This window comes from Symploca atlantica LB2515 (assembly GCF_052546295.1).
Genome location: NZ_JBQWMT010000001.1, coordinates 3,837,817 through 3,895,067, shown reverse-complemented (window position 1 = coordinate 3,895,067; position 57,251 = coordinate 3,837,817). Strand labels below are relative to the sequence as shown.

Genomic DNA, 57,251 nt, shown 5'->3' with positions numbered 1-57,251 from the left:
CTGAAGCCTGGGGTGGGTTGGATTGGACAAACCCACCGTAAAGTTCATCAATCCCGGCATTCTCTTGGTTGGCTCTTTCTAAAAAGTCTTTAACTAGCTTAACAATGTGCGATCGCAGCTTAATATTTTTTTCAGCTTTGTCGATGTAACCATTTACTTTATCATCTGCTGAGCCAAAAGGGGTTTGTTGCAAACATTGCTTGAGTTCCAGTAAGTCTACAGAGCCTTGATACTCTGCATGTAGTTCCACCAGTCTTTGTAGCGTTTCTGGGCGAATGACATTCATTTGATTTTCTGTAGCTGTTCTCAGGGCGTGTTTATTTAACTCTCCCGCCGCTACGATTAATTTAATGGAGCGTTCATACTGAGCTTTACCCAGATGATTCATACCAATTTTGAGTAGTTGCGCAGGTGCACCATCGGTGACTTTCTCGGTTTTGGTTGCTTTGCATTCACCTACTATTGGGTAAGGAGCTTCACAGTAGAAATCCATACCACCAGCACCACCTGTTGAGTCTGGAGCCAAACTAGAACCTGTAAAGCCTAATTTTAATAAACTCCTGCGCACTAGTTTTTCAAAGGTTTGGCCGTCGCTAGAGTTTCCGACATTGGCAATTGTCTGAATCCAAGCTAAATCTGAGTCAATTTGTTTTGTTATTTTAGTACTGTCCCAGCCTAAAAATGTTTTAATATTTTGGTCTAGTGCTGCTGCTGCTGGCTTATTGATTGAGAGTTTCGCGATCGCACTTTGTAATTCTTCTAATTCTGGATATTGCGGCGGTTCTAGTTTTTCCAGTTGGCGACGACGTTGGGAGAAAATGCGATCGTTTAGTACTGGCATTGCCTCGGAAACACTCAGCGATCGCGGCAAAGGTACAAAATGACGTTCTTGGTTATATACTGGCAATTCTATGGGCTGAGGTAGCAAATAAACGCGCAGGTGAACTAGAAAAATATGAGGTCGTTGTAGAAGGATTTGCTGCAATGCTTCTGTTGTCCAAACTGTTAAGTGGGACAAAGATTCTAGCTTTGCTGGATTATTGAGCATCTGGCATAATTCACACCTCGCCCAAGCTTTAATCAAAACTGTGTCAGAAGACAGTTTGGCTAAAGTTCTTTGGGCAATGGGCAAAAAACTTGAGCGATAGTATTGCTCAGGTGGCAGAGAGTCACTCAAAGTATCGCAGGGATAAAGAGCAAATTGCCGTCCTGGGTTGACAAATATCCGAGGCATTGCAGCAATCATTCGCCCTTGAATTAAGGCTTCAACGTCTGGTGAGGTTAGGCTTAAGGCGGTTGGGAGCGAAACTTGCTGACTCATTATGTATCGCCTTATACGTTTAATTCAATGCCATCAGCTACATCAGAGACATTCTGAGGAACTCTCATCGGCAAATCTTCATCTGTTAGATTATCTGGTTCCTGACCTGACGGATCGCTTAAAATTTCTCGAATAAGGGGATTATTGATAGCTAATTTCTTTTGCTCGATGAAGTCGAAAATTTGCTCCTCGCTCAGTTCATAACTTTCTCGATTTTGATAGACAGACAAGATGGCTAGAAGAGGTTTAATGTCTTGCTCTTGTAGTAGAACCCATTCTCCACCTTTTTCAGTCAAAAGTATTCCGACACATTGTTGAGCAACTCTGGCACCAGGATTGATTGTTTTAGAACGAACTAGGCAACCACGAGTTAGATCAAATCTTTCATAATCAATTAGCCGCTTTAAGGCTGCCCCCTGATATCTTCCTCCAGATTGCTCAAGAACAGCTACTCCAATTTTAACTGCTTGTTTATTTTCTGTACCGACTATTTTGAAGTGAATGTATCCTTGGCTATTACCTTGTATTTCTTTGACTTCATCAATGGTTACTCCCTCTATTGTTTGCTGACGAAGAGTTGAGAAAGCTAATTTTAAAGCCTCAGCAATTTCATTATTGTTCTCTTCTGATAAAACATCTATATTTCTTTTGATGCCATCTAATTCCGTTTCAAAACAAAGTTCAACAATGTTTTTTTGAGGTTTTCTATTATCTGCAAGTTTAAAGTTTTCCGCACACCATCTTATAACCGATCTTAACGTAGGCTTTTGCTTACCCATATCCCTAAGTTTACTTTCGTCAAATGGATAGAGAGGATAAGGTGGCTTTTGTTGATTTTCACCATAAAACTCTTTGAGCCAATGAGATACAAGATCAATAACATTATCTGAGTTTAAATATCCGAGTTTTAGTGGTTGCATGTCTGTACGTTCGCTAACTAAACGAGCCATGGCCGCCTCAGCATTGGGTAAAACTCTAACTTGGTAAGTCCAAGTTTCAGCATACATAGCTAGTAAGAAAACACCACGTTTAAGGGTGTTGTATAAATCTTTGGTTAAACTAGCAATAAGCTGTGCTAGAGTAAAACCATTTTCATCAATATCCAAAGAATCGAGTTCATCAAAGCAAATGATCGGCACTCGATAATCACTTATGATATCAAGAATTTGACGTGCTTTATTGAAGGCTTCTACTTCTCTATCTTCTCGTTTAGGATTGGGTAGCCCCATCGTTTCTGCTTGGGTCTGACTTAACTCCAAACCCGATAACCAGTGGGTTGCATATGGAGCATGAGAAGGGGAAAGTGTCCACAAAATTGCCGTAACGATATAAGGATCGTCTATATCAGGTTTAACCTGAAGAACAAGATTGGTGAGCCTATCAACTAGCTTATTTGAATATTTTCTCAACCAATTAGGGAAACTAGCAATATATTGCTTAGGAGTGTAATTCCAATTTTTGGCTTCATTAATCAAAGCAGCAGCAATTTCCTGCCATTGCATTACCCCTTGGCTACCAAAGGCTCTTAGGCTAGTAGTTACATTGTTAATAAATTTAGCCTTGATTTGGTTTAAGTTGTCATATTTACTCATGTATACAAACAAAGCATCACTATTAGCTTGGTAGTGATGACGAATCCGACTGATAATATGGCTTTTGCCTAGTCCTTTTTCGGCCGTGATAGTAATTCCTACGGTTTGACGTTCCCCGCGACGCACTTTAGCAACTGCATCAAACACAGCATCAGACGCATGAGCATTAATTGAAGGAACATCAGGAAAACCTTTTCCCCAAATTTGTAATGGTCTGACAACACTATGTCCAGCAAAGGGATTTTTACTTTTGATTAATTCTTCAATGGAAGACATAAATCTAGTACTTGTGGTGTGATGTGAACAACGAGAAAATTCAAGACGACAAGAAAGGCAAAACAAAATGATTTAGGCTATTAAACGTCTGGCATAACAGCGCAATCCATCAAGTTCTGTTGTAATAGAATCCTCAATTTTGTCCGGCGCACTATCTTCTACGCTTCCACCCTGAAGTTGCAAAATATCGTTAGCTTGCATTTCTAGCAGCCACTCATTAAATTGAGAACGACTAACCCGATCACCTATTACCCGTCTCATCCGATAAATTGGTACTAGATCATCCAAGTTGTAGTCCCGATTCAGCTTGTCATAAACATCCAACGCAACTTCCTTAAACTCGTCATAAGATGCGATCGCCGCTTGCGGCGCTACACTCTGCGTAATCGCCTTTTCTTCAGCTTTTGCTAGCTGAGTAGGAACGCTAACAGCACCATTTGTCTGTGCAACCCACTTGGCTAAAGCATTAGCAACCCAAGTTCCAATAATCGTCCCCCCAAACTTTACCTCACCACTTTTGAGCATCTCTCCTAACATCTCCACGCCTTTAGGAGATAAAGAAAACTTGTTTTTGGTCGTCTTGAGTGCTCCCGCCTCTTCCAATTCATCAAAGAGTCCTTGATAAGCTGATACTTTCTGACTCTTACGTACAACTCGTTTTGTCAGCTTACCTTTGGCTACTTCTGTCTTCGTTCCATCCAGATCCCACAAGGCGAGAAGTAGGCGAATTTTGGCTTGGGGGTCATTAACTGCTTTTGTTGTCATTTCAATCCTTCCAGGTAGTAGCAGATAAAATTATCACTCTTCATGCGTCTACCTACTGATAGCTTAACCATCCCTCTCAGGCAAATCACTAGTCGAGCATTTCCTAATAATCACTGCTGGTGGCACATACGCACTATACATAGATTACCCACTTCGACCCGGATAGTAACGAAGAACACCAAATTTTTTGACGTGGCTGATCACGAGTACGAAAAAACAATCAAGATACCCGACTTCTTGATCGAAACCCTGATTGCTACGAATAAATTTGATTGAGAAGTCGGGGATCTGCCGGAAACTTTGGTATTTAGCTAAAGTAAATTTACTTGATATAAACCAAAACTTTAGCCTTTAGGTGAACTGATAATTGCCTGTAATCCCTTCACCAATCTCTCAATCCCCTCCGCCGCTGTTTCTTGCTGCAACGCACCATAAGCAACCCGCAAATAACACCCATCATCCATACCAAAAGTAGTACCAGGAATAACCGCTACTCGATACTCCCGAATCAATCTTTCTACTAACTCAAAAGCATTCAGCTTAGTATGAACCTTTAGGAAAAAATAAAACGCCCCATCAGCAGGCGCAACTGTACATAAATCTTCTATCTCTTGAAGTGAATTAAGCATTAACTCTCGCACAACTGCGATCGCTTTTGTATAACCACGGCAATAACTTGCTCCCACCTGCAAAGCCCCTAATGCCGCATACTGAGAAATTACCGGAGGGCAAATCAAAATTGTATCCTGGATTTTTTTAACCGAAGCCAGCAAATGTTGTGGAATTACCATATAACCAATACGCCAGGAAGCAAAACCATAGGCTTTAGATAGACTGAAAAGAGAAATTGTGTGTTCGCTACTCTCAGTAAATGACCCTGGAGAACAGTGCTTTACTCCGTTGTAAGTAAAATATTCATAGGCTTCATCACTAATATGATAAATTCCGCGATCGCGACAAATTTGATTAACTCTACGTAGCGCCTCCTCTGCATAAACTACCCCAGTAGGATTATTCGGTGAAATTGTCACTACCGCCCGTGTTTTTTTTGTAATTGCCTGACTAATTGCTTCGGGAATTAGCTGATAATTTTCATCTGTTGCCACTAGCACTGGACGACAACTAGCCATAGCGATCGCCATTTCGTGATTGAAATAATAAGGCGTTTGCAGGATAATTTCATCGCCCGGATTAGTAATTGCAAGAATCGCATTGATAAATGCCATATTGCTACCGGCTGTAACAACAATACAGTTTTTATTATTGACTTTTATGTCATTTTCTGATGTTAACTTTGTCTCAATTACTTCTAATAAAGGTGCAATACCCTGGACTGATTTGTACTGATGATTCTCAGTCACAGCCAGAAACTGAGAAATTTGTGCGATCGCTTCCTGTGGTGGTGCATAATAGACAACACCTTGCCCTAAAGAAATCGTTCCAGGACAGTTGCGTATCAGTTCACCAACGACAGGAATAATCGGCGACTGCACTGCTTGCATGCGAGAGGTTAAAATGTCCATGCGCTTGACTTGAAAAGAAAGAAACAAAACCTACACGAGTGCTGGCAGGTAATAACTTCTAACAATAAGCTGTCGTGCATTTAAATTACCTATTTTCTGTTTCTTGTTCAGGAGTTCCTTTTTACCAATTATCAAATATTCATACCCTATTTAAATGCAGCAGCAGTTTATGGGCATCAACTCCCTTCTCAAACCTTTCCAGCGCTTTGGTGTTCATCTCGGTTTAGAACGCATTCAAAGACTCTTAGCGGACTTAGGCAACCCCCACCACTCAATCCCAATAATCCACGTCGCAGGGACAAATGGCAAAGGTTCCGTATGCGCCTACCTTTCCTCGATACTTACCGCAGCAGGTTACCGAGTGGGACGCTACACTTCCCCTCATTTAGTTAATTGGACAGAGCGTATCTGCCTTAATGAACAGCCAATTCCAACTGAGTTACTCGAAAAAGTACTGTTGCAAGTGAAGTTAGCAATTCCAGAAAATTGTGAAGATTCGCCTACTCAATTTGAAGTGATTACCGCCGCTGCTTGGTTGTATTTTGCCCAACAACAGGTAGATATTGCTGTAATAGAAGTGGGATTGGGGGGAAGACTCGATGCAACTAATGTATGTGAGCAACCCTTAGTAAGTATCATTACTTCCCTAAGTCGGGAACATTGGCAAGTGCTGGGCCCCACCTTAGCAGATATTGCCACAGAAAAAGCTGGTGTCCTCAAGGCGGGTTGTCCTGCTATTATTGGTTCTCTACCGCCGGAGGCTAAACAAGTGATTGCCTCGCGGATTGAACAGTTAAGTTGTCCAACAGTATGGGTGGAACCAGCAACAGAGTTACCAACTAGAGAATTACACCAGGAAAGATGGGTAAAATATCAGGGAATTGAGTATCCCTTGCCGCTATTGGGAGAAGTGCAACTGACCAATTCTGCAATAGCGATCGCTACATTGCAAGTTCTCCGTTCCCAGGGTTGGCAGATTTCCGAGACAGCAATAATTTCCGGCATGGCAAACACTTGCTGGCTGGGGCGTCTACAATGGACTAGTTGGCACAATCACCCCATACTAATTGATGGTGCCCACAATCGCGCCGCCGCCCAAGCCCTTCGTCAGTATGTCGATACTCTCAACACCTCAGTAAGCTGGGTAATGGGTATGCTCTCAACGAAAGACCATACTGAGGTCTTCAAAGCGTTGCTGCGACCTCAAGACCGATTGTATCTCGTGCCAGTATCTGACCACAGCTCTGCTGAACCAGAAGCCTTAGCGACTCTTGCTCAAAGTATTTGTCCGGAGTTAAATAATTGCCACACTCATTCTAATTTAAACGCAGGACTAGAGGCAGCAACTTCTCAAGACGCCACAACTCCCAAAAATGTGATTGTTTTGTCTGGCTCACTATATCTAGTGGGACAATTTTTGCGGGAAGCTGAACCCAACCCTAAGTAAACCCTCTGGTTCCCCATTCGTCCCCTAACAGTGCAACGCCATCACTGATGCTAACGTTAGGTTGCAAATTCAGTAATCAAATACCACACAATAAGCTAGATTGGTTACCATGCATCTTGATAGGTATTGTTAAATATTAAGTTTTTCATAACTTAGCGCCACTCTAATCTTAATCTTTGCTCCCGCCAAACCAGGATATGTTTAACCGTTTTCGAGATCTGTTTTCCCAGGGCAAGAAAGGCATCGGTATAGAACTGGCTCCGGAGCGAATTAATATCGCTCAACTGCGTAAGCAGGGCCAGGGCTTCAAAGTCACCGCGCTCTACTCCCATGATGTACCAGAAGGTATCTTTGACGGAGGGCAAATTACTGACTCCGTAGCTTTAGCTGAACTGATTGAGGCAGCCTTAGCCCAGAGTAAAATCAAGGCTGAGCATGTTGCTACTGCCGTACCGATGCGGGAAGCGATTATCCGCATTATTCCCATTCCCGCCGAGCTAGATGATAATGAGCTACGAGATATGGTGCTCAATCATGAGGCTGGTTTGTATCTACCCTATCCCCGTGAAGAAGTAGATTTAGATTATCAAAAACTGGGCTTCTTCGTTGATGAAGATGGTATCGAAAAAGTGCAAGTACTGCTGGTGGCTACCCGCAGGGAAGTGACAGACATGTATATCGATACATTTAAGTTAGCTGGGTTAAAGTTGGATGTTCTGGAAATTAATAGCTTTGCTCTAATTCGCACCATCAAAGAACAACTGCGGCAATTTACACCGCAAGAAGCCGCTGTATTAGTAGATATTGAATTTGACAGCACCGAGATAGCAATTATCGTCGAGGGAGTGCCTCAATTCTCCCGTACAGTTCCCATCGGTACTTTCCAACTACAGAGTGCCCTTTCGCGAGCGATGAATCTACCTCCTTCCAGAAATACAGAATTGCTACAAGGCATGACTATTCCTAGTACTCAACCAGATGGTGACCACACGGGAGCTACGGGCATTAATCCCGGTATGGCAGCACTGCTAAGAGTCTTGGGAGAACTGGCTGATGAACTGCGCCGCTCCATCGATTTTTACCTGAATCAGAGCGACAATCTAGAAGTGGCACAGCTACTTCTAGCAGGCCCAGGAGGTGGCATTGGGCAACTAGATGAGTTTTTCACACAACGCTTAAGTTTACCAACTACTCAGGTAGATCCGGTTACGGCTCTTTCTTTAGAGGTGGATGAAGAAATTCCGTCGGTGCGACGACCGGGGTTAGGAACTGTACTGGGATTAGGATTGCGGGAGGTTTAAAATCATGTATAGCTTAGATGTCAATTTCTTAGTTGACCGACCTGAATATAGCTCTGGTGAGCAGGGAACCGAGGTACCCAAAAAAGCTAGGCAGCAAGCAGAAATGAGGCCGCTAATTTTGGGTATGGTGGCGGGTATCCTACCACTGGCATTAGTCGGTGGCTTGTTACTTTTCCTACAGCAGCAAACAGGTCAGTTAGAGGAAGAACAAGCTAGAGTCACTCAAGAACTAGAACGCTCAAATGCACAGAGAGCACAAGTTGACCAACTAACCAAACAAATTAACGCAACTAACGAAGAAACCCAGGCGCTGGCAACCGTTTTTAATCAAATTAAGCCGTGGTCAGCCATGTTGCAAGACATTCGTGAGCGCGTTCCCCCTGGAGTGCAAATCCAAACCATCGAGCAAACTGAAGCGGCTGCTAATAAAGCGTCATCTAATGCTGCTAATGCCCAGGCTGCCAACAGCGATACACGACAACCAGTTAAGCTGGAAATTACCGGAACAGCCAGGTCTTTTGACGACGTAAATTACTTTCTACTAACATTACAGCGGTCTTCATTTTTTAAGGGTGATCAAACACAATTAGTCAGTGCTGATTTAGTCAATAATCCTACCAAATTGGAAGTTCCTAAAACCCAGAATCAGTCAGGAACTCAAGTCAAGTACGAACTACCGAAGGTGGTAGAATACAAAATTCAAACGAACCTAAGTAATGTGCCAGCTTCTGAGTTACTCCGAGAGTTGGATAGTAAGGGTGCAGTGGGATTAGTAACTCGGATTAAAACCCTTCAGCAGAAAGGAGTGATTCAACAATGACATACATCGATGCCGATAAAGAGTTTGTCCTGGCTGAGGGGCCAGAAACAACTCCTGAATATCCCACAGCCTTTGGAGTTACTATCACTCCCAAAGTTGGAGGTATATTTATTGCACTTTTAGGTCTTGCGGGGGCTTTCTATCTACTGCTTAATGTAGTACAGCCTTCTTGGGAAAGATATCGAAGCTTGCAAGCAGATATTGCCGACAAAAAAAGTCAAATTCAATCAAAGGAAGAAATCCAGAAACAGATTCAGCAGAAAAAAGAAGAACTAGCGCAAGCAAAGCAGCAAAACCGACAGGTCCTGAGTCTATTTGCTAATGAAAAAACCTTAGATACTTTGCTCTTAGACCTCAATACCTTCGTTAAAGACAGAAATGGTACATTAGTAACTTTTCAACCAGACCCAGAGGGACAAGTTATCGTCAATGATGGCTCTTTAGGCCCATTGGTCAACGGGAAACTAAAACGCCAAACCATCGATATCGAGATGGAAGGTAGATTTGAACAAGTCCAATCAATCATGCGTAGTTTCGAGCGCTTGCAATCCCTCTTGCTGGTTAAAGACTTTCAAGCCGAAGTGAGTACGCCTCAGCCACTGGTAATTAACCAGGGCAAAGTGATACCAGGCGCTCAACCAACTATTAAAACCAACTTTAAACTAGAGGCACTGCTACCTTTGACCGACCAGGAAGAAGCAGCAGCAACAGCAGCTCAGTCAACTCAACAAACAAAGTAAAAAGCACTGCGTTTTGTTCATAGCTGCTAGCTTCCAGCATTTTAGCAATGCTTGATCTCCTGAACTTATCAAACATAGTCGCTAGCAGCTAATCTAATGATTGCTATTGTAGGTGAGGAGTGCACGGTGAGACAGGCTCAAAATTTAAGTGGAATTGTCATGGGAGGGGCGGTGGCGCTACTAGCGGTACAGCCTGTCTGGGCTGCAACGACCCAAGTAACGGCAGTACGGCTCAACCCCAAAGGCAATGGACTGGAACTCATTCTAGAGACTCAAGCGGGTGGTGATCGTCCGCAGATTTTTGCTGTGAGTCGTGGAAATGAATGGGTAGCGGATATTGTCGGTACTAGTCTGAATTTAAGAGAGGGTGAGAGTTTCCGCCAGGACAACCCAATACCAGGTGTTACCTCTGTGGTAGTTAGCCCACTGGATACCAACAGCATCCGGGTAGTAGTTAGTGGAGACGGCAAACCCCCTTCCGGTCGGATTATCCAGGGAGAGGGCAACTTCATTGCCTTAGGCATTAGTACAACAGCCAATAATCGGACAGCAGCTAACATCCCTGCCCCTAGACCGTCAGCTCCTACGCGGGAGTCGAGGCGAAATTCACCAGAACCCCTCGCTCAGACGCCACCTGCTGAAACGGCACAGCCAGAAGTTGAACCAGAGGTGATACCTGAGCCGCCAGCTCCGACACCAGAGGTACTTTTCCCCGACCCAGAAATCACGATTGATGGTCAGCCAGCAAACTCCGCAGGACCGGCGCGACCAGTGGCACCAGCGCCACCTTTCTTACCAAGAGCCGTTGCACCGCCAGTTGGCGACATTGCCATCTCTAGCATCAATGCTGCCGCTACCACTATCGACTTGGGGACAGCCGCCCGCGTACCACGCCTAGTTTTGCGAGAAGCTCCCGTTAGAGAAGTATTAGCCTTACTTGCCCGCTCAGCGGGTCTGAACCTCGCCTTTGCTGGCGATGGACCACCGACTCAGGGTCAAGGAGCGGCTCGTGGGGCAGCTCAGGGAGCCCCTCAAGATAGCGCACTACAGAGAATTTCCCTAGACCTTGAAGACGAACCAGTTCAAGATGTATTTAACTACGTCCTCCAGCTCTCCGGTCTCCAGGCTAATCGAGTGGGAAGGACAATATTTGTCGGAGCTAAACTCCCCGACGGCGCTCGTAACATTATTAGTCGCACTCTTCGTCTCAATCAAGTTAGTGCAGTAGCAGCTGCCAGTTTTTTAAGTGCTCAAGGTGCGGAGACACAACGACCAGTAACGACGGAACAGGTGACCATTGTCGGCGAGGGAGCGGCGCAAAGAACCGTCATTAATGAGACGACTAATATTGAACCCTTAGTTGCTCAGCAAACCGAGAGTGGTGCTCCTCTACTCCTCAGAGGGTTATCAGTAGTACCCGATGATCGACTTAATGCTATCTCGATGATTGGTACGCCACGCCAAGTAGAAATTGCTACCTCTTTATTGACACAGCTAGATGCTCGTCGCCGTCAGGTGGCAGTGAATGTCAAAGTCGTGGATGTTGATCTAGGAGCAACTGACCAATTCAATACGAGTTTCTCCTTTGGGATCGGTGATTTTGCTGTTAATAGTAACCCTGCCACAGATCTTAATTTTCCTGCAGCGCTAGGAAACTCTGGTTCTATAGACATTAACCAAAATAATGATGATCAGGATTTTGCTGCTACGGTAAATGCTCGAATCGTAAATGGTAATGGGAAGATCCTGACTGACCCAACCCTCCTAGTAGGAGAAGGACAGACTGCTCAAATCAACTTAACTCAAGAGGTAATTGGTAACGTAGAAAGAACCAGAGAGGGAACTGGTGAGAACGTTACAACGACAGTAACAGCAGAAAAAGTTGAGGTAGGTTTAATCCTCAACATACAAGTCGATAGAATCGATGACAATGGCTTTATTACTTTAGCTGTTAATCCTGAAGTAAGTTCTATTAGGGAGGACGCGGCTTTAAGTACTGGAGGGGGTGATACTAATCAGATTAGCTTACGGAACATTCGCCGCTTGACAACGGGGCAAGTTCGCTTGCGCGATAGCCAGACGCTGATTTTAGCAGGTATCATTCAGGACGAAGACCGGGCAAGCGTATCCAAGGTGCCGATTTTGGGTGACTTGCCAATAATTGGCGCTTTATTTAGAAATACCACTCGGACAAAAGCCCGTAGGGAAGTAATCGTCTTGGTGACGCCTCAGATTCTCGATGACTCAGTGGAGTCCGCTTTTGGCTATAACTACGCGCCGAGTCCGGAGGCACGTCAAACCTTACGACGCCAAAATTCCCCTTTTCTAGAAGGAAACTAGCAGGAGTTAAATACTACTCCTGGTAATGATGGCGAAACATTGAAGGGTCAGGTGTCTGATTTGAAGTAGCACAATGAGCAGGGGGGCAAAAATTGGCTCCTCTCTTCAGCCTATTTGAACCCTGGTATTGCTTATTACAGATCACTGGAGATCAACTAAGTTGGTCTCGTTTCCTGTTATCTTCCACCAACTCGGTCTCTAAAACTCTCAAGCAAATTTAACTAATCAACCAGCTCATTTTAGTGTTAAAAAAATTAATTTCTCATTTTTGAAAAAAAAGATACATAATTACAAATTTCAGAAATTTGTTGGTATTGGCGAATAAATGACCAACAATGAGTAAGTTTTTTTAGCAAATTAGCTATTGACAAAGAGGGTGTTTCAGTAGCAACATGCCACAAAGCTACTGAAATCTAAATAAATTAAAGCTTTCAGGGATCCAGATCCGGCAAGCAGAGCTTAGAATATTGCAGTGAAACTTCGAGCCTGCGGGTTTTGCAGCGATTTGAAGTTGAAAGTTCCCGCTCTTAGGGTGAAAATCTGGATCTCGACGGCGAGATTTTAGATTCGTATTTGACATGTCATACCAACAAAAAGGAGATATTCAATGAATAAGGGCGAATTAGTTGATAAGGTGGCAGAAAAAGCTACAGTGACCAAAAAGCAGGCAGATGCAGTTTTATCTGCTGCTCTAGAGGCGATTATGGAAGCAGTTTCTGATGGTGATAAAGTCACCTTAGTGGGCTTCGGTTCTTTTGAATCACGGGAGCGCAAAGCCCGCGAAGGACGCAATCCCAAAACCGGGGATAAAATGGAAATTCCGGCAACGAAAGTTCCGGCCTTTTCTGCCGGTAAGCTGTTTAAAGAAAAAGTCGCGCCAGACAAAGACGGCTAAACGAGAAAGGAACTTATCCTTGAGACGACCAAATCATGGAGGAAACTTAGCTTGGGCAGCAGCAGTAGCAGGCTGCCCTCCTTCCCTGATTTGGGATTTTTCCGCTAGTATCAACCCACTGGGGCCTCCAAAAAGTGCGATCGCTGCTATTGAGTCTCAACTCAATAACCTGATTGCCTATCCTGACCCCGACTATCGCCAGCTACGGGTGTCACTGAGTCAGCTGCACCCGACTCTGACACCTGACTGGATTTTGCCCGGTAATGGCAGTGCAGAGCTATTAACTTGGGCTTGTCGGGAACTCTCAGAATTGGAGGAAACTTATCTAGTTACCCCAGCCTTTAGCGACTACCAGCGGGCACTCAAGGCATTTAAGGCTAAGGTTAGGGAGTACTCCCTTCTTGATCACAAAAGAGGGGAACCAGCAACTCTTAAAAGAGAGTTTCACTCCCTACTTTCTAATCTCCACTCTTCAGATAGCGGTCTATTACTCAATAGCCCCCATAATCCGACAGGCCAGTTGTTGAACCGGGAGGCAATCTTGCCCTTGTTGGAGCAATTTGCTCTGGTTGTGGTAGATGAAGCTTTTATGGATTTTCTACCTCCTGACCAGCAGCAAAGCCTCATCCCAGTAGTGCAAGATTATCCCAACTTAGTGATTTTGCGATCGCTAACTAAGTTTTATAGCCTCCCCGGTTTGCGACTGGGTTATTGTGTAGCCCACCCTGACCGAACTCGGCGTTGGCAGGAGTGGCGGGATCCTTGGCCGGTGAACTGTCTGGCGGTTGCCGCTGCCACTGCGGTAGTATTAGATACCAAATTTCAACAACAAACCTGGGATTGGCTGCCAGGGGCGAAATGGCAGCTATCTCATGGTTTGGCGCGGCTACCAGGCTTGCAACCTTATCCAAGTGCCGCCAACTTTTTACTGGTGCACTCCGAACAACCAAGTTCACAACTTCAGAAAAAACTGCTCAAGCACAGCCAATGCCTAATCCGCGACTGTTTAAGCTTTCCGGAATTAGGCGATCGCTATTTTCGGGTTGCTGTTCGCACAACAGCGGAGAACCAACGCCTCTTAGAGAGTCTGGACGCCATTTTGTAAATGTTATTTGCTGCTCAGCATGGTTTGCACCGTTGGTGTACCTCAGACACAAAGCTTGTCGGTGACAGATTTCTAGCACAGCCTTTCCGGGAAGCGTAGGTTTGAAGATTACAGGTCATTGCTCTCTTACTGCCAAAAATGCCCAATCGAGTCTACCAAATGGACAATAGAAAAGGGAAAACAGAGTTGGGATAGTAGAGGCAATGACCGTTGAATACGACCTGATTGTTATTGGCGGCAGTAGTGCCGCTACTTACGCCGCCGTTACTGCTGCCCAGATGAATGCTCGTGTTGCCCTGGTAGAACCCCAGTGCGCCCAGACGAACTGCTGGGGTGACAATACAATCTACACCCAGGCGTTGACCCAGGTTGTGGGTTTTGCCCGACAACGGCTTGAATTATCCCCATTAGGCATTGATTCTCAAACAACTGAGTCAACACAACCAGTTCCGACAGAATTTCCCTGGCAAATTCCTACATCTTGGCAATTGACCGAGGCAATGCAGTGGGCTAAGGCCCTCGTCTCGACTAAAAAAGAGCTTAATGACAGCGCAGTTTTAGCTTCTTTGGGCATTGATGTGATTAGCGGTATTGGTGAATTTTGCCGACGCCCTCACCTAGGCTTTGTGGTTAACAACCGACGTTTGACGGCACGATTCTATTTGATTGCTACTGGATCTCGTCCTAATATTCCCGATATTGAAGGCTTACAACAAGTTGGCTATCTCACACCACAGGATATCTGGGTTAGGAGCTTGAAAGCAGACGATGCCAACTTTCAAGCTTCTAAACTGGAACCTGTAACTCCTCAGTTTCTAGGTAACTGGGTGGTCATTGGTGGTGATCTCATGGGCATTCAACTAGCTCAGACTTTAGTGAGACTTCAGTGTGATGTCACTCTAGTTATGGAAGCCTCTAACATTCTTCCGGCAGAAGATCTAGAAGCCTCTCACCTGGTACAAGCACAGTTGGAGGCTGAAGGCGTTCGTGTGTTAACCAACAGTCCGGTTACTCAGGTAAGGTGGCTTGAAGATAAAAAGTGGGTTCAAGCTGGAGATAATGCTCTTGAAGCCGATGAAATTGTCATCGCTAATGGTCAGCAGGCAAACTTAGAATCCTTAAATCTTGAAGGTGTTGGGGTTAAGTTTAACCAACGAGGTCTTAAACTCAACGCAAAACTGCAAACTACTAATCCCTGTATTTATGCTTGTGGAAATGTTGCCGGTGGTTATCAGTTTGCCCATATAGCTGAGTATGAAGCTGGTATTGCTCTAAAAAATGCCTTGTTTATACCGATTTTTAAGGTTGATTATCGCGGGATTCCTTGGGCAATTTTCTGTGACCCCCAATTAGCAAGGGTAGGCTTAACAGAAGCACAAGCGAGACGCCGCTATGGCAAAGACGTCTTTGTAGTACGGCAATATTTCAAAACCTTAGACAAAGCTCAACTGCTGGGGGAAACTACCGGGTTTTGTAAACTGGCGGTTCGCCGCAATGGGGAAATTTTAGGAGCCTCGATAGTCGGGCCAGAGGCTAGCGAATTGATTGGGGCGATCGCTTTGGCGATGCGACAGAATATTAGGGTGGGCGCTTTGGCAGAGTTACCCCAAGTCTCCTTAACGTTGTCAGAGATTATCAACAAAACTGCTGGGGAATGGCGATGGCAACGTTTCGGCGATAACCATACTTTACAAAACTTTCTGGAAGGCTTCTTTAAGTTACGCCGTCACTGGTCTTGATGAAATTCTGGTAGGTTAAGCTGATGTGCGTTTAACGAGGGTCTGATGCAAGCATCTCTGGTTGTTAAGGATTCGAGAGGTAGTCTAATACCCAGAATAGCGACTGGGCTTGGTCTTGCAAGTTTTAGGGGTTGTGCGCGATGCTTGCAAATTGTCAAAACCAAAATAGGGCAAGGTTTCCAGAGCTTATCTAACTTCAAGAAAAGTGGAGATTTGAGGAATTTTGGTGTCTTATTGATTTATCAGCCTGAGATACTTGCAAAATGTTCTAATATAAGTTTCGTCTCTAAACTTTTAGACTTTCAAACCGTAATTTCCCCTAGAGCTTAAAGTTAGAGAGATACTTTTTCAGTAAATGTCTCATTTGCCGCAAAATTCCTAGAGCCTAAGGTGTAGATGTCAGCTTTCTAGTGCTACACCACAGAGAAATAATTTTTGATGAAACTGAATAAAAGACTGACCAATCTGGCTCTGATTGGCTTTACTTCGATCTCTGTATCGATTCAAATGGCAATACTAATGCCAAGTGCGATCGCTCAATCTCAAGAACCCGTCGCTCCTCTTGTGCAAGAGGTTTTGCCTCAGCTACGCCAGGTAAGTACTTAATACTATCAAGTGGCTCAGGGACGGCAATAATCCTTGGGTTTACGTGCGTGTTGTAAGTGGCCCGAACAATGCCGTTAATAGTCTGGAAGGTTGGGTGAACTCAGATTATTTAGCCTGTTATGACGATGCTTAACCCTCTTTTGTCACTCTCGTCAGAGTAAAAGCTGAAACCCTTAGCAAAACCCAAACAGCTATATTTGCTCCAAGTGCTTTTTTCGTAAATCTCCCTGAATCTGCTTAGGTAAACCGCCGCAGGACATCAAACTAGGTTTGAGAATTCTCTCAAAATATCCCCATGCTAAAGTCAAAAACTAACTTAGCCTTTGACGACTCTGCTTAGCCTAAAACCTACATATTTCCCTTTTTTGGGAGATATTTCCTCTTTTTACCGAGTTTTTTACTTTTTAGATTTAATCTTTGAAATAAGAGTTTAAAACACGAAACTCTCTGAGGGTGTGACGGTAACTAACTCACGTCAGGAAAGTGGGAAAAACCTTGTAATCCACAAACGAGGCAAATGCTCAACTTTCCTTGCAGGAGACCTTAAAATTTTTAGGAGATTTTATAGTGAAACGGAAGCTTATAGTTTTATCCCTATTTCTCGGACTAGTATCAATGTTGGGAGCTTGCAGTTCTCCAGAAACCCCAACTGATGGGGCTGGTACAGGTACAACTGGTAACATCGAAAATCCTGAGGGAACCCAGGAAGCTGGCACCACAACTACGCCCGATACATCCTATAACGAGCAACCATCTGGCGTCTCGGATCCAACATCGGCAATTGACTCTGAAAAGACCGAACCATCTGCTGAAGCTGAATCTAGCACCACTCTGCCTGGCGAAAGCGAAGCCGCTGAAACAGAATCACCCAGTTCTGAAACAGAAGCAGCTCCAAGTAACTAACAGTCTTGCTATAAAGTAGGATTGTTCCATCTAGCAGCAGGTGTAGAGCATGAGAATTCTACTCGTCGAGGATGATGAGCGCATTACTGATGCTCTTGCCGAAGACCTCTCAGACCAGCATTACGCCATCGATGTTGCTTACGATGGAGATGCTGGTTGGGAACTGGCGAGTGTATTCACCTATGACTTGATCTTGCTGGACGTTATGTTACCTCAGATGGATGGGATAACACTATGTCGGCAACTACGAGCCAAAGGCTGTAGTACTCCTGTAATGATGCTCACTGCCCGAGACACCATTAGCGATAAAGTCTTGGGACTCGATGCGGGTGCAGATGATTATCTAGTCAAACCCTTCGATTTGCAGGAATTATCTGCTCGCATTCGGGCTTTGCTCCGTCGAGGCAATTCTACCTTACCCCCTGTGCTGGAGTGGGGCAAACTACGGCTTGATCCTAGTACTTGTGAGGTTTTTTACGAAGAGCGTCTTTTGGCGCTCTCTCCTAAAGAGTATTCTCTGTTAGAGTTTTTTTTACGCAGTGGTCGCCGCGTATTTAGCCGCGCTCAAATTCTGGAACACCTCTGGCCATTTGAGCGGCTACCGGAAGAAGCTACAGTCAAAGCTCATATGCGGGGTTTGCGACAGAAGCTCGAATCAGCTGGGGCACCTAGCGATTTAATTGAGACAGTCTATGGTCTGGGGTATCGTCTGAAAGAGAACCCCTAATACCATTTCCCTCAAAGGGAACGAGATAAACCATGTTTCAAGGTCTGCGCTGGCGTCTTCTGTGGTCTCAGCTCATGGTAACGGTCGCAATTTTAAGCGTTTTCGGTGCCGGAGTATATGTTTTCTTTAGCCGCAGTCTTTATAGCCAACTAGACAAGAAATTACTAACTTTAGCTCAATCTGCTGCTCCCTCTCTTGCAGAAGTAAAGGTAAGGGGAAGTGAATATATTGAGCGGGTTGATGAAGTGCCCTGGCGCGATATCTTTAATCGAGACCAGCAAAGTTTAGAATGGTTCGACGCTGATGGTCAACTCTTAGCAAGTCGAGGTAGGCTTGAGTTGGCGTTTGGACCAAAAACAGGTTCCCAGACTCTCAAAAGAAAGCAAAAGCCTGGTCACGTACGAACCTACACCATTTCTATTTTTAAAGATAGTCCCAATGACAATCAGCCAATCCTAGGAGGCTACATTCGTGCTAGTCAATCCACTGAGGATGTAGAAGTAGTCCAAAGACAACTGCTATGGGGATTAGGGATGGGAGGAATGATGACTCTCGGACTGGCTAGTCTTGGTGGAGTCTGGCTTACCCACAAAGCTGTTGAGCCAGTTGAGCAAAGTTTTCAGCAGCTTAAACAATTCACTGCTGACGCCTCTCACGAACTGCGGGGCCCATTGACTGCTATTAGAGCATCTGTCGATGTCATGCGTAATCATCCTGAGCGAGTTCATCCTAAAGATGCAAAGAAGTTAGCGGCCATTGCTAGCGCCACGATTCAAATGAGTCAGCTAACCCAAGACTTACTATTTTTAGCTCGTACAGATACAGCTAGTGTTATACCTCCTCCGACCCGTGAATGGTTAACAATTTCCCTGAATAAAGTCCTGCAAGATTTAATGGAATTGTTAGAGCCATTTGCTCAAGACAAGAAAATTGCCTTAAAAGCTGAGTGGCTGGCTATGGCAGCGATAGTTGGGGATGAATCTCAACTGACTCGTCTGTTTTCTAACCTGCTAGAGAACGCCATTCAATATACACCCGCCGGAGGCAGAGTAGATCTGAGCCTAACTAAGTATAATCGCTTGGCAATTGTCAGCATTAAAGACACAGGCATCGGTATTGAACAAGAAAGTTTGCCTTTTGTTTTTGACCGTTTCTGGCGTGCTGACAAAGCTAGATCTCGGCGAGAAGGAGGCACCGGTTTGGGATTGGCGATCGCTCAAGCGATCGCTCAACGGCACGGGGGAAAAATTACCGTTACCAGCCAAACTGGATGTGGCACCTGCTTTAAAGTGCGTCTCCCTCTGAGTTCATAGTCTGAAGTGCAATTTTCACTATTGGCTAGAGTCAAGTATCGGGGACGGGAAGAGAAAGTCACCTGTAGGAATAGAACTCGGCATAGCAATTTTCTTAGGTATTTGTTTTCGGGAATTCCTGAAAATTACCAACTTTTTTACTTTTAGGAACTACTCTCAATATTGGATCTCAAAAGTTATCAGAAGTTTCTCTTAAATTGGTTGCGATGCCTTGACCATAAGTAGCATTCAGGAGATATTACTCAAATGAAAAATCGCTCTAAGTTGTTTATAGTTATACTGGGATTAAGTGCTCTTGTGAGTTTCCCAGTAGCCGCACAAAACAACCAAGTCGAAGACTCGCTCTCAGACACGCCGTCATCTGCACAAGAAAGTATTCCTGAATCTCTCGATCCAGTAATGGAAGAGGGAACAATGCCGGATACTGCTGTTGAAGCAATGCCAGCAAGCGGTAACTTGGTAGAACAAGCCGCTGGCAGTGAGCAATTTAATACTTTAGTCCAAGCCATTCAGGCAGCAGGTTTAGAGGAAGTATTATCAGCAGAAGGTCCTTTCACAGTTTTTGCTCCTACTGATGAAGCTTTCGCCGCACTACCAGAAGGAACATTGGAACAGCTACTACAGCCGGAGAATAGAGAAGCCTTAGTGCAACTACTGAGCTACCATGTAGTCCCAGGTGCGATCACTAGCTCTCAGATAGAGTCTGGAGATGTTGAAACTTTGGCTGGAAAATCATTGGCAGTAAAACGCGATGAAAATGGTGTGGTTACCGTCAATGATGCAACAGTAACTCAAGCAGATATTCAGGCTAGCAATGGTGTAATTCATGGAATTGACAAGGTAATTCTGCCACCAACTCAGGCTCAATCGGAAGCCGCACCAAAACCAATCGGTCATGAATAAGTAGAGATTTACAAGGTTATTCGATAAAAATTGACTGAACTACACTAACAAACCCCGTTTTTTTTCGAGACGGGGTAGTAGTTTAGGGGGATAATTTTGCTTTTTTAGCACGGTTTTCGTGATACCACTGAGCTACAGCAGGAGTCCATTGCTCAAAATGAATATAGAGAAGTTCACAGAACTTTTGTGCTTCTAGCTGTGCATCTTTTTTCCATCTTAGGTCTAGTAAATGGAGCAGCGATCGCAGATTGCAACTGAGCACAAAATGTTGTCTAGCATCGAAAGGAATCAACCCTCTAGCGTGTTCTTCTGATAAACCCTCCTCAATGCGTTTTTGATAGTGTTTACATGCCTCTAAACACCACTGCAAATCTGAGGCACGTTGTTCTTCTGAATAGAAGTAACGTTTACCCTGGCGGTTAGTATATTTGCCCACAGGACGGAGGTAGAAAACCTCCTCTACATCTTGCTTCCCTTCTGCCACGTTAATGATTCTTTGCCCCGTATAACGGAAGGAATTGTGAACTACCATTCCATTAGCCACAAAATTATGCCACTGACCTTCTACCTCTAGGTCATATGTCATTTGTTCGCCAAGGTACTCAACACTAACAACCTTTACCGGATGCGCCCGAAGTTTATTGCCAATAGGTTTTGGCTTTGATTGCCAATTTTGAAGTTGTTGTATTGGTTTGTAAGTGTGAGCGAATTCAATCTCTTTCACACCATTGCACATCACGAAGCAAGGCTTTGTCATGTTGACGACACTGCCGTCGGCAGACGTTACCAAACCAACTGCATCGCCCATTGTCTGCCAACCTTTTGAGGTAAATAGGCGGTGATTTACAGTGCAATCTAGAGTTTTACCATCTTCTAACTTTACTCGGTAAGCAGGCTGAATACCACTACTGATCACATCCTTAATATGACCATTCTCAAATAACCCAGTTTCCTCATTAAGTACCCGTAAACGCATTCTTCTAATACGTTTCTTACAGTCACAATGGTAACTCCCAGGAAGTTCGCCATTTCTACCGTGACTAGATCTCTGAAGAACGACTTTCTCTCCGTTAGTCCAGAGTTCATATAGCTCTCCAATAGTTTTATTTAGTTTTTCACTTGTTTCGCCATTACAGTTCACAAAAGTAACCTCAGCACTTCCGGTAAGACATTGAACATCGAAACTCACCCCGACGCGATGTGTACGAACTTGCTGCATCATCGAGTGAGGAAAATAGCCCACATTAAAAGTAATTTGGGGGTGTTCTGTTGGCCCGTAGTGCCCCCTATCTCCAGCTAGTAGATGCTTAACAATTAATTCACCACAACGCTGTTCATTGGGCCAATTTTCTCGGCTATTCCAGACTAAATTTTCTGAATAATCTTGATGCATTGCTGCCCAAACAACTTGTTGAGGATTGGCTGTGGCAGCAATTACTTCTATACAAAATTTGTCCATTTTATTGCTAATACAACAAGTGATAATTAGAATCAGCAATCGGTTGCCAATTAATATAAATCTGTCTCAAGATTAAATGCGAGCAATAGTTACAGCATTCTGCTGATCTTGATACTTGCCTCGCCGATTTTCATAGCTAACAGAACAAGCTTCTCCTTCCAGAAACATCAACTGCACTATCCCTTCATTGGCATAAATCCGACAATCGGCACTGGAAGAGTTAGAGAATTCTAAGGTTAAGTAACCTCGCCATGCTGCCTCTGCGGGAGTTATATTGGCGATGATTCCACATCTTGCGTAAGTACTTTTACCTATGCAAATTACTGTAACATTGTCTGGTATTTCTAGCCTTTCCAGTGCGACTCCTAAACCATAGGAGTGGGCAGGTAGGATAAAGTAACTACCACTAGCATCTGTGTAGAGTTTCGTCTGCTCCAGATTTTCGGGATTGAAGTTCTTGGGATCAACTACAGTGCCTGGAATATGCCTAAAAATGCGGAATTCCACTGGTGAGAGTCTGATATCGTACCCAAAGCTACTCAAACCAAAGGAGATAACAGGCACGTCTTCTACTCGACGAATCTGTTGAGGCTCAAAAGGGGAAATCATACCCTTGGCGGCTAGACTAGCAATCCAGGTATCGTTCTTAATCACAATTGCACACTTATCCAAACTGGAATACTAGGATAGCGTGGATGGGATGCAATATTTAGTGCATATCTTGAACAGCTAGCCAGAGTTACTGTTAGACTGCTGCTGTTGCAACTTTACTCTAACATTAGAGTCAGTTAGCAAAAGCTTGTATGTGTCTTAAAAGGCGATCGCGCTTGTGGCTGTGGGGAATGCGATCTGCGCTTTGCTGCTCCGCACCATGCTTACGCAAACGCAGCAGCGCTTCGCTATCGCGTTTCTAAATAGCAAATAGTTAACCTGCTGATTGCAGTAAGCGAATAAACCCTTCTTGTTCAAAGTGCCGATCAGTCGATAGGGCTTCAGTAATCCCACGCTGGCGCATCAATACAAAGCTAACAGCATCCCATAGAGAATAGGTTTTGTCTTGCCGTTCCATTAGTAACTCAACTGCTTCTCTGTGCAATGGCTCATCAACCCAAACTGTCTCTATATCAGGGTTATCCAGCAAATCAACGACAAAAGCAAGGGCAGATGAACGCGGAAAACGTCTTGCAGTGGCTAAGGCGACGTATTCAGCAATGATATAGCTATGAGTTAATCGAATTGTTGCTTTCTTATATGCAGTACAGGCTTGAGTATGCAAAGGCTCAGTTTGATAGTGCAGACAAAGCAAACCAGAGGTATCGAGGAGCATTAGCCTTCTTCATGGGTACTGGCATACTCTCTCAGCAAATCTGCATCAATGTTCTCATTGTCCAGATCGGTGGGATGTTCGAGATTAAGTGTCCCAAAATGGCGTTCAAACCCAACTCGTGCTGTCTCTTTTTCTGCTTCAGGTAGCAACAATTTTAAATCTTGCCCAAACCGATGCTCTAGCAACGTTGCAGCTAGCTGTTCAGGAGGAATGCCAATTGCCTCAGCCTGTTGCTGAATTGCAGTGAAAATTTGATCGCTCAGTTCCAGTGTCAGAATGTGAGTCATGGGAGTATGCAACGTGGCAAGAGGCTACGGTAATTATAAAAGCTGGGTCTTCGGTGCAGGGTGACGAAAAGCAGATTAGACAGTCGCATCGTATGTTCCCTTTCTCTTACTGGATTCTTGCTTTCCCAGTCTAGAACATTGGTTGCAACGGTTATGCAGGGAAGTTGGGAGGGGATGTGATCGTGTCTCCAACCAGGTTTATTATCAGCTACATTTACGGCTAGTAAGAGTGACTCTATATGGATGTTAGATTGCTGACGACCTTGGAGTACTTATTAACCTACTCTGGCAAGCTGCCTGTTAAGTAAGCAACAAGCTCTTCTGAGATAACAAAACGAGGAGTATTGTTGTAAGTGATTTCATAGATCAGAGCATGATTTTCTAAAATTCGCAATTTGTTTCTTAAATGGGGATGATCTTCAAAATAGTATTCAAAGACCATATTATTAGAATCGCCATTGTAGACCCAGTTTTTGCCGATAATGATAAACTCACGAACAAATGGATACTCACCCAAATCATTTTTCATGTCTGCCAGAAGTTCTGGAATTAGATTTTCGATGGATGAGAACATACTCTCTGACTGTTTAGGCAACAGAATGCTGGGCTTAAGGACTCTCTCTCGTGAGATTATCAACCTTGAGAGCGTCTTCTCAATAGATTCAATTGCCCGTACCATTTTTGCGGGATTATCGTTTCCGATAGAAATCGGCGGAAGTGAACCACCAACTTCAATTGGTGTTTCATAGGTATAATGATTCGACGCAAGATCGTAATACTCTACTTCAAGATAAACATTGTTGCCGAATAGGTCTTTTGCATGAAAATAAGTTGTTACATCAAAAAAAAATGGGTTGTTTCGATCAATGACAGATATGTTAAGAGGAAAGGCTTCTTCACAACCCTGCATCGGTTTAGGTAAGGGCGAAAGTGTAATCTTGATATCTACTGCTGGTGCATCTGTAAGTGCCAGAACTCCAAGCTGTACAGCTTGCTCTTTTTCTGGTTTTAGTCTAAACAAATGTGTCAATCGTGGTTTTGAAAAGTGCCGCTTAGCCCAGATAGCATCGACAATAAAGTGTGGAGCCTTCTCTGTGTGAGCACCAGCCCGGATGTAGTAATGACGATCCTGAGCCATGTGCGGTCCAATGTAACTCTCATGAATGCCAACTAGCACAACTGCTGAATCTGGCTTAATAGTACCTCGCCCCATTGAATCTTGTATCAGCTTAATCTCATATCTAGGAGCTGGTTCTACGTCATTAATAATTTGATCGATCCAGTCGCGTAAATCCTGATTTGTAATTTTCAGAGGAATGCCGCCATCTGCACTTCCGTTACCATCAACACCAGCAACGAAGTACCCACCACCGGAATTTGCAAAGCCTGATACTGCACAACTTAGTTTCTTCTTGAGTTCCTTGAGTTGAGTACGACTTGATTTGAATTCAAAATTTTCATCTTCTGCGGTTGGAAGCTGTGTTAAATCGAAAGTTTCGAGGTTAATTTTGGGCATGGATTTTTTCCTTGAAGGTTTGATTTAGCTGAGATAGAACTTTCAATTGCGATGCCAGAATTACAAGATGAGTGGAACTAATTTAGTACATAAGTTCTATTCAATCGAGTACTAGTACAGATTTCGGGGAGAAAATACCGCAGCCTAACGCACCCACTGCGTTGCACCAAGGCTGCTTCGATCTTGACTAAGGGTAATCGCACACAAAGCCTAGCTCACCCTTTTAAGTGTGTCGTGTAAGTTTGGATGAGATGAACAGCAGGTGCGATCGCGCTTGTTGATGCTTTATGTGAGATCGCTCACCAAACTGTCCTCACTTTTAGAGGCTGCATTGCTAACTTCGATGCTCCGCTAGTTGCTGACGGATTGCTGTTTGAATCTTGTTATCGAAGTCTGGGTCATCAATTCTGGTAATGACTGGGCGCGCTCGCTCTCGACGCCTTGCTAGATAAGCCTGAAAAGCAGCTTGATCTTCTCGATGCTTGAGAAAGTACCGCCTTAACTCTTTGTAAGACATAGCCTTGTAGTCCACTTGACTCATTACAGCACCTCCCCAGTTGGAGTAATTTCAAACTCGATTTCCTCGTTCTGCCCTGCCAAAATATATAAATTCTGAGTTCGACCGTCGATGCAAATAAGGTGGATGGGCTGAAACAGTATATATGTCAACTGGTAGCCAATTCGATACAAACACCTCAGTTGCGCGTCGGTAGGCATCAAACTCCCTGTTACGTGAAGAATGTTTCTTCAGTATAACTTTATGGGTGATCGCACCTTATCCGTAGCGCAGTAATTCAAAATGCGATCGCGCTTTTTGGTGAGTAGAGTGCGATTTTCTAACTCTCAAGAACTAGCTACGGAGCTATTCTCTCAAGTAATTGCCAAAAAATGCCAACGTGCGCTCCCAAGCTAGCTTGGCCGCCTCTGCGTCATAGCGCGCTTCATTGGTATCATTATGGAAGGCGTGGTTAACGTCACTGTACATACAGATTACATAGTCTTTGCCTGCTGCTCTTAGGGCTGTCTCATACTCAGGAATCCCTTGGTTAATCCGCTCATCAAGACCTGCATAGTGCAGCAATAGCGGTGCCTGGATATTCGGCACTGCCTCCATCGCTGGCACTCGACCATAGAATGCTACCGCAGCATTCAAGTCGGGAGAGCTAACAGCAAGCTGGTTAGTCATACCACCACCCCAACAAAAGCCTACACAACCGACTTTGCCTGTAGTATCAGGATGGTCTTGTAAAAACGCCAAAGTTGCTTGCAAGTTATCTAGAGTTTGCTGGCTATCAAGGGCATTGATCATCTCACGTGCTTGATCTTCGTCCTCCGGTGTACCGCCAACTGGAGACAGGAAATCTGGGCCGAGTGCTACGTAGCCTGCTAGCGCCGCCCGACGCACCACATCTTGAATATAGGGATTTAAGCCACGGTTCTCGTGGATAACGATAATCGCGGGAAGTTCGCCTGAAGCCTCCTGGGGTTTGGCTAGATAAGCACTCATTTCGCCACTTGCACCGGGATAAGTAATGAATTCGGCACTAAGGCGAGGGTCATTCTCATCTACTATGGTTGCTTTGGCATAATTATTCTCCAGTAGTGGCAGTAATGCCGTAGCTGCCGCTGTGCCACCTGCTAAGGCAATCAGCCTTTTAAAAAATGCCCGCCGAGGGAGAGATGTGTGGGTATATTCGTCAAACAGGTCGATGATTTCTTGCTTCATGGCAATTAGTTTCTCAGTATGGCTTGGTGACTATTGAGGCTTTTCGACCGTTACTATAACCCGTCTTTATTTTTGCAGTAACTGGTAGCGATTATTTATTCTGGGTTGCGCCACACGTTTTTAGTTTAACAAGAGGCGATCGCTCTGGTCATCGCCAGGCTGAACACCAATAGAGCAATTTTCATCTCATACAAAAAACAGACGTTAGACAAACGCGATCGCATACATTTAACAGTCATATTAAAGATGATGCTGACTTCTCTACGATTGGCGAGGCAGTCTTAGCTCAATTTTAACTTTTTGCCAAGGTGATAGTCCCGTCGCGAAGTGCCTTTAGGTACTGTGGAGCAGGCGGTGCATTATTAATGAAGTTTTTCTCCTATTTGATTCATAAAGCTTTCATTAATACATGTCTAAGTAAAAAGCAGTGTTCACTTTCATAAATGATTTTGTTTTGCCTTAAAATATTGTTCATCTTTATCTTCAAAGGTTTTTCTGTGTTGAATTTTACTAATATATTCCTAAGCTTAAATTACTTTTAAATCTATTGCCTAAGCAAAAAAATACTGAGATAAATAGCTGAAAAATAAGGAAATACTCTGATGGCAAACTTTTCCTCAAATAAAGATAATTTCGTGAACAACTTGATCAGTCGTACTTCTCCAGAGGTAGCTGCCACTTTCACAGAAGAACAACTGAATGCGATTAAAAAAGAATTAGATTCTAGTATGGGTTGGTCTGAGTCTTTCAATCATAAGCTTTCTCGTCCCCTGGTCAAGCGACATGCTTTGTCTATTCCCTTAGTAGCTCACCAACGGTCTCTTGATTATCACCTGCCTACTAAGCAAAGCAAACCCCTTTTTTGGAAAATTGCTAACACGTTAGTGATTTCAACCTTTGTTTTCTTATTTATTACCTCCGCTTTCGGCACACTTGTTTTAGTTAAAAGAAAAATGAAGATTAACCTGTTTCCCAATATAGATTTCCCCGATGAGGCTGTCGAAGATTTCCTTTGTCCTGCTCCGAGACGCTAATCGCTTTAAGTTTAATAAACAGTAGCTGCTCTAGGTTAAGCAGTGTCTCTTAACGGATTGTCAAAAAGCTATTCAGTTGAGATAGCCAACCTATTGTGGAACAATTTTAAATAATTCGTTGACTAGGTCATTAGATAAATTATTTTCTCTTGTCTCTCTACCCTAATCTCACACCTCAAGCAAAACCTGTATCTCAAAGGTGTTTAAATAGCCGTAACCATAATCAAAGGGGAGAAGAGAGAAAGCTCAATAAATGTGAAGTTTTGTTATAGCTAATGCTCTAGGCAGGGTGCTAAACTTTAGTGACTTAAGTCACGTAAACTTAGCCCTCTACGTCACTAAAAATTTACTGGTAAGCTCACTGGATTTCAACTTAAAAATCACACTTTTTTTAGTTGATTAACCACATAATAGCTATAGATTACAGGGAACAGAGCAATGTCAATAATAAGTGAAATTGTCTATCAAGTTATTCAATCTGGATACCTAACAGTAGAAGCCGAAGAAAAAATGCGGCGGCTGTTTGCTACTGGTTACAACCTAGAAGATATCGAAGCTTTGACTTTGTTGCAACAAGCTACCCGAGCAGGTCGAGTGAAGCAACAGTCACGAGAGTTTGTCAATAGTTAATTTGCTCTGGAACTCTTCAATCTGTGAAGCCGGATCGGCTCTTTTTAAATAAGAGAGAAGTTTTGATATCGTCGTAAAAAATGCTTAGTAAAAGTTGCTGGCAGGCAACACAGCACCGATACCAGCTTTAACTTAGTGACATCCTCCCGTGGCTAAGTTAAAGCATATAGCGCGGGCGCCCTCCAATCACTTGGCAGATTTCCTGGTTAGTCCCTTACCGGGATTTTGACACTTGCCTAGGCTGAAATCTACTCGTTTCAGCCCCCGGTAGACCGTCTGCACAGGCAGTTTCCCTTCCCCCTAGCCCAGGGGTACTAGTTGAGTTTTGATTTCGTTTTTTTCGCTACTCAACTCACAGTGCAACAATTCCAGCTAGCGGAAGTGAGTCTATGTATCTATCCTGTTTAGTTTATCACTTAGGTGTTGGGGGAGTCCATGTTGTTACTGAGCTTGTCGAAGTATCCCAGCGCTAGTTCTACGAATATAACGTGGGTTCCTTCACTTCGTTCAAGGACATGCTTATCGCTCCCCCAAACCCCCTCAAATAGATAAAAAAAGAGTATCTCCATCTAAAAGCTATAGCGCTCTTCCGCCCAGGGTTCTCCTCGACGATGGTAGCCGTTACGCTCCCAGAAACCCGACTCTTCGTGGTCGAGAAACTCCAAGCCGCTGATCCATTTAGCGCTTTTCCAGGCGTAAAGATGGGGAATGACTAGTCGCATTGGTCCCCCATGTTCGGCGGGGAGTGGTTCTCCGAACAAGCTATGAGCAAAAAAGTTTTCTTCCCGAACAAAGTCTTCCAGAGGTAGATTGGTAGTATAGCCACCGTAGCAGTGTTCTAGGAGGTGAGTTGCTTTCGGATCAACTTCCAGCTTGCTCATGAGGTCAGTGACCTTGACGCCAGTCCACTTGACATCAAGTTTCGACCAACGGGTCACGCAATGAAAATCAGCAGTGAAATCCTGTTGGGGCATTGCCACGAAATCTGACCACTTAAAGATTATTTCCTTGGCTAAACCCCAAACGCGAAATTCCCAATCTTCAGTGCTGATTTGAGGAGTCTGACCATAAGTGAGCACTGGGAAGCCTTTAGCCAGATACTGACCGGGAGGAACGCGATCGCTCTCCTCTGATGCTGGTTTATGAAAAAATTTCCCGATCATGATTCGAGTAGAATATAAAGTGTATCAGGTATCGATTAAACCTTGGCGTCAGATCTTACTATCAGGCTATCAGGGTCTATTTTTTCCGCTTTCAGGTCAACGCTATACAGATCAGACCTGAAAGAAAGCGAAACAAGACCCTAATTTTACCGTCAGCTTTCCTCTTCTTCTTCCTCTTCTGCTGTGGGATAAACAAAGGTTGAACGTCCGCTCAATACTGATTTGCCAAGAGATAGAGCTTTTTGAGCCTCTATTGCGGCTTTGTGTCTCCAAGTGGCCCGACGTTTGTCTCGCTTTGATTTCGATGTTTTCTTCTTAGGAACAGCCATGCTTCTTAGTTCTTAATTGTTCGACAGCTTTTTTATTTTATGCCATTGACTGGCGTAGTTTCCGAACACTCTTGAAAGGATGTCCGTAAACATTGCTAGCGTAGCCGATTAGTTAGGGGGCTGAGTCGTCGGTGCCTTCGGCGCAGGAAGGTCAGAAGGAGAACTATTAGAAGAGGGAGTGGTTTCTGGCATTGCTGGCTGGGATTGAGTCGGAGTGGTTTCTGGCGTTGTTGGCTGGGGTTGAGTCGGGGTTGTTTCTGGCGTTGTTGGCTGGGATTGAGTTGGAGTTGTCCCTGGAGTAGAAGTACCCGAAGTATCAGGAATAGGAGATTGAGGCCCTGTTCTCTGATCAGAGGGCATGGGTCGAATTTGGCTAGGAGTGCCTCCCGGAATTTCTATGATTGTGGGAGCAGGGGTTGCTGGGATGGGTTCTGGTGCTGGTGGTCGAGTTCCAGGTGGTATCTGAGGTTCTTCAAATCTTAGCAGTGCTTTTGTTGTGGGGAAGTAAGTTGACCAAAGCTGAGGATCGGGGCGATTTCTCCAGGCTGGGCGACTTACTTCCAATAATAAAATTGGGACGATCGTACCTTGGTTTTGCCCAAGCACAGTAACCTCCACTTCTGTTACCAGAATGTTACTGTCAAAGCTGCGCTGGGCGGCAGCCCTCGCAACAGCTTCAGCACGACGCAGTAAGCTATCGTAACCTTCATCAGTCTGACGATTTAGAGAAACTTCGACACGTGCTGTGCTGGCTTGAACACTCTGTATAGTTATCGAAGTTATAGTGAGCCAACTGACACTTGTAAAACCTAAAACTGCCCATAAACTTACAGGGAGAATTTGTTTGTCCAAGGTAGGCTTGAGGCACTGGAAATAGTTCTTCAGTTGAACTGAAGCTATTAGACTTTTTACAAAAGTAGGAATTACCCTCTTTAATCCCTGTTTACTAAGGGGGGAGTTGGGCAAGGGTTCTTGCTGTTTGTACAAGAGGTCTATTGAAAGAGGGCTGAAATTATCGGCACCAGACTCTAACATAAACTTAATGCTCGCTTCTTGATTATCGTTAAAGTTAAAGTTTTTGACTGACTAATTATCAAGGTCAATACTAAAGTTAAATTAATTACTACACTTAGATAGCTAATTACATTAATAGTTTTGGCATTCTCGGTTCTACTGCAACAGCGAACACCCTGAGCAAGGGTTAAGAAACTAATTGGCAACTTTTATCTAGCAATCCGAGTGCTCCTCCTGGACATGCTAGAGTCACTGTATTGTTTTTACTCCACAGAATCCCTGATAATCCCTGGGTTTTGATAAACTATAAACTGAATTTTGTCTTTGAAGTTGGCATCCACAAATGCCTAAGATATCTGAAATTTCCAGACAATTTATCAACTGACGACTAATACTATAAGACAACTGGGATATACGGAGCACATGGTAAACCACGCGTGCATTGCAATTGGCATAAGCGGCTATCAGTTCTTACAACCTCTAAAGTACGGGCAAGCGGATGCACAAGCGCTGCGGCGGTTCTTGGTTGAACAGGCTTCACTAACGTCTAACCAGTGTCTTTTGTTAACTGATACCTCTGCCCCGGTGGGCGAGAGTCCCACTTATCCCACTAAAGAAAATTTGTTGAGTTGGCTGGAGAATGTTCGCCAAGATTCCCATCATAAGGGAAGCAAAAGTCTTTCTGGGGATTGGTGTTGGTGTTTTTTTAGTGGTCATGGCATCAGTTGGGAAAAAGTTGACTATCTCATGCCCATAGATGGCAATCCAAACGATATTCCTGGGACAGGAATACCAATGCGATCGCTATTTGAATCCCTCCAGGCTCAGGGCAGTAAAAACATTCTGGTACTCTTAGATATCAACCGCTCACCTGGGCATCGAGCCGGAACACCTGTAGGAGCCGAAACCGTCGAGTTAGCCCGCCAGATGGGAATTACTCTATTGCTATCTACTCAGCTAGAGCAATTTTCCCACGAAGCTGCTGCTTTGGGCAAAGGCTTATTCACGGCAGTGCTTCTAGAAGCCTTACACTGCTATGGCAAAGACATAACTTTAGAGAATCTCTATCAGTACTTGAGAATTCATTTGCCAGAGTTGAGCAGGCACCACTGGCGACCTGTTCAGACTCCTTTGCTAGTGATGTCTACCGAGGCTGTTAGTAAACAACGGATTTTGCCTTCCGTAGTTAACTTGTCAGCGAATGGAAAGACTACAGTTGGTACTCCTGTCGGTCTAATTTCCCTGGCCGAATCAGGCAACACAAACGGCTATCAACGGCAGGGGAGTAATAGTGCGCAGACAAACTCTCAAAACCCTAATTTGTCTGTCTCGTATCGGGAACCAATTAGGTCTTTAATTCCAAGCAAGTCGGGTCGTTTACCTCAGATAGTTTCTCGACCAGGTGCTATCCCCACAGATCAAGATAGAGAATGGCAATCAGATAAAAAAGATACGCCTTGGTGGCAGCAATTGCTTCTTTGGGGGAGTGCCGCCGCCGTAATTTTGGTGCTGATGATTGCAGGTGTGGTATTTCGCAATCGAGAAGCTTTTACCAACCAAAATTCCTTGGGGACAACCTCAGCAACCCCATCACCGACCAAGAAAATTACTGATGCAGCTTCATCCAATTTGCTGATTACCAAGAGTCCTGCGCCTTCCCCTGCACAAAATCTTAACAACGAACAACCAGTAAGCACCCCTTCTCCTGCGAGTCGCCCGCAAAACAGTAAAGTTACCTTGGATCAGGCAAAGCGCTTGCTCAAGCCCAATCAGGCATATCCTTTTCATGATGCGATCGCAGTTGCCCGTCAAGTTCCCGCCAGTGACCCTCTTTATGAAGAGGCGCAGCAATACATAACTAACTGGAGTGAGATAATTCTAGATATAGCCCAAGAAAGAGCTCAGCGGGGAAATTTTTCAGGAGCGATCGCTGCCGCACGGCTTGTACCTCCAGATGATCCTTCTATTCATGGAAAAGCCGAGCAAGCTATTGAGCAGTGGCAGATTCTTTACACACAACAGCAGCAAAACCAAGGCATCATCCAAGTAGCGAAAAAACAACTTCAACCCAATCAAGCCTGGTCTTATCAAAAGGGTATCCTGACTCTTCGTCAAGTACCGTCTGGTCAACCGGGCTATGCCGAAGCGCAAAAGTTAATTGCTCAATGGAGTGAAGATATTTATCTGTTTGCTCATTCGCGGGCGTCGCGGGGTAACTTAGGACTTGCAGTTGAGACAGCTCGTTTAGTCCCAAAAGGCACGCCAGCGTATAATAAAGCGCAGCAGGTGATTGCTAGGTGGCAGAAGTAGGGAGACTAGGGGGAAAGGAATAGCCGAAAATCACAGATAATTCCACAAAGATACAAAGTCTAAGTCTCGACTACACCAAAGCATCGCTTTCTTGCTCTGGTGTACTGTTGATTATTCGGTTAGAGTTCTAGTTCCTTGGGATTCAAGAGCAAGTGGTCGCACCTTAGCAACAATTCCTGCTTCCTGCCAACTGGCTGCCATTGCCTTTGCCACCGCTGCGGCTTGGGATTCTGCCGCCATTGCCAAAAGTGTTGGCCCAGCACCACTAATTACCAAGCCGTAAGCACCAGCATCTAAGGCGGCAGAGAAAACGGCATCATAACCGGGAATTAATGCCTTGCGGTAGGGTTGATGTATCCGGTCTTGTAAAGCAGTCCGCAGCCAATCACCGCGACCCGTTGCCAACCCCCGCAACAGTAAGCCGAAATGGGCAATATTAAAGACTACATCGTCACGGCCATAACTAGCTGGTAGAACACCCCGCGCTTCCTTGGTGGAAAGCTCAAAATTAGGAACCCCTACTACTGGGACTATCTGAGAATTCCAAGGAACATCACAGATTACCCAACTTTCCGGTTTTTTTTCGTCTGCCTGTGGTTGATTAACAGAACTCCTAGCAGCTAGCCAGCAGCCTCCTAAAAGTGCTGGAACTACATTATCAGGATGACCCTCCAAAGCGATCGCTAATTTCATCACTTCTGTCTTACCTAGAGGTTCCCCCGCTAGCTGGTTTGCACCAACCAACCCCCCGATAATCGCAGTTGCTGAACTACCTAGTCCCCTGGCCAAAGGCACACCCAAGCCAATCTCTATCTGCACTGGTGGTGGTGTTTGACCTAAATGCTCATATAACTTGACAAATGCTTGATAGAGCAGATTATCAGCACCTGTATCCACGAGTTGAGCCTCAGCACCTGTGACGGTAATCTTGACAGCTTCTGGTTTCGTCTCAGTTGTCTTGAGAAGAGTAAATTTGAATTGGTTATGTAGCGCTAAAGCTGCCCCAATGCAATCAAATCCAGACCCCAAGTTAGCAGTTGTGGCAGGAACAGTAACAGTGACGGTAGACACAACAGACATCTGCAATACCTAAAATTAACAATTTTCCCCGGTCTTATCTTCTTCTATTGACTCTTCCCTTAGAGGAGGGTGTTTACTCTCAAGAGTGAGAGACATGAGGCACAAAGAAACAATGAAGTTAGGAGCTATCAATCATATAGCCTTGAGTGTATCTGAGCTAAACCGTTCTGAGGCTTTTTACCTTCGCTAGAATCTTTGATTTAGCGGGGGAGTATGTCAATTCAAGCAGCACTATTTTTAACGCTCTTTTGGGAAATTGGTATTATGCCTCACCAATTGGGCCGCCAACTCAATCGCCGCTTGCATACTCGTAGCATTAGCAACACCCTTCCCTGCAATATCAAACGCTGTGCCATGGTCAGGAGAAGTGCGCACAAAAGGTAAACCAATAGTAGTATTAATCGCTCGGTCAAAAGCCATCAGTTTTACGGGGATTAAGCCTTGGTCATGGTACAGTGCCAGGTAAGCGTCATGAGCACCAGTCTGGTTAGGGTTATACCAAGCTTGACCCGGCTTAACCCAAAGGGTATCTGGTGGTACAGGGCCATCTAACTGCACGTTAGGATATTTGCGGCGTTCTTGTTGTAGCCAGGGAATTAACCAATCTTGTTCCTCACCACCTAATTGACCCTGTTCTCCACTGTGAGGGTTTAACCCAGAAATGGCAATCCGAGGGGTTTCTAAGCCAAAATCATCCCGCAAACACTCGATGAGTAAGTCGAGTTTTCTTGTCATCAACTCCGGTGTTAGAGTGTCTGCTACTTGACGCAAGGGAATGTGTGTCGTTGCCAGCAGTGTCCGCAGTAAGTAACCGCTGAAAGGGGATCGCGCTACGAAGAGCATACCAAATTTCTTGATACCAGAATACTGAGCTAGCACTTCTGTTTGACCAGGATACTCATGTCCAGCAGCCTTCCATAAAGACTTAGCAATTGGCCCGGTGACAATACCGTCAAATTCACCTGCTAAAGTGCCAGTAATTGCCCTTGCCAAATAGGCAAAACTTGAGGCACCACTGGCGGCATTACCATTACCGATAGTAATTTCACTGCTCAGTGATGAATCTAACTCAATATCCAGGATTGATAAGAGATTGGGATCTACTAGAGTCTCGCCTGCTTTTGATTGTTGCTGTAGCTGAGTGTAGGTAGTTTGTAGTAGAAATTTGTGACCAATAACTGTGATTTTACAACTATTAGTAAGTTGTGGATCCGCCAATGCTTTGAGAACCACCTCCGGGCCAATTCCTGCTGGATCTCCCAAGGTTATAGCTAAGTGGGGAAGTCTGGGCGTAGAATTCTGGTTTTTTGTAAAGAAAGTTTTCTCTGTCTTCATTTTTTAATTGCCCTGCAACCATGTGCCACTACAAACATAAGTAAACATAAGTAATGGCTGCTAGGAGGAGATGAGATTTCTAACAAAAATCCTCAGCAAGAAGAGGAAACCACAGAGGCACAAAGATAAAATCGAGTTTGTCTTTGGGTTTCGATGGACTTTTGCCAGAGGTCTAGTGAATCTTAAGTGTTCTAAAATGTACCCTATAACTCTGGATACCCCTGAGGTCATTTGTCGTAATACCGATACTTTTAAGTCATGATTAGCTAGGCTTGAGGTAGCGATAGGGACTCCAGTGTCAGGGTTAGCCACACTTTTGAGAATCACTCTAGGAGATTAGAAACAATGAATCCAGAAATGTTTAATGCAGCGGTGTTGTCCTTTACCCTGATTCTGGTGGGTTTGGGCTTGGGCTTTTTGTTACTCAAAATCCAGGGTGGTGAAGAAGAGGCGTAAAAACTCTCTGTATGAAGGTTTGAGCAATCTTCGGTAAAGCTGTTGTGGCAGATTCAGAACAACTCTTTTCAAAGTCAACTGATTTTTCTGTCCACAGCAGTTAATTAAATCCTTGCAGTGTCTTTTCATGGTTAACTAGCCTGGAAGCATTGCTGAAGATGAACTACAAGCTTACCGAGTTATGAAATTAGCTCGCCTTTGGGCAACTCCCTGATTTTCGATTTGGGATAAGTGAAAGATTTCTGATAGAATCTTGTAGAAAGTTTAAGATTCCTTACTAAAATTTTTTAATGAACTTGTTGGTGGTCGGTGCGACTGGCACTTTAGGAAGACAGGTGGTTCGTCGCGCACTGGATGAAGGTCATCAGGTGCGCTGTTTGGTACGCAGCCCTCGCAAGGCAGCCTTTTTAAAAGAATGGGGTGCCGAAATTGTGCAAGGTGATCTCACCGCCCCCGACACTCTGCCTAAGGCTTTTGAAGACATAAGCGCTGTTATTGATGCGGCGACATCACGGCCGACAGACTCTCTGCAGATTAAACAGGTAGACTGGGAGGGCAAAGTCGCCTTAATTCAAGCCGCTGCTGCTGCTGGGGTAGAAAGGTTTGTTTTCTTCTCAATTCTCAATGCAGAGAGCTTTCCTAATGTCCCGCTAATGGAAATAAAGCGGTGTACAGAGGTTTTTCTGGCAGAATCGGGCTTGAAGTATACGATTTTGCGCCCCTGTGGATTTATGCAAGGGTTAATTGGGCAGTACGCGATTCCGATTTTGGATAATCAGGCAGTTTGGGTTACAGGGAAAACTTCTCCCATTGCCTACATGGATACTATCGATATTGCCAAATTCGCCGTTCGTGCCCTTGAGGTTCCAGAAGCAGAAAACAAAAGCTTCCCTGTCGTAGGTACTCGTGCTTGGGGTGCCTACGAAATCATCAATTTGTGTGAGCGTTTATCTGGCAAAGATGCGAAAATTGCTCGGTTACCGCTTGGCTTGCTGCAAACGATGCGCCGGATCGTGCGCTTCTTTCAGTGGGGCTGGAATGTTGCTGATCGACTGGCATTTGCTGAGGTATTAGCAGGGGGTAAGCCCTTAGATTCCTCAATGGAGGAAGTATACCAAGTCTTTGGTTTAGATCCGAAGGAGACCACCACCTTAGAAGCATATATGCAAGAATACTTTAGCCGGATTATGAAGAAGCTAAAGGAAATCGATTACGAAAAAAGCAAAGCCAAAAAGAAGAAGAAGACTCCCTTTAAATCTAAATCCTAGAATCTAGCCAACCTCAAGGAAATTTTGGGGCTGGCTGGGAGGATTTGAGATATGTCACCAAAAAATCGCAGCAAAACTACCGAGAAACCCGATCCCTAAAAGGATTGGGATACTTCGGTTAAAGGAAGTTACCGCGAGCAACCGTAAAGCTAGTTAACTACTATTGCTGCCTACACCTTAGACTATTCAAAAGTAGCTTTAGTCATGGACATTTGTTGAGTATGGTGAGGGAAAACCCCTATCTAAAACTAGGATCACTCTAAAATTTTCCCAGATTGTTAAACCACAACCCGGACTGGTAAGCGTGCGTAAAGTAGGGATTATCTACAACGACATCAAACCTGTGGCTCGTCGCATTGCCATGGAGTTGCAAGAGACACTGAGTGCCTCTGGTTGGGATGTCCGTGTCGCTACTGGCGTTGGAGGGATTCTGGGCTACTCACGTCCCGACTCTCCAGTTTGTCACACACCAATCGACAAGCTAGCACCTGATGGTTTTGATCAGCACATGGCTTTGGCAATTGTTTTGGGGGGAGATGGTACAGTATTGGCAGCTTTTCGCCAGGTAGCTCCCTATGGCATTCCTTTACTGACAGTAAATACAGGTCACATGGGTTTTCTGACAGAGACTTATGTTAACCAATTACCTGCTGCTATAGAGCAAGCCTTGGCAGGAGAATGCAAAATTGAAGAGCGGGCAATGCTCTTAGTCAAGGTGTTGCGGAATGAGCACATTTGGTGGGAAGCACTGTGCTTGAATGAAATGGTGCTGCACCGAGAGCCACTCACCTGCATGTGCCATTTTGAGGTGACTATTGGGCGTCATTCACCGGTGGATATTGCCGCTGATGGTGTAATTATTGCCACGCCGACTGGCTCGACAGCTTACTGTATGAGTGCCGGAGGAGCAGTGATCACGCCCGAAGTTCCGGTACTGCAATTGATGCCTATTTGCCCTCATTCCCTGGCATCTCGCGCCTTGGTATTTGCAGAGACTGAGACAGTAAATATTTTTCCTGCAACTCCCAATCAACTGGTTATGGTAGTCGATGGCAATGCTGGTTGTTATGTATTGCCAGAGGATCAGGTGCGGGTTGAGCGATCGCCCTATTCGGCTCGATTTATCCGTTTGCAACCACCGGAGTTTTTCCGCATTTTACGAGAAAAGTTGGGTTGGGGTTTGCCCCACATTGCTAAGCCGACTTCTGTGGAATTACCTTAGTTTGCAATTTCTTCAGGGATTTTCGATCTTATTGCTCAAAAACTACAGATAAGCCGCCACCTCTGCTTTTAGTAAATAAAATCAATTGTGTCTAAGGGACGTTGTTAGTGACGTGACTGTGTGTAACAATTTCCGGGTTGCACAAGGCAAAATTCATGGAGCAAATTCTGGAATGGATTACAAGCACCGTCAATTCTTTAGGCTATTTGGGAATCATGCTGCTGATGTTTTTAGAGAACATTTTTCCCCCGCTTCCCTCAGAGATCGTGATGCCCCTTGCTGGATTCACAGCAACCCAAGGTTCACTGAAGATTTATTGGGTAATTCTAACAGGAACAGTAGGAACAGTACTAGGAACCTTACCCTGGTACTACATGGGTTGGCGTTTGCCTGAAAGGCGTTTGAAGCGTTTAGTTGACCAATACGGTAAGTGGCTGGCAATATCCATCGAGGATATTGAGAACGTGCAGAAATGGTTCCGTAAGCACGGCAACAAAGTTGTCCTGTTTGGTCGCTTTGTACCAGGGATCCGCACCCTAATCTCGCTGCCTGCTGGCTTTAACCGCATGAACTTTGGTCTTTTTCTGTTTTATACAACACTAGGGTCAGCAATTTGGGTCGGTGCTTTAGCTTATAGTGGATACTTGTTGGGGAATAACTATCAGGTTGTAGCAAGTTATGTAGGTTCCGCCTCCAAATTTGTCTGGATTATTCTGGCTGTTGCCTTGATTGTCTGGATTGTGCGACGCCAAGGAAAGAAATAACTCGTTTGAAAATGGAAAATGGAAAATTGAACTTCGTACATCTGTATCTGACTTATAGCCTCAATTAACCATTCCTTCGCTTCGTTCGAGGATAAGTTTCAATTAACCATAGGCACACGCAACGACAATAGCTACTGTACGCCAATTTCTCTACCCCCAGAACCAAAAACAATTACAGTATCTGTCAGCATTGGTTCCCAACCAACATCAAAGTTTTCTTGCCAAGCAATTCCCCGGGCCTGTCGAAAGGCACTAAAGCTATCTGGTCTGACTAGAAAGGCAAGATAGTCAGTTTCGGGGTTTAGGGTTTCTAGGATACTGCGAAAGTCTGAAGTATTTTCAGTTAATTCTTTGATAGACTCACCAGGGGCATTTTCTTTAGCTTGGAAGACTAACCCAGAGGAATTAAAAAATACTTTATAGTGGCCTGTCGTAGCGCGAAAGTTTCTTAAACTTTGTGCTTGTTGATTAACACAAGTTCTATAGGCTTTTAGTTGATCAATATAGTATTCGTAGAGCAATCGGTTGACAGTGGATGGAGCTTCTGGCTGGTTGCAAGTAGCTAGAGACTCGTTAAAATTTTGTAGTTTGTCATCGACTGTTTCTTTATCAAGATAAATAACTTCATTGTCTCGCAGTTCAAAAAAATGGGGTATCTTTTTTGTTTCCGACAACAAAGGAGTTCTGACAATCGTATCAGTTTCAACGTTCAAGAGGCTGACAAATAAGCCAATAAACATGAGTACCCCCACTGTATTAGTGAGAATATCTAAAAAGGAGTCCAAATTTTGAGTAGGGGCAACAGGCTTACGATAGCGTCTTCTTCTCATGGTGAATCTCTCGGCGATGTCTCTTGTAATTTGAGCTGCCACCCTTTATCAATTGGTTCAAAACCAATATCAATATCTTCCTTTTCAATCAAGTTTCTTACTTCCTCAAAAACCTCAATCCCATCGGGTCGAACAGCGACAATTAAATACTCTTGATTCCTGCGCGCACTCAGCTGAGACAGTAACTCTGCTAGGGCGGTATTGGGCTGATCAATATCTGCCTGAGGCACAAACTCTTGACCCGGATAGATGACAATGCCGTCTTCTCGACACTCAATATAGCGAGGGGACTTGGCTTGATTTTGACCCTCTTCGTTTCTGGCAATAATGGTAACTTCCGGTCGGTCAAAAACTTGGCTTGAGGCAACAATAATCAGCAAAATTAAGGTGCCGATGGTGCAAGCCAGTACGGATAAAAAAGGAAATAGCTCTGTTTCGATGGGCCGTCGTGAAACAGATCGTCTACGCATGATTAGTTATTCCCTTTCTACAAGGGTGATACGGCGAGGCTTACTCAATTGTTCGAGTACAGGCTTGAGCTGTGCTAAATTTTCCTGTACTCTAGTGAGAAGCTGCTCTAGCTGTGCTGATTTTTCTAAAGAACTCAGAGTCTGCTCTAAAGTTTGTTGAAGTTGAGCAATCTCCGATACCTGAGCAGAATGTTTCTCCAAGGCGGCAACGCGGTCTTGCAAGGCAGCAGCAGCTTGCTCTAATTGATGAGCTATTTGTTCTGCTTGACCAAATAAACCCTTCGCTACAGCAGAATTACCACTTTGGATTTCTTCCGATAACTGCCGGTTGGTAGCTCGCAGTTCACTAAGCAGATTAGTAAACGCCATTACACTTGTTTGCTGTTGCTGTTCTAAAGAAGCCCTGAACTCCTGGCGATCTTGGGAAGCTAATTGATTCATTGCCCCAAATTGCTCAATTAGCGTTGCTGTGGTCTGCTGCACTTTGCCTACTTCAGTAAGGAAGCCTTCAGCAAGTCGGGCAGCAGCTTGTTTGGCATATTCCTCGGCTGGTTGAATTAAGGCTTTGGGAGTCGGCAAATTTTCCTTAATCGCTTGATCAACAACCCTTTGCAGGGCAGTTTCATCCAACTTCTCAGAAGTATCCCTAAATTGAGGCAATAGCCTGTCGTTAATGTAGACGTCAATTGATAGCAACAGTCGTGCCTCTACACGTTCAACGAATACTAAGGGAATCATCACTAAAACACTCAGTAATAAAGCCAACAACGTTGTGTCAAAAGCGACGGCTAATCCTGTAGTAACGTTCCCAATACCTTCCTTAATCTGATCGATGTTCCCCGCGTCTTCCAAGAAACCAGAAAAACCAGTAACAGCACCACTAATTCCGATCACTGTACCAATAAATCCCAGAAGGGGAATTGCCCACACTAGGATTCTGGGGAAAGAATAGGAGGAATCTGAAGCGGCTTGATAAAATGAAGAATCATCTAGAGCTAATTCTGTCGCTGCCTTACGACTTCCCGAATACATATAAGCGGCAATTACGCGGCTACAACGGATGGCAACCAAGCTACTAGAAATGGAAAGATATTCATAAAGTCTGCCAAGTTGGGGTGAGTTTGGGTCTTCTAAAGTAATATCGCGGGGAATGCAGCCTTGGCGGAGGTTGGGAAACTCTGCTTGCAGTTTGATAAATTTGAGCAAAGTGAAGGTTACCACTATGCAGGCTAGTAACATGACTGCATACTGAGTAAACCCCCTGTCGTAGAGCAAGACACCAAGGGTGGATGTACGCAGGGGAAATAAAACACCATAGATAATTGCTACCAGTCCCAAAGCAATCGCCAAGACAAGGGGTAACTGAATATCCAACTCTTGGCGTTCTGATCGACGAGACTTTGACAAGGACTGGGTGCTAAGTGTTCTCGGCATGAAGATTAATCTATTATCTAGGTCAGGCAATAGTCCCTCAATATTCTAGGCAATCTGGGCGTGGCTGACCTTTATATTGCGATTGCTCTCCCTAAATCTCTATCTTTAATAGTAGATGGAGGAGGGTTTACCCTTTGAGTAGGAGGCTGGATTAGGAGTGCGATCGCAAATCTTCTGCTTGAACCAAAGCACCGCTTTTTAGACCACAAAGCTTAACCAATCAAACTCTTGCCTAATCTTTAGGCTTTTTTTTGCCCTTTTCTTTTTTATCCTTTTTCTTTTTCTTTTTGCCCAAATCTTGAGCTTGTACATCTTCCGCAGCTCGTAAAATTAAACTGCGAGCCACGGTTTGAATGCCAGTATGTTCATAGTAATTGGTGGACATGTCTAAGAAAGCAGCGAGATAATCTAATTTGTCATCAGCAACATTCACATACTCTTGCAAGTGTGCCACCAATTTTTCAGGGGTTAATCCACGAGATGTCACCAAATTACTCATCCAACTTTTAACTGAGGCAAAACTTTGATTAATAAAGCCTAGTTTTCCGGCAGTATTCTCTCCAGGAATGGCACTGCTGATACTCTGAAATGTGGCATTTTTTTCTAATTCTGGAGCATTGAGCTGGCTAATAATTGTCTGGGCTTTGATGATAAAATTAGGGCCTAGAGGAATTAAACCATCTACAGCTACCAAAGCCGCCATCCGCATCACCGAATCATTGTGATAATTAGCTAAGGAAGCTCTAAAGGCTTCAATACTAGTGGGAAGACCGTGTAGTCGGCAAAAAGCCACTAACTCCACTACCACTTTTAGGCATAAATCAATAGTTTGTACCGTATCAGCCTTAGGAGTAAGCTGGTTTAAAAAACCCAGAAAACTGATTTTTTCACCAATTTTGTTAGCCAATGCTGCTGCACCAATGGCACTATCGGCACGGTCAATAGTTTGGTAAAGCCATAAAGTTTTTTGATATACCTGAGAGGGGTCATTGTAAAGAGCGATCGCTCTTTTGCCAATTTCCTTAATTTGGTCTTTGTCTGTGACACCTGTCACACTGCGAATATTATTTTCAAAACCTGTCAAGTTTTGCCACTCGCCGGGAACAATAAAATCTAGCGATCGCAGCATGTAAACTGTAATATTGCTGCTTGGTAGGTTATCAAGCAATTCGGAGATATGCTGGCTCACTGCTTCAGCTCCTATCTTTTAGCTAATATTCCTTTATGCAGGATACATCTAGCAGATATACTTGCGATTAACCCAGAGATCTAGCGGGGAACAGAGTTTACGGAGCATGACCGTAGGGTATACGGTGAGAGATAATAGGTTTTGGCTCAATGTGTACAGATGCGAATCCCTTGGTCTCTACGAATGATTGAGAAAAAGACTGAGTATTATTACTTATTACTTAGTAAACTCTATTCCCAGATCAGCCAGTAATAAAGCTGAGTACTAGCTACTCCAGCAATAGTAGCTGCAACTACTAACTCTAATCCTAGTAGGTACTCGCAACTCCAGAACAATCCCAAGCCAAAGATTATCGTCAACCCGACGGGTGAGGTTAGAAATTCTAGAAAATTTAGCAGTTCCAAGAAAACCGCTAAAAAGACCACGGCGCTACTTTCCTGATTCATCCTGTACACCTTGCCTTTGAGAGACTTGATTAGATTTTGCAGAAAACCGAAGCAATTGCCTGTATCTTTTACTTCAGTAAAGAGTTGCTCAACTTCGGAAACCCAAAAATATTGATTCTCTTAAGGCGCTGATCATGCTTGAGGTTCAGTAAGCAGCTTGTTTGTCACCCCTTGAGAGCAAGCCGACTTTAAAGAAACTACACGGTAAAACAGCCCTGTGGAGTCCTCGCTATTTTGCCGTATCTGTTGGTAGCGCACCGATTGAAGTGCTAATTCGGTATATTAAGAACTAAGAAAAGCCGTCTTAGAAGGGCGGAGCTTGTATCCCGTTTTCTTGGTCAATACTAGTAAAACTTGCTAAAAAAAGGGTGAATAAATCCTTTATAATAACCAGCCTGTAATGTAATCTCCACCTATGCAATCTACTACCTTGGATCATAATCCTTGTGTCCTGATCGTAGAAACCGACGAGACTTTTGCCGCGCGAATGAGTTTGGATTTGAGAGAAGCTGGCTATTATCCTGTGGTTGCTACTGATACTAGTAATGCTTGGCATCAAGCTATGGAACTCCAGCCAGCAATGGTAGTCGTAGATAGAGCACTCTCAGGAGACTCTGGTCTAAAATTGTGCGCTCGGCTGAGAAGTGCAGGATCTCGTGTACCGCTACTTCTGCTTATGGCTCGTGAAACGGTTGAGGATCGAGTAGCTTGTCTAGAGTCTGGGGCTGATGATTATATTCTCAAGCCTTATCGCACAGAAACATTTTTGCAGATGGTGCGCTTCTATTTAGAGCCAGAACCGGGTGTAGCAGAACAGCTCAGGTTTGGCGATTTACTGCTAGATTTAAGTACCCGCAGAGCAATACGCGGTGGTAAGGTGATTGACCTAACAGTTAAAGAATTTCAATTGCTCAAATATATGATGATGCATCCTCGCGAAGTCCTTACCCGCGAGCAAATTTTGGAAAATGTTTGGGGTTACGACTTTGTGGGAGAGTCAAACGTGATTGAAGTGTATATTCGCTATTTACGTCTCAAGATAGAAGATGAGGGCAAAAAGCGCCTCATTCAAACAGTGCGTGGTGTTGGCTACGTATTACGTGAGTCATAGAACCTCCAGCTAAAGCCCTGTTACACTTGGCAAAAATCTCAACCATAAGTTCATCCATGAGTCTTCAATTCAGTTTATTGCCTCTGACGCTGAGTGTTCTACTGATGGGCTGTGCCAGCTATGTGCCAGCTAAGGTGATGGAGGATACACCGTTGCAATCAGACAAAATGCTGTTATCTTCCTCAACAGTCTCTTCTTCTCCCGAGGATTTAGGTCAAATGCTCCCAATTTCTGCTCAGGTGAATATAGCGGATCAGCAGATTTTGCTAGAAGTAGCACAAACACCCCAGCAACGGCAAATAGGGTTGATGTACCGGACATCTTTGGCACCTAACCAAGGGATGTTGTTTCCCTTCGAGCCAGCACAGCCAGTAGGCTTTTGGATGAAGAATGTGAAAATCCCACTCGACATGATTTTTCTGCGGGATGGAGAGGTAAAAGCGATCGCTTCCAATGTCCCCCCCTGTGTCACACCTCAATGTCCTACCTACAACCCCCAGGTGCCAGTTGACCAAGTGATTGAACTGCGAGGAGGACGGGCAGCTGAACTAGGCTTAGAAGTAGGTCAAAAGCTCAGTGTCCAGTTCCTAGAGACGGAAACCATCTCACCAACTCCGCCTAGTTCTTAACTTATTATGATAACTATTGCAAATTCCACTTAAGATTTTGTGGTATCGTCACGAAATTAAGGTAATCTTTCTTCAGGCAGATCTCACTAGTTGAAAATCCGGATATTCTTAACGGTTGAGTGACTGCCTGTGCTTAGTAAAAATACCGAGCAAATACCAGAGAGTGTGCAGCTAGGAAAAAGCTAGCAATGAAACGCTAGGTTGTGGTGTGAGATGTGGGTAACTAGCAGCATACTTCTTGCCGTAAGTCTTTGAATTTAAAGATGGCTTTAACTAAAGCGCTCGAGTCAAAGAATTAAGCAAACTAGTTGGGAAACTCCCAGCCAAGATTTTCCCAACCAGTTAAGCAAAACCTGGCTTTATTGCTCTGACTTAGTCAACAAGGCAGATAGCTAGAATTTATCTGGCGGGAATCCCTACCAGTCATACTTGTGACTGCAAGACTAAGCTGATATAAATCGCAGATCAAAAGTGATTTGCGACACAGGTAGCAAGCGTCTCCACCCCCAAAATATACATAGCTAAACGGTGGACAGATAGAAAAGTGACTACTACTGATCAATGGGGAAAATTACAAATTCCAAAATGGAGCGGACTTAAGGAGGTGAAAAGCACTATGGCACCAGCCAACTATTCTAAATTTATTCGCTTTCTGCAAGAAGATTTAGCGATTTCTACAGATTCGATCGACGTCGCCCAAAGGCACCGAGAACAAGATCCAGGCCCTTTACCAATGATCCTCTGGCAATACGGTTTGGTAACAATTGAACAATTAGAACGAATTTATGACTGGCTGGAAACGGTCTAATACCGAACTAGGCAAGAAACTGACAAGTAATAATATCCCAGTATTTAAGCCTTTCGATTAACCCAACCACCAGGCAGGTTCTCATGTCGTTTTTTCATGTAGAGTTTACCCCAATAGGAAAAAGAGCGAGCTACTAAGTCACTCGCTCTTTTGTTAGCTTTCTTTCAGGTTTTTCTCAGTTATTTCTGAGCGTGTCAGCAAATAATCTCAGATTATTAACGGGGTTCATAATTGCTTGTAATACATTTTTATTTCTAAAAAGTCTTTCTCTTCGCTAAAGCAAGATTAGTGTATTACATTGAAGCAAAAATCTCTATCAACAGGAGATTACTAAATTGCTTGATTAGTATCCTGCAAATTTATCCTGAAAAAATTCATAAAAAAGGGCTTTCACTCTCTCTTAAAACAAAAATTGTTAGAGAGTAATGAAAGCACTAGTAACTAAAATGACCGCCGATCAGGATTCAGCAAAGACCCTAGCAGCAGCAGCAACGCCAGCCCCCTGGGCTAGGGATTCATCTCCCAACTCGCGCAGAGTGGCTTCAAGAGAGCCAATAGCGGTGAGAATATCGCGATCGCTAACGAAGCCTAAGTGACCAATGCGGAAAATTTTGCCTTTTAAGTGGTCTTGTCCCCCGGCCAAAGCAATGTCGAAGCGCTTTTTCATAATGGCGCGGATTTGTTCTGCTTCAACAGACACTGGCGCTACGGAGGTGACAGCTGGACTAGCAGCCTCATCGGGAGCAAATAGGGGTAAGCCAAGCGCTTTAGCGGCTTCGCGAGTCGCCCTAGTTAAGCGCTGGTGACGGCAGAAGATGGAATCTAAACCTTCAGCTTGCATCATACCTAGTGCCACTTGCAGCGCAATCACCAAGTTAACTGGTGGAGTAAAGGGATTGCTATTTTTCGCGGCAGCTTTTTTGTAGGAACCTAAATCCAGATAGAAACGTGGTAGTTTTGCCGTTTGATAGGCTTCCCAGGCTTTAGGGCTGACAGCAACAAACCCTAGTCCTGGAGGAACCATGTAGCCCTTTTGGGAACCTGAGGCAACAACATCAAGACCCCAGGCATCCACGGGCAGATTAACTGCACCCAAGCTAGTCACGGCGTCAACTATCATCAGTGCTGTGCCATGTTCTTTGACATGACGATTGATAGTTTCTAAATCATTGAGGACACCGGTAGAGGTTTCCGAGTGGGTGATGATCACTGCTTTGATTTGCTTGTTAGTATCGGCAACAAGCTTTTCTCGAAACTGTTCAGTGTCTAGAGGTTTACCCCACTCAGCAGTAATTTTCTCAACTGCCAAACCAAAAGCAGCACTCATTAAAGCCCAGCGATCGCCAAATTTACCATTGCATCCTACCAGAACACGGTCGCCAGGACTTAGGAAGTTAATAATACCAGCTTCCATTGCACCAGTTCCACTAACCGTTAAAGTCAAAACGTCGTTCTTAGTCTGGTGTAGCCATTTGAGGTTTTGGGTGACCTCTGCCATGATCGAGCTAAATTCTCCGCTACGATGCCCGATGGGGTGCTTTGCCAAAGCAAGTAATACTTTTTCGGGTACTGGCGTTGGACCGGGAATCATCAACATCAGCTTATCGTCCATTTCTTTGTCCTTTATCTTCTCGATGCGCATAATCTAATGTGAGTTTGACGGAGGTTTAAAACCATTGATGTTTCCTAACTACTCATGCCTGAAAGCCCCATTATTCTGTTCTAGGCACTTTTTCATCGAACTCACGTTAATCCAGGATGGCACAACTTTCCCCAGCAAAGATCTACTAATGTTGTAATTGACCAACATCGGAGAATTTTCACCCTGGTAAGTCGTGCTTGATAGCATTTTTCCAATTGATAAGGTGCAAAGCCCTAATTTTAGGGAGTGGGGAAAAAACTACAGGCACCTCACTTCAACGGAAATTGCTGTAAGTTATTGAGTGAAATTAAGTATGCCTAAAATTTCGCCAAAAATTAGGAGTCAGAAGAAATTCTGACTCCTCAGCTTAGACCCTTGATTGCTGATTTTATTTTCTAAGTAGTTAGGATATCGATTATTTACGAGAAGCTGACTTATACCCACGCTGATTGCTATTAGTTACCAACTTCGGGTTTAGGAACCAAGGGAAAAACATCTCGCGGATCTTCTTTCTCAAAACTGACCTTGTTGAGAGACCAGCGATATTCTATGGGTAGGTTAGCCTGCTGGCAACTTTGTTCTAGATGCTTCTGCTGGGCTAAAGCTTTACGAAGAGTAATAATCAATTCCTGAACTTGCTCTCGCACTACCGGTTTTTGACCTACTGCAAAAGAAGTTTGGCGTTCTAGAAGTTGAAGAAGAAGTTCGTAGTGGACATAAGACGGAAGGGGTATTGGCTCCATGAAACCTGGTTTTCCTCAAATGGACGAATCGGCGATCGCTTGAGCAAATGCAACTGCATCATGCGCTAGGGCATGTTGGTTAAATCTTTGATCACATCTCTTCAAGAAAATTAGCTGTGCAGTTTAACCTTAACAAATGCTTTAAAAATTGCTTGGCTCTATTGAGAATCATTAATATGATGGGGGTATTTGAAAACAGTAAGTAGACTCTATCACCGCAAGTAAGTAAACAAGAGATAGCTTATAGTTCTCCCCAATTACCTGTAAACAAGGACTGCACTCTTCTAGAGGGAGGCTCAAGGCCCAAAGCGCACGTACTCTAGGAAAGTAAACACTCACCACACTTTTACCTGGCAAAAGCGGTAGACCTGGAAACCAGCCTAAGCCCAGTTGCCGAATATGTAAATAGTTGGTTACCCGTTTACGGGTCATTGTCATAGTACTTAGAAAAATGTATTGCAGCGCGGTCAAAATTGGCGTTTTGCCTAGCTAGCAGGTGATTAACTAGTAAATAAACTAGTAATTGCAGCGGCGGGGTCGGGTTGTTTTACCAATGATTCACCGATGAGAACAGCAGTAACACCTGCAGATGAGACCACTTTTAGATCTGTACTTGTATGCAAACCTGATTCACTAACAATGAAGATGCCTCTTTCTTCTAGCTCCTTGCCCCATTCTGCCATTAGTTGGCAGGTAGTTTGTAGGTCAACGGAGAAGTCTTCCAGGTTACGATTATTGATACCTACTAGGGTAACTCCATTTAAAGATAAAACCTTCTCTAGCTCTGAGGAGGTGTGAACTTCAATTAAGGGCGTAATGGATAGAGCATTGGCAATTTTGACAAAGTACTGGAGATCTTGAGCAGACAGCAGTGCAGCAATCAGCAACACCGCATCTGCTCCGTAGCTGCGAGCTAGATAGATTTGATAGGGATAGATAACAAAATCCTTCCATAAAACTGGCAAATCAACAGCACTGCGAACTTGCGCCAGAAACTCTGGACTACCTTGGAAAAATTTTTGATCGGTCAGTACTGATATGGCACTAGCTCCTCCTTGGCTGTAAGATTTGGCAATTGCCACTGGGTCAAAATTGGAGCAGATGACGCCCTTACTAGGAGATGCTTTTTTTACTTCAGCAATTAGGGCAGGATTAGTTTTACCCTTAACCAGAGCTTCTGTGAAGTTGCGGGGAGGAGGTACTGTTTGCACCCGCTTACGCAACTCTGCTAAGGGAGTGCTCTCGCGCATCTGGTCAATTTCCTTCTCTTTGTGCCAGACAATTTCTTCAAGGATATTGCGCGGTTCAGCATCCGGGATAGGCACTTGATAGCGAAGTATGTCGAGGTCAATAGCTGGACTGGGTTGGCGTCTGCGAATTTGCATCTGTTGGAGGCTAGTAACAGTTTGACTTTGGTGACAGCTCCAGTCGCTGAATCAAAGATTACAGCGCTGGCTTCTCAGTGACTTCGCCATTGGCAACATTTCCTGAGCTTAGTTTTACTTCCCCGTGCTGCCCCACCGGAGAAGGAGTAGAGAAATTTCTAGCTCTACCTACATTCCTTGAAAGTTTTAGATACAAGAGGCTATGCGATGTATGCACAATTCCTGGTAAAACCCCATACTTTCAGTTGTCTAGGTTCAATTTGTAGGCGGCGGTTAGCACTTGATTTTCTTAACCTACATGAACAATTTTACCAAATTTCACTGGCAATTCATCCCGACCCCAAATCAGGGATTATGGGGCGGGGCTTCTTGCCGAAACAGCTAAAGAAAGCAAAAATAAATTAGGCAGAGAGTGACAACTTTTTTTTGTCTTAGTTTTAGCTGGGTTGATTTTCCTCTAGGGATTACCCACCAAACAACAATCGGGAAAGAAAATTAACAGAGTCATCGACTTGGCTAGATTTGGATACACTGCTCCTTCTTGTGTTTTTTTAGCAAAGCTTTTTAAGAGTCCCTCATCCTTAAAATGGGGGTTTTAAGCCCCATTCTCTCTCTTCGGTTCAGTTTCTGATTAGTGCAAAGCTGTCTTCACCCCTTGTTCAGAACTGTTCATGGCTCTTTTATAGGCTTCGTCCAGTACTTCTGACAAAGTAGGATGGGCATGGACTAAATAAGCAAGGGTGTTGACAGACTCTCGTCCTGCAATTGCTTGAGATGCCTCGTGGATCATATCCGAAGCATGGAGACCAAGGATATGGACACCGAGAAGTTCGCCTGTATCTTGGCGGTAGATCACTTTAGCAATACCATCTGCCTCACCTTCGGCAATTGCCTTAGAATTGCCTTTAAAGTAGGAACGCTCCGAGGCTACTTCAAACCCTTCTTTGGCACCCAATTCCTTGGCTGCTGGCTCTGTCAATCCCACGTAGCTAATTTCTGGGTGAGTGAAGGCCGCTGCTGGGATACTACGATAGTCCATGCTGCGGTGACGACCACAAATATTCTCTACTGCCGCAATCCCTTGAGCAGAGGCAGCGTGAGCCAGCATCAACTGACCCGTAGCGTCACCAATTGCCCACAAGTGCGGCACGGGTTCGCCTTCCCAGACTACTGCCATCCTGTCATCGACGGTAATAAAACCCCGCCTATCTGTATCGATTCCTAAAGCCTCTAAGCCTAAATCTTTGGTAGCAGGAATTCTGCCAGTTGCTACTAGGCAAGCGTCTACCTCTAGAACGTCCACCACTTCTTTCGTTTTGGCATCAGTCAGCTCAATGACTACTGGGCTACCAGGAATTACTTTCGTGGCGAAAACACCCGCATGAGTCTCAATATCGCGGGGATTGATCAGCACCCGCGTAGCCAATTTTGCAATATCCGGGTCGAAGGTTGGCATGAGTCGGTCTAGGGCTTCAATCATGGTGATTTCAGAACCCAACGCCGTGTAGACATCGGCAAACTCCAGACCAATGTAACCACTACCAATAATTGCCACCCATTGTGGTAGCCAGTCCAGCTTCAAGGCATCGTCGCTGGTGAAGACGGTTTTGCCATCAATCTCAATTCCTGGCGGGACAAAAGGAACAGAACCAGTGGACAGGATAATATCTTTTGCTGTGACAACTTTTTCCCCATCATCTGTAGCAATTACTACTTTTTGTTGTCCTGCTACTCTGCCCCATCCCTGAATAATATCAACGCTTAGACGTTTGAGACTGTTAGTTAGATCGCCGCGAATCTTAGCCACAAGATTGCTAGCATGATCGGCGATCGCTTGTCGGTCAAAATCAACGCTGCCCACTTGAATACCTAGGGACTTGAGGTGGTGGGCGTTGCGTAACTCCCTCACCCTACCTGAGGCTGCCAGTAAGGCTTTGGAGGGAATGCAGCCCCGATTAACGCAGGTGCCGCCCATCTCAGATGCTTCAATGATTGCAGTCTTCAAGCCGCAGCTAACTGCATGCAAGGCAGCACCATGTCCACCGACACCAGCACCAATAATCACCAAATCGTAATCAAATTCTTGACTCACATCTGATCTCCTGACTCACATCCATCTCAACAAATACGCACTGCCCTATTCATTCTCAACTCGATCAATTTCCATTAAGGATCGCAAGTCCCGCTCAAGTAATAGTCAAGTAAGGTTGGTTGAGAGTTAAATCTTCTCCGGTTGATGCTTAAAACTTTTCCAGAATCGCTAATTGCAAGTTTTCTTTCAGTCTAACTAGGAACCTAGGGCAAGGTTCTAATGCGCCTAAGATAAGTTGTAACCTGCAATTTGAGAACCTGCTATAGTTTTCAACCCGCATGTTGGCGTTGACGCTGAGCTTCATATAAAATTAAAGCAGCAGCGACCGCTACATTCAAAGATTCCACGCCCGGTGCCAAAGGAATATTAACTTGCTGGTCTGCTTTAGCGATCAAGTCTGCTTTTAATCCTATTGCCTCATTTCCCAGCAGGACTAAGGTAGCAGGTTGCAAGTCCACATCCCAGTAACTGGACGTAGCATCAGGTACTGTTGCCACCACTTGTATACCTTGAGCTTGACATTGGCAAACTAGGTCTGTCAAATCGGGGCTAACTGCAACAGGAAACCGGAACCACTGACCTGCGGAGGCTCGCAGTACCTTGGGATTATCTAAGTCAACACTATCAGTACTCAGCCACAAACGCTCGGCACCAGCGGCAGCAGCAGTTCTAATTATCGTACCAAGGTTGCCCGGATCTTGTACCGTTTCTAAAGCTAGACCTACGGAAGTGAGCAATTGCCCCTCCTGCGGTTGACTATCTGGGGTAGTGAGGATCCGTTTAGCTGTTGCCACAACACCGTCAGGTTGAACTGTTGTTGCTATTACTTTGAGTACCGAGGTACTTACTACCTCCACCCTCTGACAGCGAGAAGCAGCATCTAGCCAAAGTTGTTGATGTTCTTGGACCCATTCTGGCGTGCCGCAGATAGTGACTAACGGGTAATTTGCAGCACAAGCTTCTTCCAATAGGTGTGTTCCTTCCAACAGTAAGAGTTGCTGCTGCCGCCGCCCCTTGGAACTATGTAGCTTCCTAATTTCCTTGACTAGGGGATTCTGATTACTAGTAAGCATTGGGAGTTTTCTCACTTTTGGGTGCAGCTTGGCATTGTTGCACCTAAACCACCAACTTATCAAAAATCACTACGGCGAAAACCGGATTGAGCCTCCCCTGCGTCAAGCACAGGAGATTCTAAGAGGATGTTCGGAAGTGGGAGAAATCGGTGCTTCTCCAGATTTGTCTCTAACGGGACTTAAACGAAAATAAAGAGTTAATAAAGGTATAATTTAGGCATGGCAGCCATTTGACATTAGAGTGTAAGACAGGAAAGAGACAACCCCCGCCGCCATGCCTCCTTGCTTCGATAGATGGTGCAAACGCTTTGATGATGTCTGGAGACATCAAGCGCAAAAAAGGGAGTTTAGGAACTATATTGGGGGATTATTAGGGGAAAGTGAAGGAAAAAACCTGTCTCAAATGGATAATAACGGTGGGAGTGACTTACCACCGATTACATCATTTTTTAACGGAAGCCCCCTGGAATGCTCAACAGGTAAATGAGCGGCGTCTACTGGTGATGAATCAGTGTAGCCCAACCCGAATAAGTAGAGGATTCACGTTAATTGTAGATGACTCAGGACATAGGAAAAGTGGCAATTTCACGGCGGGAGTAGGACGACAGTACATTGGAGAAATCGGGAAGACAGACAACGGAATAGTAGTGGTAACAACTCATCTATATGATGGGAAAAAAAGCCTACCGTTAGATATAGAGTTATCTCAACACGCTAGTTCTTTAGCTGAAGGAAAAAAGATATTGAATTCCAGAAAAAGCCGGAGTTAGGCTTAGCATTAATTGACCGCAGCATGAACAGAGGATATCGACCGGGTATCGTATTAATTGATGCTGGGTATGGAAATAACACAACGTTTTTGCTGGAACTGGAAAAAAGGAAACTCAAGTATATAGGAGGATTAGCCAAAAACCGTAAGGTGATAATTGAAATAGGGATAAGTCAACGAGAAGAGATTCGCCTAGATAAGTTAGCCGAATCCTTGTCGCCAAAAGATTTTACCCCTGTTCAAATCAATCTAGATAAACTGAAAACCGTTTGGGTGGCTCCTGTAGAAGTTGAACTCTCACAGCTTGAAGGAAAGAGAACAATTGCTATCGTCATGAATGCCTCAACCTTCGACCAAGCTAGTGATGTTGACTATTTTATTACCAATGTTGAATCAACAAAAGCCACAGCCGATTGGATAGTAACTACCTACTCTCAAAGAAATTGGGTAGAAGTTTTCTATCGGGAAGCCAAAGGCTGGTTGGGTTTATCTGAATATCAAGTCAGAGATTATAGAAGCCTGATAAGACATTTCATGCTTGTGTTTTGTGCCTATACATTTATTTTATGGCACACTTTAACCGGAGGATTAAGACGGCGTTGGGCATCGAAACCTTTAAACACCTTTACTGAAGCATTAGAGGCGTTTCGGACAGATGTCTTTCCGTTTTATGGAGTGGTTGAACCACAATCGGGACGTATTCTTTGCTCACAAAGCTGCTTTGGGCTTTGTTTGGGCTTGAAATCTGTCTAAGTCCCACTAATTAATTTAAATGTTAGATCTACTATCATGAACTACGTACAGCCGCTATTGCTGAGCTGTACGTTTCTGACGCTTCACTTGAGCAACTTGCTTAAAGCTTCCGCAATCAACAGAGGTGGACTCATCTACGCCTGAAGAGGACAGTTCCTGCCCCCTTGCATATTGAAGCATAACCATTGCTGCCGCGATATCACGATCACATTGATAGTTGCATTTTTCGCAATGATGTACTCGTTCTGCTAATGTTTTCTTTCTTTGATGACCGCAATTGGGACAGGTTTGAGAAGGCTTAACTTTTTGAGTAGGAACCTCAATATAAAAACCTCCAGCCTCGGAGACTTTATACTTGATTAAATCTTTGAGGTTCCCAATACCAACATCAAGCAAAGACCGATTAAGTCCTGATTTTTGCCGCCTTCTTTTACTTCCTGCTTTTGCCTTGCGAGTCATCCCTTTAAGATTGAGCTTTTCCGTCGCTACCAGGCTATTACCGCTTGCTATTTGTGTAGAGACTTTGTGTTGCCAATCTTGTCTTTGTCTTGCTACCTTAGCCTGTATTTTGGCTATAGCTTTATTTGTCTTCTTCCAACGTCGTGAAGCCTTAACTTTCTTTTTGAAGTTAGGTGAACGCTTGCGGCGACTAGTCTTGGCTATCTTGTTGATTTTTGCTTGAGCTACTTTAACAAATCGAGGGTTGTTTACCAAACCACCATTAGAATCAGCAATAGCATGATGAGTCCCGAAGTCCAAACCGATAGCTCCAGTACCTGTTTGATATCTTGTCGGAACACAATCAACAGTGATTGAAGCGTACCACTTGCCTTGTTTAAACAGGATTGTGCAAGTTTTTGGTGTACCCCAATCTCTTGCTTGACCACGCATTTTGAGCTTGCCAAGGTTAGATATTTTTAGATAACCATTTTTGCCATTGGTACAGGCACTCCACCCTGACTTACAAGGATAAGTCCAGCCTTTATAACGACGACTAGCTTTAAACCTTGGATATCCTGACTTGAGCTTAAAAAACCTCCGGAAAGCGAAATCAACACGTTTAACGGTATCTTGCAATGCGTGACTACCAAGCTCTTTGTACTCTATCCAACACTTCTTAAATTCAGGCAAACAATCCTGTTGGTCGTAGTAACCAACCGACTTATTGAACCTTTGATAAGAAGTTCTACGATGCTCAACACAAGCATTGTATAAAGCACAGTGAAGCTGGCGCCAAGAATGCATCTTATTAGCTACTTCTTTTGTGGGATAAAGTCTAAAAGTAATGCGCTTAGTCGCCATCGCCTTGCTTGACTTGTCTGGTATGCTGACGAGTGTAGTTTAACGGGTACACCCTGTCAAGATGCAGAGTAGGAAAAGGCTCTCATAGTATCTTTAGTGTGCGACTACACTTTGTGTTTGTCACTCACTATCGACGTAAAGTACTTACCGCAAAAATGCTTGACCGTTTGCAAGAGATGGTCAAGCAAGTGGCAAATAAAATGTTCTGCGAATTAATCGAGTTTAATGGGGAACCTGATCATGTACATATTTTGTTGGACTTCCATCCTAAAAACTCAATCTCTGCTGTTGCTGGCAGTCTAAAAAGTTCCACGGCAAGGATGCTCAAGAAAGAATTTCCCGAAGAGGTACAACAACATTACTGGGGTAAAGTTTCCTTTTGGTCTAATTCTTATTATGTTGCCTCCTGTGGAGGTGCGCCTATTGAAACTCTCAAAAAATATATCCAGAATCAACAGAGCCCCTGACGCGCTATCCTTCCCCATTCCGCTTCGCTGAGAATGGGGACTGCCGCGCTAATTGTTCAATTTATAGTGCAGGGTTTATGTTCCTGAAAGAAGTACTGACGTAGTAAAGCCCTAGATTGTAGAGGTTCTTACTCAGCCGACACAACTCCCTCAAAGCCAAGAATTCCGACTTATTCAGTTCTCGGACTTGGTTGTTTTGGGTCAGGTACACCAAGGCTGTTTCGCTACTTAATCAAATATACAGCGAGATAGGTAGGTTAGAATCTGCTACCCATTTTCCTCTGAGTTGGATTGCCATGGTAGCTAACTTTTACTAATCAAATGCGGAACCCGGGACTTGAACCCGGAAGTCCTTGCGAACACTAGAACCTGAATCTAGCGCGTCTACCAATTCCGCCAGTTCCGCTTGTTTGGCAATTACTGCCGCGACTTATAATCATGCGGCAATCGACGCCATTCGTCAACTATTTTTTTGCCTGGAGATGGTACTCAGGATACTATTGTAAACAAAGCAATCATGGGTAATGCAAGATTGGTATAACAGGAAGCTAGACAGTTAACCTGGACATTTTCCATCTTTCGGGTAGAATCGAAACCAAATTTTAAAAAACGCAAAGGATTGCGCTGATTCTGGAGGATAGACCCATCAATCAATCTCTGAGCCTGATAGATACCAACTCTGTGCCCGCCGAAGACAAATCAGTGCTACATGTTTGGGGTAGAGCTTCCCTGAGCGGGCACGTCAAAATTAGCGGAGCCAAAAATTCCGCCTTGGCGATTATGGCGGGTGCTTTACTTTGCCCGGAAGATTGCCTACTGCGCAACGTACCCTCCCTGTTAGACATCGAGAGAATGAGCCAAATTCTCTCGGT

54 protein-coding genes, 1 tRNA gene and 3 pseudogenes (2 of these 58 only partly in view) are annotated in these 57,251 nt (G+C 44.3%); 28 read left to right on the top strand and 30 right to left on the bottom strand.

Annotation, left to right across the window (positions count from 1 at the left end; all coding sequences use genetic code 11):
- The 4 genes from ACT7WV_RS16225 to ACT7WV_RS16210 all read right to left on the bottom strand — a co-directional run.
- Window positions 1-1,321 carry the 5' portion of a DUF1802 family protein gene (locus tag ACT7WV_RS16225; RefSeq protein ID WP_445103870.1) on the bottom strand. It extends 119 nt beyond the left edge of the window, so the window shows 1,321 of its 1,440 coding nt (coding positions 1-1,321); its start codon is at window positions 1,319-1,321; its stop codon lies off the left edge, out of view.
- A gap of 11 nt (window positions 1,322-1,332) precedes the next feature.
- Window positions 1,333-3,189, bottom strand: a complete 1,857-nt coding sequence (locus tag ACT7WV_RS16220; RefSeq protein WP_445103869.1) for an ATP-binding protein — start codon at window positions 3,187-3,189, stop codon at window positions 1,333-1,335.
- A 72-nt stretch (window positions 3,190-3,261) separates the two neighbouring features.
- On the bottom strand, window positions 3,262-3,954 hold the full coding sequence (locus ACT7WV_RS16215) for a hypothetical protein (RefSeq protein ID WP_445103868.1): 693 nt from the start codon (window positions 3,952-3,954) through the stop codon (window positions 3,262-3,264).
- A 344-nt stretch (window positions 3,955-4,298) separates the two neighbouring features.
- On the bottom strand, window positions 4,299-5,477 hold the full coding sequence (locus tag ACT7WV_RS16210; RefSeq protein WP_445103867.1) for a pyridoxal phosphate-dependent aminotransferase: 1,179 nt from the start codon (window positions 5,475-5,477) through the stop codon (window positions 4,299-4,301).
- Window positions 5,478-5,646: 169 nt separating this feature from the next.
- On the opposite strand from ACT7WV_RS16210, the gene ACT7WV_RS16205 reads away from it, so the two are divergent.
- From ACT7WV_RS16205 to ACT7WV_RS16145, 13 genes are all read left to right on the top strand, one after another.
- Window positions 5,647-6,924, top strand: coding sequence for a bifunctional folylpolyglutamate synthase/dihydrofolate synthase (locus tag ACT7WV_RS16205; protein ID WP_445105671.1), 1,278 nt, complete (start codon window positions 5,647-5,649; stop codon window positions 6,922-6,924).
- Window positions 6,925-7,121: 197 nt separating this feature from the next.
- Entirely contained in the window at window positions 7,122-8,225 is a 1,104-nt protein-coding gene (gene pilM, locus ACT7WV_RS16200; RefSeq protein ID WP_445103866.1) for a type IV pilus assembly protein PilM, read from the top strand.
- Window positions 8,226-8,229: 4 nt separating this feature from the next.
- The gene (locus tag ACT7WV_RS16195; protein WP_445103865.1) at window positions 8,230-9,045 is read left to right on the top strand and encodes a PilN domain-containing protein; all 816 of its coding nucleotides are present in this window, start codon (window positions 8,230-8,232) and stop codon (window positions 9,043-9,045) included.
- A complete protein-coding gene (locus ACT7WV_RS16190; protein WP_445103864.1) occupies window positions 9,042-9,785 on the top strand; it encodes a hypothetical protein in 744 nt (247 codons plus the stop codon). Before ACT7WV_RS16195 ends, ACT7WV_RS16190 begins: the two co-directional genes overlap by 4 nt.
- A gap of 96 nt (window positions 9,786-9,881) precedes the next feature.
- On the top strand, window positions 9,882-12,125 hold the full coding sequence (locus ACT7WV_RS16185) for an AMIN domain-containing protein (RefSeq protein WP_445103863.1): 2,244 nt from the start codon (window positions 9,882-9,884) through the stop codon (window positions 12,123-12,125).
- Between the two features lie 607 nt (window positions 12,126-12,732).
- A complete protein-coding gene (locus ACT7WV_RS16180) occupies window positions 12,733-13,020 on the top strand; it encodes an HU family DNA-binding protein (protein WP_445103862.1) in 288 nt (95 codons plus the stop codon).
- Window positions 13,021-13,039: 19 nt separating this feature from the next.
- On the top strand, window positions 13,040-14,125 hold the full coding sequence (gene cobD, locus ACT7WV_RS16175) for a threonine-phosphate decarboxylase CobD (protein ID WP_445103861.1): 1,086 nt from the start codon (window positions 13,040-13,042) through the stop codon (window positions 14,123-14,125).
- Between the two features lie 203 nt (window positions 14,126-14,328).
- Window positions 14,329-15,864 carry a dihydrolipoyl dehydrogenase family protein gene (locus ACT7WV_RS16170; protein WP_445103860.1) on the top strand — a complete coding sequence of 512 codons (1,536 nt, stop codon included), beginning with the start codon at window positions 14,329-14,331 and terminating at the stop codon, window positions 15,862-15,864.
- Window positions 15,865-16,302: 438 nt separating this feature from the next.
- Window positions 16,303-16,470, top strand: coding sequence for a hypothetical protein (locus ACT7WV_RS16165; RefSeq protein WP_445103859.1), 168 nt, complete (start codon window positions 16,303-16,305; stop codon window positions 16,468-16,470).
- 567 nt (window positions 16,471-17,037) lie between these two features.
- Window positions 17,038-17,373, top strand: a complete 336-nt coding sequence (locus ACT7WV_RS16160; RefSeq protein WP_445103858.1) for a hypothetical protein — start codon at window positions 17,038-17,040, stop codon at window positions 17,371-17,373.
- Between the two features lie 49 nt (window positions 17,374-17,422).
- Window positions 17,423-18,100: a response regulator transcription factor gene (locus tag ACT7WV_RS16155; protein WP_445103857.1), complete on the top strand. Its 678-nt coding sequence runs from the start codon at window positions 17,423-17,425 to the stop codon at window positions 18,098-18,100.
- A gap of 32 nt (window positions 18,101-18,132) precedes the next feature.
- A complete protein-coding gene (locus ACT7WV_RS16150) occupies window positions 18,133-19,413 on the top strand; it encodes a sensor histidine kinase (protein WP_445103856.1) in 1,281 nt (426 codons plus the stop codon).
- Between the two features lie 246 nt (window positions 19,414-19,659).
- Window positions 19,660-20,316 (top strand): fasciclin domain-containing protein, encoded by a 657-nt coding sequence (locus tag ACT7WV_RS16145; RefSeq protein ID WP_445103855.1) that lies wholly within the window; start codon window positions 19,660-19,662, stop codon window positions 20,314-20,316.
- Between the two features lie 82 nt (window positions 20,317-20,398).
- Here ACT7WV_RS16145 and thyX read toward each other — a convergent pair whose 3' ends face one another.
- The 8 genes from thyX to ACT7WV_RS16105 all read right to left on the bottom strand — a co-directional run bounded on the left by thyX (window position 20,399) and on the right by ACT7WV_RS16105 (window position 26,631).
- The gene (thyX, locus tag ACT7WV_RS16140; RefSeq protein ID WP_445103854.1) at window positions 20,399-21,775 is read right to left on the bottom strand and encodes an FAD-dependent thymidylate synthase; all 1,377 of its coding nucleotides are present in this window, start codon (window positions 21,773-21,775) and stop codon (window positions 20,399-20,401) included.
- 72 nt (window positions 21,776-21,847) lie between these two features.
- Window positions 21,848-22,429, bottom strand: a complete 582-nt coding sequence (gene dcd / locus ACT7WV_RS16135) for a dCTP deaminase (protein ID WP_445103853.1) — start codon at window positions 22,427-22,429, stop codon at window positions 21,848-21,850.
- A 271-nt stretch (window positions 22,430-22,700) separates the two neighbouring features.
- Window positions 22,701-23,102, bottom strand: a complete 402-nt coding sequence (locus ACT7WV_RS16130; protein ID WP_445103852.1) for a type II toxin-antitoxin system VapC family toxin — start codon at window positions 23,100-23,102, stop codon at window positions 22,701-22,703.
- Complete coding sequence (locus ACT7WV_RS16125; RefSeq protein ID WP_445103851.1) at window positions 23,102-23,389, bottom strand: hypothetical protein; 288 nt, start codon at window positions 23,387-23,389, stop codon at window positions 23,102-23,104. Before ACT7WV_RS16125 ends, ACT7WV_RS16130 begins: the two co-directional genes overlap by 1 nt.
- Window positions 23,390-23,669: 280 nt before the next feature.
- Window positions 23,670-24,905, bottom strand: a complete 1,236-nt coding sequence (locus ACT7WV_RS16120; RefSeq protein ID WP_445103850.1) for an AlbA family DNA-binding domain-containing protein — start codon at window positions 24,903-24,905, stop codon at window positions 23,670-23,672.
- Window positions 24,906-25,239: 334 nt separating this feature from the next.
- Window positions 25,240-25,446, bottom strand: coding sequence for a DUF6887 family protein (locus ACT7WV_RS16115; RefSeq protein ID WP_445103849.1), 207 nt, complete (start codon window positions 25,444-25,446; stop codon window positions 25,240-25,242).
- Window positions 25,446-25,622, bottom strand: a complete 177-nt coding sequence (locus ACT7WV_RS16110) for a DUF6888 family protein (RefSeq protein WP_445103848.1) — start codon at window positions 25,620-25,622, stop codon at window positions 25,446-25,448. Before ACT7WV_RS16110 ends, ACT7WV_RS16115 begins: the two co-directional genes overlap by 1 nt.
- 145 nt (window positions 25,623-25,767) lie before the next feature.
- Complete coding sequence (locus ACT7WV_RS16105) at window positions 25,768-26,631, bottom strand: dienelactone hydrolase family protein (RefSeq protein ID WP_445103847.1); 864 nt, start codon at window positions 26,629-26,631, stop codon at window positions 25,768-25,770.
- A gap of 602 nt (window positions 26,632-27,233) precedes the next feature.
- Between ACT7WV_RS16105 and ACT7WV_RS16100 the strand changes: the two genes are divergently transcribed.
- Together ACT7WV_RS16100 and ACT7WV_RS16095 are read left to right on the top strand one after the other, a co-directional pair.
- Window positions 27,234-27,665, top strand: coding sequence for a hypothetical protein (locus ACT7WV_RS16100; RefSeq protein WP_445103846.1), 432 nt, complete (start codon window positions 27,234-27,236; stop codon window positions 27,663-27,665).
- Window positions 27,666-28,103: 438 nt separating this feature from the next.
- Window positions 28,104-28,295 carry a hypothetical protein gene (locus tag ACT7WV_RS16095; RefSeq protein WP_445103845.1) on the top strand — a complete coding sequence of 64 codons (192 nt, stop codon included), beginning with the start codon at window positions 28,104-28,106 and terminating at the stop codon, window positions 28,293-28,295.
- 569 nt (window positions 28,296-28,864) lie between these two features.
- Here ACT7WV_RS16095 and ACT7WV_RS16090 read toward each other — a convergent pair.
- The 3 genes from ACT7WV_RS16090 to ACT7WV_RS16080 form a co-directional block, all read right to left on the bottom strand.
- The gene (locus ACT7WV_RS16090) at window positions 28,865-29,458 is read right to left on the bottom strand and encodes a sulfite oxidase-like oxidoreductase (RefSeq protein WP_445103844.1); all 594 of its coding nucleotides are present in this window, start codon (window positions 29,456-29,458) and stop codon (window positions 28,865-28,867) included.
- Window positions 29,459-29,610: 152 nt separating this feature from the next.
- On the bottom strand, window positions 29,611-29,787 hold the full coding sequence (gene rpmF / locus ACT7WV_RS16085) for a 50S ribosomal protein L32 (RefSeq protein WP_445103843.1): 177 nt from the start codon (window positions 29,785-29,787) through the stop codon (window positions 29,611-29,613).
- A 108-nt stretch (window positions 29,788-29,895) separates the two neighbouring features.
- Window positions 29,896-30,639, bottom strand: coding sequence for a hypothetical protein (locus ACT7WV_RS16080; protein WP_445103842.1), 744 nt, complete (start codon window positions 30,637-30,639; stop codon window positions 29,896-29,898).
- A 585-nt stretch (window positions 30,640-31,224) separates the two neighbouring features.
- Between ACT7WV_RS16080 and ACT7WV_RS16075 the strand changes: the two genes are divergently transcribed.
- Window positions 31,225-33,111, top strand: coding sequence for a caspase family protein (locus ACT7WV_RS16075; protein ID WP_445103841.1), 1,887 nt, complete (start codon window positions 31,225-31,227; stop codon window positions 33,109-33,111).
- 111 nt (window positions 33,112-33,222) lie between these two features.
- On the opposite strand, the gene thrB is transcribed toward ACT7WV_RS16075, so the two are convergent.
- The gene (thrB, locus tag ACT7WV_RS16070) at window positions 33,223-34,191 is read right to left on the bottom strand and encodes a homoserine kinase (RefSeq protein ID WP_445103840.1); all 969 of its coding nucleotides are present in this window, start codon (window positions 34,189-34,191) and stop codon (window positions 33,223-33,225) included.
- Between the two features lie 237 nt (window positions 34,192-34,428).
- Window positions 34,429-35,526 carry a 4-hydroxythreonine-4-phosphate dehydrogenase PdxA gene (gene pdxA / locus ACT7WV_RS16065; RefSeq protein ID WP_445103839.1) on the bottom strand — a complete coding sequence of 366 codons (1,098 nt, stop codon included), beginning with the start codon at window positions 35,524-35,526 and terminating at the stop codon, window positions 34,429-34,431.
- Window positions 35,527-35,871: 345 nt separating this feature from the next.
- On the opposite strand from pdxA, the gene petM reads away from it, so the two are divergent.
- The 4 genes from petM to ACT7WV_RS16045 all read left to right on the top strand — a co-directional run bounded on the left by petM (window position 35,872) and on the right by ACT7WV_RS16045 (window position 39,236).
- The gene (gene petM / locus ACT7WV_RS16060; RefSeq protein WP_445103838.1) at window positions 35,872-35,982 is read left to right on the top strand and encodes a cytochrome b6-f complex subunit PetM; all 111 of its coding nucleotides are present in this window, start codon (window positions 35,872-35,874) and stop codon (window positions 35,980-35,982) included.
- 290 nt (window positions 35,983-36,272) lie between these two features.
- Window positions 36,273-37,250: an SDR family oxidoreductase gene (locus ACT7WV_RS16055; RefSeq protein WP_445103837.1), complete on the top strand. Its 978-nt coding sequence runs from the start codon at window positions 36,273-36,275 to the stop codon at window positions 37,248-37,250.
- 304 nt (window positions 37,251-37,554) lie between these two features.
- Window positions 37,555-38,472 carry an NAD(+) kinase gene (locus ACT7WV_RS16050; RefSeq protein ID WP_445103836.1) on the top strand — a complete coding sequence of 306 codons (918 nt, stop codon included), beginning with the start codon at window positions 37,555-37,557 and terminating at the stop codon, window positions 38,470-38,472.
- 164 nt (window positions 38,473-38,636) lie between these two features.
- Window positions 38,637-39,236, top strand: a complete 600-nt coding sequence (locus ACT7WV_RS16045; protein ID WP_463424264.1) for a DedA family protein — start codon at window positions 38,637-38,639, stop codon at window positions 39,234-39,236.
- Window positions 39,237-39,367: 131 nt separating this feature from the next.
- Here ACT7WV_RS16045 and ACT7WV_RS16040 read toward each other — a convergent pair whose 3' ends face one another.
- The 5 genes from ACT7WV_RS16040 to ACT7WV_RS16020 all read right to left on the bottom strand — a co-directional run bounded on the left by ACT7WV_RS16040 (window position 39,368) and on the right by ACT7WV_RS16020 (window position 43,605).
- A complete protein-coding gene (locus tag ACT7WV_RS16040; protein ID WP_445103834.1) occupies window positions 39,368-40,066 on the bottom strand; it encodes a hypothetical protein in 699 nt (232 codons plus the stop codon).
- Window positions 40,063-40,536 carry a hypothetical protein gene (locus ACT7WV_RS16035; protein ID WP_445103833.1) on the bottom strand — a complete coding sequence of 158 codons (474 nt, stop codon included), beginning with the start codon at window positions 40,534-40,536 and terminating at the stop codon, window positions 40,063-40,065. Before ACT7WV_RS16035 ends, ACT7WV_RS16040 begins: the two co-directional genes overlap by 4 nt.
- Window positions 40,537-40,542: 6 nt before the next feature.
- Window positions 40,543-41,970, bottom strand: a complete 1,428-nt coding sequence (locus ACT7WV_RS16030; RefSeq protein WP_445103832.1) for a MotA/TolQ/ExbB proton channel family protein — start codon at window positions 41,968-41,970, stop codon at window positions 40,543-40,545.
- Between the two features lie 232 nt (window positions 41,971-42,202).
- Entirely contained in the window at window positions 42,203-43,159 is a 957-nt protein-coding gene (locus ACT7WV_RS16025; RefSeq protein ID WP_445103831.1) for a hypothetical protein, read from the bottom strand.
- A gap of 230 nt (window positions 43,160-43,389) precedes the next feature.
- Complete coding sequence (locus tag ACT7WV_RS16020; RefSeq protein ID WP_445103830.1) at window positions 43,390-43,605, bottom strand: hypothetical protein; 216 nt, start codon at window positions 43,603-43,605, stop codon at window positions 43,390-43,392.
- A gap of 191 nt (window positions 43,606-43,796) precedes the next feature.
- Between ACT7WV_RS16020 and ACT7WV_RS16015 the strand changes: the two are divergent.
- The 4 genes and pseudogenes from ACT7WV_RS16015 to ACT7WV_RS16000 form a co-directional block, all read left to right on the top strand.
- Window positions 43,797-43,898 (top strand): annotated as a pseudogene (locus ACT7WV_RS16015) (transposase); the annotation flags it as partial.
- Window positions 43,899-44,020: 122 nt separating this feature from the next.
- Complete coding sequence (nblR, locus tag ACT7WV_RS16010; protein ID WP_445103828.1) at window positions 44,021-44,716, top strand: response regulator transcription factor NblR; 696 nt, start codon at window positions 44,021-44,023, stop codon at window positions 44,714-44,716.
- 56 nt (window positions 44,717-44,772) lie between these two features.
- Window positions 44,773-45,345, top strand: a complete 573-nt coding sequence (locus ACT7WV_RS16005; protein WP_445103827.1) for a DUF192 domain-containing protein — start codon at window positions 44,773-44,775, stop codon at window positions 45,343-45,345.
- 616 nt (window positions 45,346-45,961) lie between these two features.
- The gene (locus ACT7WV_RS16000; RefSeq protein WP_445103826.1) at window positions 45,962-46,153 is read left to right on the top strand and encodes a DUF2949 domain-containing protein; all 192 of its coding nucleotides are present in this window, start codon (window positions 45,962-45,964) and stop codon (window positions 46,151-46,153) included.
- Window positions 46,154-46,610: 457 nt separating this feature from the next.
- Here ACT7WV_RS16000 and ACT7WV_RS15995 read toward each other — a convergent pair whose 3' ends face one another.
- The 5 genes from ACT7WV_RS15995 to ACT7WV_RS15975 all read right to left on the bottom strand — a co-directional run bounded on the left by ACT7WV_RS15995 (window position 46,611) and on the right by ACT7WV_RS15975 (window position 53,088).
- The gene (locus ACT7WV_RS15995) at window positions 46,611-47,765 is read right to left on the bottom strand and encodes a pyridoxal-phosphate-dependent aminotransferase family protein (protein ID WP_445103825.1); all 1,155 of its coding nucleotides are present in this window, start codon (window positions 47,763-47,765) and stop codon (window positions 46,611-46,613) included.
- A 485-nt stretch (window positions 47,766-48,250) separates the two neighbouring features.
- A complete protein-coding gene (locus tag ACT7WV_RS15990; protein ID WP_445103824.1) occupies window positions 48,251-48,538 on the bottom strand; it encodes a DUF5340 domain-containing protein in 288 nt (95 codons plus the stop codon).
- Between the two features lie 500 nt (window positions 48,539-49,038).
- Window positions 49,039-49,923: an indole-3-glycerol phosphate synthase TrpC gene (trpC, locus tag ACT7WV_RS15985; RefSeq protein ID WP_445103823.1), complete on the bottom strand. Its 885-nt coding sequence runs from the start codon at window positions 49,921-49,923 to the stop codon at window positions 49,039-49,041.
- Between the two features lie 631 nt (window positions 49,924-50,554).
- Window positions 50,555-52,015: a dihydrolipoyl dehydrogenase gene (gene lpdA, locus ACT7WV_RS15980; protein ID WP_445103822.1), complete on the bottom strand. Its 1,461-nt coding sequence runs from the start codon at window positions 52,013-52,015 to the stop codon at window positions 50,555-50,557.
- Between the two features lie 269 nt (window positions 52,016-52,284).
- A complete protein-coding gene (locus ACT7WV_RS15975; RefSeq protein ID WP_445103821.1) occupies window positions 52,285-53,088 on the bottom strand; it encodes a TrmH family RNA methyltransferase in 804 nt (267 codons plus the stop codon).
- A 34-nt stretch (window positions 53,089-53,122) separates the two neighbouring features.
- Between ACT7WV_RS15975 and ACT7WV_RS15970 the strand changes: the two genes are divergently transcribed.
- Window positions 53,123-53,281 carry a hypothetical protein gene (locus ACT7WV_RS15970; RefSeq protein ID WP_445103820.1) on the top strand — a complete coding sequence of 53 codons (159 nt, stop codon included), beginning with the start codon at window positions 53,123-53,125 and terminating at the stop codon, window positions 53,279-53,281.
- 81 nt (window positions 53,282-53,362) lie between these two features.
- Window positions 53,363-54,599 (top strand): annotated as a pseudogene (locus tag ACT7WV_RS15965) (IS701 family transposase).
- Window positions 54,600-54,664: 65 nt separating this feature from the next.
- On the opposite strand, the gene ACT7WV_RS15960 reads toward ACT7WV_RS15965, so the two are convergent.
- Window positions 54,665-55,912 carry an RNA-guided endonuclease InsQ/TnpB family protein gene (locus ACT7WV_RS15960; RefSeq protein ID WP_445103582.1) on the bottom strand — a complete coding sequence of 416 codons (1,248 nt, stop codon included), beginning with the start codon at window positions 55,910-55,912 and terminating at the stop codon, window positions 54,665-54,667.
- Between the two features lie 53 nt (window positions 55,913-55,965).
- Between ACT7WV_RS15960 and tnpA the strand changes: the two genes are divergently transcribed.
- Entirely contained in the window at window positions 55,966-56,379 is a 414-nt protein-coding gene (gene tnpA, locus ACT7WV_RS15955) for an IS200/IS605 family transposase (RefSeq protein WP_445105670.1), read from the top strand.
- Window positions 56,380-56,453: 74 nt separating this feature from the next.
- Here the strand turns inward: tnpA and ACT7WV_RS25865 are convergent.
- Window positions 56,454-56,590 (bottom strand): annotated as a pseudogene (locus ACT7WV_RS25865) (RNA-guided endonuclease TnpB family protein); the annotation flags it as partial.
- A 111-nt stretch (window positions 56,591-56,701) separates the two neighbouring features.
- A tRNA-Leu gene (locus ACT7WV_RS15950) sits at window positions 56,702-56,785 on the bottom strand.
- A 224-nt stretch (window positions 56,786-57,009) separates the two neighbouring features.
- Between ACT7WV_RS15950 and murA the strand changes: the two genes are divergently transcribed.
- A protein-coding gene (murA, locus tag ACT7WV_RS15945) for a UDP-N-acetylglucosamine 1-carboxyvinyltransferase (protein WP_445105669.1) crosses the window boundary here: on the top strand, window positions 57,010-57,251 show its 5' end (the start). Its footprint extends 1,150 nt past the window's final position; only the first 242 of its 1,392 coding nucleotides appear in the window; it begins with the start codon at window positions 57,010-57,012; the stop codon falls past the right edge of the window.

What these genes read in the sequence shown, in the direction of transcription:
- pilM (WP_445103866.1), top strand. Translation starts at nt 7,122, where the DNA reads ATGTTTAACCGTTTTCGAGATCTGTTTTCCCAGGGCAAGAAAGGCATC.
- ACT7WV_RS16115 (WP_445103849.1), bottom strand. Translation starts at nt 25,446, where the DNA reads ATGAGTCAAGTGGACTACAAGGCTATGTCTTACAAAGAGTTAAGGCGG.
- thyX (WP_445103854.1), bottom strand. Translation starts at nt 21,775, where the DNA reads ATGGACAAATTTTGTATAGAAGTAATTGCTGCCACAGCCAATCCTCAA.
- ACT7WV_RS16145 (WP_445103855.1), top strand. Translation starts at nt 19,660, where the DNA reads ATGAAAAATCGCTCTAAGTTGTTTATAGTTATACTGGGATTAAGTGCT.
- ACT7WV_RS16185 (WP_445103863.1), top strand. Translation starts at nt 9,882, where the DNA reads ATGATTGCTATTGTAGGTGAGGAGTGCACGGTGAGACAGGCTCAAAAT.
- ACT7WV_RS16180 (WP_445103862.1), top strand. Translation starts at nt 12,733, where the DNA reads ATGAATAAGGGCGAATTAGTTGATAAGGTGGCAGAAAAAGCTACAGTG.
- ACT7WV_RS15990 (WP_445103824.1), bottom strand. Translation starts at nt 48,538, where the DNA reads ATGGAGCCAATACCCCTTCCGTCTTATGTCCACTACGAACTTCTTCTT.
- ACT7WV_RS16125 (WP_445103851.1), bottom strand. Translation starts at nt 23,389, where the DNA reads ATGACTCACATTCTGACACTGGAACTGAGCGATCAAATTTTCACTGCA.
- ACT7WV_RS16170 (WP_445103860.1), top strand. Translation starts at nt 14,329, where the DNA reads ATGACCGTTGAATACGACCTGATTGTTATTGGCGGCAGTAGTGCCGCT.
- ACT7WV_RS16210 (WP_445103867.1), bottom strand. Translation starts at nt 5,477, where the DNA reads ATGGACATTTTAACCTCTCGCATGCAAGCAGTGCAGTCGCCGATTATT.
- ACT7WV_RS16075 (WP_445103841.1), top strand. Translation starts at nt 31,225, where the DNA reads ATGGTAAACCACGCGTGCATTGCAATTGGCATAAGCGGCTATCAGTTC.
- petM (WP_445103838.1), top strand. Translation starts at nt 35,872, where the DNA reads ATGAATCCAGAAATGTTTAATGCAGCGGTGTTGTCCTTTACCCTGATT.
- ACT7WV_RS16110 (WP_445103848.1), bottom strand. Translation starts at nt 25,622, where the DNA reads ATGCCTACCGACGCGCAACTGAGGTGTTTGTATCGAATTGGCTACCAG.
- ACT7WV_RS16195 (WP_445103865.1), top strand. Translation starts at nt 8,230, where the DNA reads ATGTATAGCTTAGATGTCAATTTCTTAGTTGACCGACCTGAATATAGC.
- ACT7WV_RS16155 (WP_445103857.1), top strand. Translation starts at nt 17,423, where the DNA reads ATGAGAATTCTACTCGTCGAGGATGATGAGCGCATTACTGATGCTCTT.
- ACT7WV_RS16150 (WP_445103856.1), top strand. Translation starts at nt 18,133, where the DNA reads ATGTTTCAAGGTCTGCGCTGGCGTCTTCTGTGGTCTCAGCTCATGGTA.
- ACT7WV_RS16120 (WP_445103850.1), bottom strand. Translation starts at nt 24,905, where the DNA reads ATGCCCAAAATTAACCTCGAAACTTTCGATTTAACACAGCTTCCAACC.
- ACT7WV_RS16165 (WP_445103859.1), top strand. Translation starts at nt 16,303, where the DNA reads ATGAAACTGAATAAAAGACTGACCAATCTGGCTCTGATTGGCTTTACT.
- thrB (WP_445103840.1), bottom strand. Translation starts at nt 34,191, where the DNA reads ATGTCTGTTGTGTCTACCGTCACTGTTACTGTTCCTGCCACAACTGCT.
- ACT7WV_RS16005 (WP_445103827.1), top strand. Translation starts at nt 44,773, where the DNA reads ATGAGTCTTCAATTCAGTTTATTGCCTCTGACGCTGAGTGTTCTACTG.
- ACT7WV_RS16090 (WP_445103844.1), bottom strand. Translation starts at nt 29,458, where the DNA reads ATGATCGGGAAATTTTTTCATAAACCAGCATCAGAGGAGAGCGATCGC.
- ACT7WV_RS16105 (WP_445103847.1), bottom strand. Translation starts at nt 26,631, where the DNA reads ATGAAGCAAGAAATCATCGACCTGTTTGACGAATATACCCACACATCT.
- ACT7WV_RS16000 (WP_445103826.1), top strand. Translation starts at nt 45,962, where the DNA reads ATGGCACCAGCCAACTATTCTAAATTTATTCGCTTTCTGCAAGAAGAT.
- ACT7WV_RS16220 (WP_445103869.1), bottom strand. Translation starts at nt 3,189, where the DNA reads ATGTCTTCCATTGAAGAATTAATCAAAAGTAAAAATCCCTTTGCTGGA.
- ACT7WV_RS15960 (WP_445103582.1), bottom strand. Translation starts at nt 55,912, where the DNA reads ATGGCGACTAAGCGCATTACTTTTAGACTTTATCCCACAAAAGAAGTA.
- ACT7WV_RS16215 (WP_445103868.1), bottom strand. Translation starts at nt 3,954, where the DNA reads ATGACAACAAAAGCAGTTAATGACCCCCAAGCCAAAATTCGCCTACTT.
- ACT7WV_RS16035 (WP_445103833.1), bottom strand. Translation starts at nt 40,536, where the DNA reads ATGCGTAGACGATCTGTTTCACGACGGCCCATCGAAACAGAGCTATTT.
- rpmF (WP_445103843.1), bottom strand. Translation starts at nt 29,787, where the DNA reads ATGGCTGTTCCTAAGAAGAAAACATCGAAATCAAAGCGAGACAAACGT.
- ACT7WV_RS16100 (WP_445103846.1), top strand. Translation starts at nt 27,234, where the DNA reads ATGGCAAACTTTTCCTCAAATAAAGATAATTTCGTGAACAACTTGATC.
- ACT7WV_RS16190 (WP_445103864.1), top strand. Translation starts at nt 9,042, where the DNA reads ATGACATACATCGATGCCGATAAAGAGTTTGTCCTGGCTGAGGGGCCA.
- ACT7WV_RS16130 (WP_445103852.1), bottom strand. Translation starts at nt 23,102, where the DNA reads ATGCTCCTCGATACCTCTGGTTTGCTTTGTCTGCACTATCAAACTGAG.
- ACT7WV_RS16055 (WP_445103837.1), top strand. Translation starts at nt 36,273, where the DNA reads ATGAACTTGTTGGTGGTCGGTGCGACTGGCACTTTAGGAAGACAGGTG.
- nblR (WP_445103828.1), top strand. Translation starts at nt 44,021, where the DNA reads ATGCAATCTACTACCTTGGATCATAATCCTTGTGTCCTGATCGTAGAA.
- ACT7WV_RS16205 (WP_445105671.1), top strand. Translation starts at nt 5,647, where the DNA reads ATGGGCATCAACTCCCTTCTCAAACCTTTCCAGCGCTTTGGTGTTCAT.
- trpC (WP_445103823.1), bottom strand. Translation starts at nt 49,923, where the DNA reads ATGCAAATTCGCAGACGCCAACCCAGTCCAGCTATTGACCTCGACATA.
- ACT7WV_RS16095 (WP_445103845.1), top strand. Translation starts at nt 28,104, where the DNA reads ATGTCAATAATAAGTGAAATTGTCTATCAAGTTATTCAATCTGGATAC.
- ACT7WV_RS16030 (WP_445103832.1), bottom strand. Translation starts at nt 41,970, where the DNA reads ATGCCGAGAACACTTAGCACCCAGTCCTTGTCAAAGTCTCGTCGATCA.
- ACT7WV_RS16020 (WP_445103830.1), bottom strand. Translation starts at nt 43,605, where the DNA reads ATGAATCAGGAAAGTAGCGCCGTGGTCTTTTTAGCGGTTTTCTTGGAA.
- ACT7WV_RS15975 (WP_445103821.1), bottom strand. Translation starts at nt 53,088, where the DNA reads ATGCTTACTAGTAATCAGAATCCCCTAGTCAAGGAAATTAGGAAGCTA.
- ACT7WV_RS15995 (WP_445103825.1), bottom strand. Translation starts at nt 47,765, where the DNA reads ATGGACGATAAGCTGATGTTGATGATTCCCGGTCCAACGCCAGTACCC.
- ACT7WV_RS16040 (WP_445103834.1), bottom strand. Translation starts at nt 40,066, where the DNA reads ATGAGAAGAAGACGCTATCGTAAGCCTGTTGCCCCTACTCAAAATTTG.
- pdxA (WP_445103839.1), bottom strand. Translation starts at nt 35,526, where the DNA reads ATGAAGACAGAGAAAACTTTCTTTACAAAAAACCAGAATTCTACGCCC.